The following is a 51,458-nucleotide window of genomic DNA, read 5'->3' as shown; positions in this document are numbered from 1 at the left end:
TTGAGTTCTCAAGGAACGGTCGCTTCCTTTGTACTCACCCTCTCGGGCTTTCCTCCGGGCGCTTCCCTTCGGTGTTTCCGACTCTATCAGATCTTTTCTCGATCCGATTTCCTCGGTGCTTTCCAGGTTTCCGCGTTTTCTCGCGGTTTCCTTTCCGGCGGTTCCGACTTTATCAGAAGTTCTTGGCCGGTCTGACCGGCCGCTCATTTCTGAGTAATCGGGAGACGCTTCTTCGAGATGTCATTCACGACTTCTCTTGAAGCTCATAGAGTCTAACCTTCGCCGGTGAACTTGTCCAGTTCCAGGCAACTGTTTGAATCTACCTCCCCGCGCCACCCGTGTCAACGGGTCTTGCGGAGCGAAGAGGAGACTAGCAGCTCACAGGGGTGGAACGCACATCACGCCGCGGTGGGCAGCGAGGCGCTGCGGTCCGCCGCTTCTAGATCGCCGGTCTCACCTGCGCGTACCGCTCGGCCGCCCAGGACGTAGACGTACGCCAGGAAGGCCAGCTCAGCCAGGACACCGATTCCGATGCGGGCCCAGGTGGGCAGGCCGGACGGCGTGACGAAGCCTTCGATGGCGCCGGAGACGAAAAGGACCAGGGCGAGTCCGATCGCCATGCCTACGGCCGCGCGTCCTTCTTCGGCGAGAGCGGTGCGCCGGCTGCGGGGGCCGGGGTCTATGAGTGTCCAGCCCAGGCGCAGTCCCGTACCCGCGGCGACAAAGACTGCCGTCAGTTCGAGCAGGCCGTGCGGAAGTACCAGTCCCAGGAATGTGTCGAGTCGGCCGGCGGAGGACATCAGGCCGAAGCCGACGCCCAGGTTGAGCATGTTCTCGAAGAGGATCCAGAGGACAGGCAGGCCCAGGAAGACGCCCAGGACCAGGCACATCGCGGCTGCCTGCGCGTTGTTCGTCCACACCTGGGCGGCGAAGGCCGCCGCGGGATGGCTGGAGTAGTACGTCTCGTACTCGCCGCCGGGGCGGGTCAGGTCACGCAGTCGGCCGGGCGCCGCGATCGACGACTGGACGTCCGGGTGAGTGCCGATCCACCAGCCCAGGAGAATCGCGATGGCAGTGGAGACCAGTGCCGTGGGAACCCACCAGTGGCGGGCGCGGTAGACCGCGGCCGGGAAGTCCTGGCCCAGGAAGCGGGTGACGTCACGCCATGAGGCGTGGCGGGTGCCGGTGACGGCGCTACGCGCGCGTGCCACCAGTTGGCTGAGCCGTCCTGTCAGCTGCGGGTCCGGGGCGCTGGACTGGATGAGGGACAGATGGGTGGCGGTGCGCTGGTAGAGGGCGACGAGTTCGTCGGCCTCGGCGCCGGTGAGGCGGCGTCGGCGGCGGAGCAGGGTGTCGAGGCGGTCCCATTCGGCTCGGTGTACGGAGACGAAGACGTCCAGGTCCATCGGGTCTGCCTGCTCCTCGGCTGGTCGTCGACTGCTCGTCGGGGATGCTCTCGATCGCGGTCAGATAGTCGCACTGGGGCGCGATGTGCCCACAGCTTGGCAGACTTGCGCTTCCGGGGGCAGATCAGGGAAGGACGGCGGGCGTGAGTGAGCTGGTGACGGGCGAGGCGGTGGCGCTCGAACTGCGGCCGGCAAAGCTGCCGAGCAGGGCGCTGGCCGTGTTGCTCGATCTCGTGGTGGCCGTGGTCGCCTACGTCGTCGTCACCATCGTGGTGGTGATGTCGACCGCGTCGCTGGACGAGGCCGCGCAGGTGGCCCTGTCGATCGCGACGTTTCTGCTGGTGCTGGTCGGCGGGCCGATCGCGGTGGAGACCCTCAGCCATGGGCGTTCGCTGGGGAAGCTGGCGTTCGGGCTCCGCGTGGTGCGGGACGACGGCGGGCCGATCCGGTTCCGGCACGCGCTCGTGCGGGGCGCGATCGGTGTGGTCGAGATCCTGCTGACGTTCGGTGTGATCGCCTGCATCGCCTCACTGGTGTCGGCACGCGGCCGAAGGCTCGGTGACGTGTTCGCGGGCACGCTGGTCGTGCGTGAGCGGATACCGGCCGGTCGGGCCGGCTTTGTTCCACCGCCGCCTCCGTGGCTGGCCGGGCGGTTCGCCGAGCTGGATCTGTCGGCGGTGCCGGACGGGCTGTGGCTGGCGGTTCGGCAGTACCTGACCCGGCTCGGGCAGCTCGATCCGCAGGTCTCGGCAGCGATGGCCCAGCGGCTCGCCGCCGACCTCGCGGCGCGGACGGGGGCCGCTGTGCCGCGGGATCTTCCGGCGGCCGCCTTCCTGGCCGCCGTGGTGCACGAGCGGCAGTCGCGTGAGGCCCGGCAGGCTTTCGGCGCGATGGGATTCGCCCCACAGGCAGCCGCGCCCGGCGCACCGGCCGCTTTTCAGCCCCCGGTTTCCGCCCAGCCGCCATTCGCTGCTAAGCCGCCGGTTGCAACTCAGGCGCCCGCTGTGGCGGCCGGGTCGCAGAATCCCTCTCAGCCGGACCGGCCGCAGGGATGGGCTCAGCCGCCGCAGGCGCCGCTTCCGCCGTCGGCCGTACCTCCGCGGGACGAGCCGTCTGCGGACCGCCCGGCCACCGGTTTCGCACCACCGGCGTAGGAGGCGTCGAAGCGGCGGGCCCGCTCCTCTCCCTCCAGTCGTCTGTTCGGGCGGGAACTGGCCCGGCGGTCTCTCGGTCCCGGCGTTCAGTCGAACCTCGACGGCGGTGACTGGAGGTCCTCCAGCTCGATCCCGGGTGCGGCCAGGACGACGTCCCCGGCGATGTGAACGGTGTGCCGCTCACCCGTGTCCAGGGCTGTGACCTGGTATTCGTCCACGGCCAGAGGGCCGTTGTCAGTGGCGTGTGCTTCGCTGTTCACCAGGGCCCAGGACTGGTCCACGGTGCGGGGGGCGAGGACCGGGTCAGTGAAGGCGACCAGGCGTACACGGGTCGCGGCGGACGAGGGGGTGAGGCGCAGGAGACGGGCGGTGGCGACGAGGAACGCGGGGGACGTGCCGGTGAAGGCGTGGGCGCGCACATTGCCTTCGGTGGCATGGGTTCCGGTGGGATCGGTGCGGACCCAGGTGACGCCGTCGAGGGCGGCTCCGCGCACCTGCCACTCCCCGGCGTGGAGTTCGAGACGGATGGGGCGGCCGAGATCGTCCAGGGCGAGGTCGACCGAGCCGCGGTGATCGCCGGCGGGGCTGGTCAGCCGGGAGACATAGCGCCAGCCGGAGGGACCGGGGGCGCACTGGAAGTGTTCTTCGCCGAGGGGGGTGTGATCGTGCGGATCGTAGAGCGAATAACGGCCGCGGGGCATGGGGGTCCTGGGTCTTCGACGGGCTGACGGGTCCGGCCGGAGCGCCGGTTCCTCCGGTGCTGTCCGGACGGGACCGGCCAAAGGGGCAGGCCCCCGGCACGGGGGTGCGGGGGCCTGCCTCGGGGGCCTGCTGCCGGGGAGCACGTGGTGCACCGGTGTGCTCCCCGGCGGGCGGGACTACGGAGTCGCCGGCTCAGTAGCGGTAGTGGTCCGACTTGAACGGGCCGTCGACCTCCACGCCGATGTACGCGGCCTGCTCCGGGCGCAGCTTGGTGAGCTTGACGCCGAGCGCGTCCAGGTGGAGGCGGGCGACCTTCTCGTCGAGGTGCTTGGGCAGCACGTAGACGCCGGTCGGGTACTCGTCGGGCTTGGTGAACAGCTCGATCTGGGCCAGGGTCTGGTCCGCGAAGGAGTTGGACATCACGAACGACGGGTGACCGGTGGCGTTGCCCAGGTTCAGCAGGCGGCCCTCGGACAGCACGATGATGACCTTGCCGTCCGGGAACTTCCAGGTGTGGACCTGCGGCTTGACCTCGTCCTTGACGATGCCGGGGATCTTGGCGAGGCCGGCCATGTCGATCTCGTTGTCGAAGTGACCGATGTTGCCGACGATCGCCTGGTGCTTCATCTTCGCCATGTCCGACGCAAGGATGATGTCCTTGTTGCCGGTGGTGGTGATGAAGATGTCGGCGGTCTCCACGACCTCGTCCAGGGTGGTGACCTGGTATCCGTCCATCGCCGCCTGCAGGGCGCAGATCGGGTCGATCTCGGTGATGATCACACGGGCGCCCTGGCCGCGCAGCGACTCGGCGCAGCCCTTGCCCACGTCGCCGTAGCCGCAGACGACGGCGGTCTTGCCGCCGATCAGGACGTCGGTGGCGCGGTTGATGCCGTCGACCAGGGAGTGGCGGCAGCCGTACTTGTTGTCGAACTTCGACTTGGTGACGGAGTCGTTGACGTTGATCGCCGGGAAGAGGAGGGAGCCCTCGCGCTGCATCTCGTACAGGCGGTGGACACCGGTGGTGGTCTCCTCGGTGACACCGCGGATCTCCGAGGCCAGCTGGGTCCACTTCTGGGGGTTCTCGCCCAGGGTGCGGTGCAGCAGCTGGAGGACGACGAGGTGCTCGTCGGACTCTGCGGTGTCCAGGGCCGGGACCTCGCCGGCCTTCTCGTACTCGACGCCCTTGTGGACGAGGAGGGTGGCGTCGCCGCCGTCGTCCAGGATCATGTTCGGGCCGCCGGTGACGGTGTCCGGCCAGGTCAGCGCCTGCTCCGTGCACCACCAGTACTCCTCCAGGGTCTCGCCCTTCCAGGCGAAGACCGGGACGCCCTGCGGGTTGTCGGGCGTGCCGTTCGGGCCGACGGCGATGGCGGCGGCCGCGTGGTCCTGGGTGGAGAAGATGTTGCAGGAGGCCCAGCGGACGCGGGCGCCGAGGGCGACCAGGGTCTCGATGAGCACGGCGGTCTGCACGGTCATGTGCAGGGAGCCGGTGATGCGGGCGCCGGCGAGGGGCTGGGCCTCGGCGTACTCCTTGCGGATCGCCATCAGGCCGGGCATCTCGTGCTCGGCGAGGGTGATCTCCTTGCGGCCGAACTCGGCCAGCGAGAGGTCGGCGACCTTGAAGTCCTGTCGGTTGTCGACAGTCGTCATTGCGAGCTGCTCCTCGGTGTCGGATCGAGGTGGGGGTACGGCTGGTCTGCGCGGCGGCGGACACACGGGTGCCCGAGATGAGGACACTGGCATGCCCACGTGCGCGCAGCGCAGTCCGTCGGAGGCCCTCTCTCCCTCGGTCGGTCCGCGAGGGACCGCCCGACCGCCATCAGCAGCGACGTCTGGCTCCGTCCCAAGCTACACCGGACGGCCCGTTCGGCCCCAGTCCGCCTCCGTGCGGTTCGAGCCGTCCGGAAGGCGGTTTCGGCGGGTGGGGAGAGGGCAGGAGCGGGCCGGCGGAGGTGCGAATGACCGCGGGGCGGGAGTCCAAGGACCGTGACAAAAGGGGACTTTCACGCCCTTGGGTCTGGGGCGGGGTGGTGCAGGATGCAGGGGACCGGGGCCGTCCGGTCCGCTCGCGGGGGTGTCCGGGACGGTGCCTCGTAGCGACGAAGGTGTGAGGAGACAGACGTGACGAGTCCGGCCGGCCCTCCCTCCACGGGTGGCCGCGATGACGAGCGGCGGCAGGTGAAGCTGCTGGCGGTGACGGCGTGCCCGACCGGCATCGCGCACACGTACATGGCGGCGGAGAAGCTCGCACAGGCCGCTGCGAGCCGTGGCATCGAGATGAAGGTGGAGACCCAGGGATCCATCGGGGCCGAGAACGTCCTCGACGACAACGATGTCAGAAGCGCGGACGGGATCATCGTCGCCGCCGACAAGGACGTCGACCTGAGCCGTTTCGCCGGCAAGCGGGTGCTGACGGTCGGGGTCGCCGAGGGCATCCACCATCCCGAGCAGCTGATCGAGCGGGTGCGGTCGGCGCCCGTGCACGCGCCGGACGGGACCGTGAGCGGTTCGGCGGCGGTGACCTCCGGTGGTGGCCGGGAGCGGGGGCCGGTGTACAAGGCGCTGATGAACGGCGTGTCGTACATGATCCCGTTCGTGGTCGTGGGCGGTCTGCTGATCGCGGTGTCGCTCGCGCTCGGCGGCCATGCCACGTCGAGGGGCTATGTGATCCCGGACGGCACCTTCTGGGCGCATGTCAACGCGATCGGCGGGATCGGCTTCCAGCTGATGATCCCGGTCCTGTCCGGCTACATCGCCTATGCGATCGCCGACCGGCCCGCGCTGGTGCCGGGCATGATCGGCGGCTGGATCGCGAACACGGGCGCGCTGTACGACTCCAAGGCGGGCGCGGGCTTCATCGGGGCGATCGTGACCGGGTTCCTCGCCGGGTATCTGGTGCTGTGGATCAAGAAGGTGCGGGTGCCGAAGTTCGTGCAGCCGATCATGCCGATCATCGTGATCCCGATCGTCGCCACGACGGTGCTCGGGCTGTTCTTCGTCTACGTCATCGGCAAGCCGATCTCCTGGGTGTTCGAGCATCTGACGAGTTGGCTCGGCGGGATGACGGGGACGAGCGCGATCCTGCTCGGCGCGATTCTCGGGCTGATGATCGCGTTCGACATGGGCGGGCCGGTGAACAAGACGGCGTTCCTGTTCGGGGCCGGGTTCATCGCGAGCGGCAACCAGACGGTGATGGGTATGTGCGCCGCCGCGATCCCGGTGATGCCGCTCGGGCAGGGACTGGCCACGCTGATCCGTCGGCGACTGTACAGCGAGCAGGAGCGGGAGACGGGGCTCGCGGCGCTGTTCATGGGGTGCTTCGGTATCTCGGAGGGCGCGATTCCGTTCGCGGCGGCGCGGCCGGCGCAGGTGATTCCGGCGAACATGCTGGGCGGGGCGGTGGCCGGTGCGGTTGCGGGGCTGGCCGGGGTGAAAGACGCGGTGCCGCACGGGGGACCGATCGTGGCGGTGCTGGGTGCGGTGAGTGGGGTGCCGATGTTCTTCGTCGCCGTGGTGATCGGTTCTGTGGTGACCGCGCTCGTGACCGCGGGTCTGGTTGGGGTGAGTGGGCGCCGGGGGCGGGCTGTTCCTGTCGGTGCGGGTTCAGGAGTGGTGGGGATCGGGTTCCCGCCTGCACCACTCGTGCGGCAATCGTCGTCGGGTACGGGTGGCGCCGGTGGGGGGTTCTCGCCGTCGCCGGGTGCCGAAGGCGTCGGTGAGGGGCCTCCCGGGTCGGGGCAGGTGCCTGCGGGGGTGGTCGTGGCTGGGCGGGCCGGGGCGGGGGCCTCGGGGGGCGGTGCTGGTGCCGTGGTCTCCGGGGGCTCGGTCCGGGTGGGCGCCGTTGACGACTCCGAGGAAGCGGAGCAGCCGGAGGGAGCCCAGGGCGCCGGCCAGGCTGGAGCCGCTGCGGCTGAGGGGGATGGGTCCGTGGTGCTGTCCGGCTACCTCGGTGAGCGGACCGTGAAGGGCGCGCTCCGGGCGGTGGAGAAGGAGGCCGCTGTCCGGGAGATGGCGGAGTTGCTCGCGCGGAGCGGGCGGGTCTCCGATGTGGACGAGTTGGTGGCGACCGCACTGCGGCGGGAGGAGCAGGGGACGACCGGGCTCGGTGAGGAGATCGCGATCCCGCACGCCAAGACGGACGCGGTGACCGCCCCGGTCGTCGGCTTCGCGCGCTCCGCCGAGGGGGTCGAGTGGGGCTCGCCGGACGGTACGAAGGCCCGGCTGGTCTTCATGATCGCCGTACCGGAGGCGGCCGCGGGCGACGAGCATCTGCGGATCCTCGCGCTGCTCTCCCGCAAGCTGATGGATCCCGGCTTCCGGGAGCGGCTGCTGGCGGCGCCGGACGGGCGCGGGGTGCTCGACGTGCTCGGTGAGGTCGGGTGAGCCGACGCGGCTGAAGGGAGCGGTGGGGCGGGAAAGGGTGCGAGTATCCCCCCGCCGCACAGCCCGTTCACAAAGTGGCGCTATTCTCCGCGGCCTTGGATGGGTCGCTCGGGGAGGAAGAGGCATGGCGGGCGGAAGACGGGGGCGGGGGCTGGGGATGGCGGCGGTTGTGGTGGGGGTGTTGGGGCTGGTGCTGGCCGTCGGGGGCTTTGGGTGGCTGCGGGAGGCGTACGGGGTCTCCACCGTGGGTGGCAACAGCATGAGGCCGACGTACGGACGGGGTGACCGGGTCGTCTGGGAGCGCGTCGGCGGGAGCGAGGTGCGGCGCGGTGACGTGGTGGTGTTCACGCCGCCGGAGTCCTACGGGTTCGACGGGCCCCTGATGAAGCGGGTCGTCGGCGTGGGTGGGGACCGGGTGCGGTGCTGTTCGGTCGCGGGTTCGCGGGAGCGGGTGACCGTGAACGGGAATCCGGTCGAGGAGCCGTATGTGTACGGCGGCGACGCCGACGGCGTGCACCGGCCGTATGACGTGAAGGTCCCGGAGGGGCGGCTGTTCCTCCTCGGTGACCATCGGGCGGACTCCCAGGACTCGCGTTTCCACCTGGACGAGCAGGGCGGGACGGTGTCCGCGGACGCGGTGCTGGGCCGGGTGACGGACGACCGCACGGTCCCTGCCCTGCTGGTGGCGGCCCTCTTGCTCGGCGGCGTGTTGCTGCTCACCGGCATCGGCCTGGGCATCGGCTTCCTCGCCGTACGGCGGCGGAGGGTGCCGGAGCTGCCGCAGATGCCCTGGCCTGTGTCGCCGAGCGGGAGCTGAGGTCCCGGCTCAGTGGCCGGCGGCGTGCGGGGTCGGGCCGCCCGGGGTGGCCTCCGGGTCCGGGCCCTTGGCTGCCTCGGCCTCGCTGTAGATGTCCGGTTCCAGGTAGATGACGCGGGCGATGGGGACGGCGGCGCGGATGCGGGCCTCGGCGGCGTTGATGGCGCCGGCGACCTCGGCGGCCGTGTCGTCGTGCTGCACGGCGATCTTGGCTGCGATCAGCAGCTCCTCGGGGCCGAGGTGGAGCGTGCGCATGTGGATGACGCCGGTGACCGTTTCGCCGTCGACGGTCGCCTCCTCGATCTTCTTGATCACGTCCAGGCCCGCCGCCTCCCCGAGCAGCAGAGACTTGGTCTCGGCGGCCAGGACCAGGGCGATGCAGACGAGCAGGACACCGATGCAGACCGTGCCGATGCCGTCCCAGACGCCGTCGCCGGTGAGGACGGCGAGACCGACGCCGAGCAGGGCGAGGACCAGACCGATGAGCGCGCCGAAGTCCTCCAGCAGGACGACGGGCAGCTCGGGGGCCTTGGCGCGGCGGATGAACTGCGCCCAGCTCAGTCTGCCGCGCAGTTCGTTGGACTCCTTGATGGCCGTGCGGAAGGAGAAGCCCTCGGCGATGACCGCGAAGATCAGGACGCCCACCGGCCAGTACCAGTGCTCCAGTTCGTGCGGGTGGCTGATCTTCTCGTAGCCCTCGTAGATGGCGAACATGCCGCCGATGGAGAACAGGACGATCGAGACGAGGAAGGCGTAGATGAAGCGCTCGCGACCGTAGCCGAAGGGGTGCTGCGGGGTCGCCTCGCGCTGGGCCTTCTTGCCGCCGATGAGCAGCAGGAACTGGTTTCCGGAGTCGGCGAGCGAGTGGACGCCCTCGGCGAGCATCGAGGAGGAGCCGCTGAACGCGAACGCCACGAACTTGGATGCCGCGATCGCGAGGTTGGCGCCGAGTGCCGCCACGATCGCCTTCGTACCGCCTGACGCGCTCATGAGTCCGCGTTGTCCCTTCGCCTCTGAGGCCCTCGGAGCCCCCGTACGTCCACGCCGCCGGGCGCGCCCCGGCTTTGCCCGGCCTTTGCCGTGGGCCATTCTTGCAGCCCGACCGGGCTCCGCCGCGTCAGGTACCCACAACCCCGGTCATACGATCACAGTGGCCCGGAAGAGCGTGCCCGTGCCCGAGATCTCCGCCGTCTCGCCGGCCGGGACGAAGACCGACTGACCCGGGCTCAGCTCGTGTTCGCCGGCGCGGACCGAGCCGGCCGTGCAGAGCAGGATCTGCGGGGTGTCGAGGGTGAGGTCGTGGGCGGCGCCGCCCTCGGCGAGGACGTACCGGGAGAGGCGGAACTCGTCGATCGGTGTGTCGTAGACCTCCTCGCCGGCCGGGGAGGCCTCGGGGCGCAGTACGCCCGGGTCGCCGGCCTCGAAGCGGACGACGCGCAGGAGTTCGGGGACGTCGACGTGCTTGGGGGTCAGGCCGCAGCGCAGGACGTTGTCGGAGTTGGCCATGATCTCGACGCCGAGGCCGCTGATGTAGGCGTGCGGGATGCCGGCGCCGAGGAACAGGGCCTCGCCGGGCTGCAGGCGGACGTGGTTCAGCAGCATGGCCGCGATGACGCCGGGGTCGCCCGGATAGTGCTGGGCGAGCTCGGCGTAGGAGGTGTAGTCACCGCCGAGGCGGGCGCAGGCGGCGCTCGCCTCGGCGACCGTCTGCGCCATCTCCTCCGGGTCGGCGGTGAGGATCGCGGTGAGCACCTCACGCAGGGCCGCGTCCTCGGGGCGTGCGTGCAGCAGGTCGACGTACGGCTTGAGGGAGGCGACGCCGAGCCCGTCGAGCAGGTCGGCGGACCGGACCGGGTCGCGGAAGCCGCACAGGCCGTCGAACTCGGTGAGCGCGCAGATCAGTTCCGGCTTGTGGTTGGCGTCCTTGTAGTTGCGGTGCGGGGCGTCGACCGGGATGCCGCGGCGCTCCTCGTCGGCGTAACCCTCCCCGGCCTGTTCCAGGTTGGGGTGCACCTGGAGGGAGAGGGGCGCGCCGGCGGCGAGGATCTTGAGGAGGAAGGGCAGGCGCGGACCGAACTTCGCCACGGCGGCCTTGCCCAGCTCTGCCTCCGGGTCCGCGTCGATGACCTCGACCAGCGTCCCGCGAGCGGTGCGCGAGGGGGCTCCGGGGTGTGCGCCCATCCACATCTCCGCCTGCGGTTCACCGGTCGGCTCGACGCCGAGGAGGTGCGGGATGGCGGTGGTGGAACCCCAGGCGTAGGGCCGGATGGTGTTGTCGAGGCGGTCCATGTGTCTTCTCTGTCTCCGTACGTACGGCTGCCCGGCCGGCGTCGGTGACGGCGCCGGTTGCCGTGCTGATGGTGGGCGCGGGTCTTCCGGCCCGTAGCCAGATCAGGCCCTCGAAGCGAGCGCCAGGTAAACGGCGGCGAAATCCGTGACGGCGATCAGTTCAGCGAGGGACTCCAGTTCGCCGCCCTCCTCAGGTTCGAGTTCGCTGATCGGCGTGTCATGGCTGAGGGCCACGTCACGGGCGGCGGAGGCGGCCGTGAGGCCGCTGATCGGGCGGTCGCGGAGCAGCACCACGCGCGCGTGCAGCGCGGGCGGCTCCTCGACGCGGTCGCGGAAGAAGTCGTCGGGGTCGGCGCTGGCGGCCAGCGGGCCGGCCAGCAGGGCGCTGTGCGCGGAGAGCGCCTCGGGGAGTTCGGCGACGAGCGCGGGGCGGCCGGCGAGTTCGGCGAGGGCGGCGGCGAAACGGTGGCCCGCGGGGCCCGCCGAGGGCCCTTCCGTCCACACCACGGGAAGCGCGTCGGCTAGTTCGGCGGCGAGGGTCTTGGCCGGGTTGCTGTAGGTCGCGATGGCGGGGCCGCAGCGTTCGGCGATGTGGTCCAGGCGGTCGGCGACCTTCTCCAGGGCGTCCGGCGGGGCGCTGATCAGCCCGACCCGGTCCAGCAGCGCCAGCAGCGGGGTGAGCAGCGCCCAGAAGACGCCCGGGGAGGACGCGGCGAGCGGTTCCTCCTGGTCGTACGGCGCCGTCGCCATCGGTACGAACAACCCGTGGGCGCCGGTGACCGCCTCCGCGAGCGGGGTGCCGGCCGGGGCCACGGCGACGACCGAGCAGCCGCGGCGGTAGGCCTGGTCGGTGAGGAGGGACAGACTCGGTTCGGTGCCGTCCGGGGTGGCGATCAGCAGGAGGTCCACGGAGCCGGCCCAGCCCGGGAGCTCCCAGCGCAGGGCTCCCGCGGCGGGGGCGACGCCCGTTGGGGCCAGGCGGACCACGGGGCTGCCGACGCCGGCCAGGGTGCCGAGCAGGTCGGCGGTGTGGGTGGCGGCGGCGCCGGGGCCGGCGATGAGGACGGCGCGGGGGCGGCCGTCGGGCTTGAGGTCGCCGACGCCGGCCTCGATGGCGTGCCGGGCGGCGGTGCGGACGCGGGCGCCGGCCTCGGCGGCGCCGCGCAGCAGGCCTCGGCGGTCGGCCTCGGCGAGGCCCTCCGGGGTGTCGAGCAGCGATTCGTCCAGCATGGGCGGTTGCCTCCGAGCGCCGGGGTCCTGTGTGGGTTGTCTACGCCGTGAGAGGCGTCGTCACTGGGGGCGGCGGGCCTCGTCCACGAGGAGGACCGGGATGTCGTCGCGGACGGGGTAGGCGAGGCCGCAGTCCTGGCCCGTGCAGATCAGCTCGGTGTCCTGCTCCTTGAGGGGGGCGTGGCAGGCCGGGCAGGCGAGGATCTCCAGGAGGCCGGCTTCGAGCGGCATGGGCTGTCCCTTCGAGGGCGGGTGTCTGTCTGTGGATGTGCCTGGTCAGCGTACCGCTGGTGGACGGGCTGAGCCGGGCTGCCAGTACCGTCCAGGGGGCACCGCCCCCTGGACGCCGTTTGCCCTGCGGCTCAGCCCCTGATGATCGACAGGGCCTCGTCCCTGATCCTGGTCATCGTGGCCTCGTCCTTCGCCTCGGCGTTCAGGCGGAGGAGGGGCTCGGTGTTGGAGGGGCGGACGTTGAACCACCAGTCGGCGGCGGCGACGGTGAGGCCGTCGAGGTCGTCCAGGGTGACGTCGGCGCGGTTCTCGTACGCGGAGCGGATCGCGGCGAGGCGGTCGGCCTGGTCGGCGACGGTGGAGTTGATCTCGCCGGAGCCGACGTAGCGGTCGTACTGCGCGGTGAGGGCGGACAGCGGGCCCTCCTGGCCGCCGAGGGCGGCCAGGACGTGCAGGGCGGCCAGCATGCCCGTGTCGGCGTTCCAGAAGTCCTTGAAGTAGTAGTGCGCGGAGTGCTCGCCGCCGAAGATCGCACCGCTGCGCGCCATCTCGGCCTTGATGAAGGAGTGGCCGACGCGGGTGCGGACCGGGGTGCCGCCGTTCTCCTTCACGACCTCGGGGACCGTACGGGAGGTGATCAGGTTGTGGATGATCGTGCCCTTGCCGCCGTTGCGGGCGAGTTCGCGGGCGGCGACCAGCGCGGTGATCGCGGACGGGGAGACCGGGTCGCCGTGCTCGTCCACGACGAAGCAGCGGTCGGCGTCGCCGTCGAAGGCGATGCCGAGGTCGGCGCCCTCCACCGGGACGCGCTTCTGCAGGTCCACCAGGTTGGCCGGGTCGAGCGGGTTGGCCTCGTGGTTGGGGAAGGTGCCGTCCAGTTCGAAATACATCGGGACGAGGGTCAGGGGCAGGCCGGCGAAGACCGAGGGGACCGTGTGGCCGCCCATGCCGTTGCCGGCGTCGACCACGACCTTCAGCGGGCGGATGGAGGTCAGGTCGACGAGCGAGCGGAGGTGCGCCGCGTAGTCGTCCAACGTCTCACGGGTGGTCAGGGTTCCCGGCTGGGCGACCGGCTCGGGTGCGCCCGACTCCAGCCACCCCTCGACCAGTTCGCGGATCTGCGTGAGGCCGGTGTCCTGGCCGACCGGGGCGGCGCCCGCGCGGCACATCTTGATGCCGTTGTACTGGGCCGGGTTGTGGGAGGCCGTGAACATCGCGCCGGGCAGGTTCAGGGCGCCGGAAGCGTAGTAGAGCTGGTCGGTGGAGCACAGCCCGATCTCGGTGACGTCCACGCCGCGGTCCGCCGCGCCGCGCGCGAAGGCGCGGGTCAGGCCGGGGGACGAGGGCCGCATGTCGTGGCCGACGACGATGGCCGCCGCACCCGTCACCTCCGCGAAGGCGGCGCCGAAGAGCCCGGCCAGTGACTCGTCCCACTGATCCGGAACCACTCCACGTACGTCGTACGCCTTCACGATCTGCGACAGATCAGCAGCCACGGCCAACCCTCCTGAAAGTCCTATGGGTGCCCACAAACTACCCGTCCGGGGTAAGGGCCAGGTGTGCGGACACCAGGTGGAGGCCCAGTCGTAACCAGGGGCGGGTGCCGTGCGCCGGCTTGACGGGCGGAGCGGTGGGCTCAGTTGTCAGGGGAGCGCAGGACCCGCAGGTGGCCGCGGCGGGCGACCTCCATGGGGTCCGCCGTACGGCCTCCGCCGCCCGCCCCGGCCGCGCGCTCCTGGGGACGGGCCGCCTCGCGCACGGCGTTCGCGAGCGCTTCCAGGTCGTCTCCGCTGGGCCGCGCGGGGGCGGAGCCGTCGAGGAGGCGGACGACCTCCCAGCCGCGGGGGGCGGTGAGGCGTTCGGAGTGCTCGGCACACAGGTCGTAGCAGTGCGGCTCGGCGTAGGTGGCGAGCGGGCCGAGGACCGCGGTCGAGTCGGCGTAGACGTACGTCAGCGTCGCGACGGCGGGTCGGCCGCAGGCGGTGCGCGAACAGCGACGTACAGGGCTCACGACGTTGGACGGTACCGCACTCTTGAGCGGGCCGCGACGACTCTCCACCAGGTCACTCCACCGTGTCGGGCTGTGAAACACCCCACACACTCCTTCGAGGAGGCCATGTTGACCTGCAGGGACGGATTCTCGGCGGGTTTTGGGCGCGACTCGATACGGTCATGACTCGGCACAAACACCGTCAATTGCCTTGAGTTCGGCGGTCTTGGAGGGTTACGGAAACGAGCCAGACGTTGGCTGGAACGGTCAACCTGCGACACGGGGTGGAGAGGGCCGGTCGGAGCCGAACGGGGCCGATCGGGGGCGGGCTGATCGGCGGGGCCGTGATCGGCTGCGGAGGGGCCTTGATCGGCCGGGGATGCGCTCGCCCGCATGGCCGATCGGGTGTGGCGGGTCGGACGTGCCTGGGCGGGGTGGGGTGAGGGGTGGGTTGCCGTGTGGGGTCGGGCGGGGGGAGCGTGCGGGGACTACGCTTCCCCAGTGATGGACAACCGTGTATCGCCCCGTGCCGCCGGCCCCGGGCCCCGTCGCCGTGATCGTCACGGAAGGGGCATGCGAGGGCCGATCGCGCCGCCGCAGGTGCCGCTGGCGGCCAGTCGTGCCGATGCGTTCGCGGACCTGGTGCAGGACTCCGTGGAGCGTCTCGAGCGGCGGTGGCCCCAGCTTGCCGACATCGACTTCCTGGTGCTGGAGGTGCCCCGGCTGGAGGGGCGGGGTGAGCAGGTGTGGAGTGACGAGGCCGTCCCGTTGGGCGGGGTCGTCGCCGCGCGGGACGGGCGGCGGGCGCGGGTGGTCGTGTACCGGCGGCCGGTGGAGATCCGGACCAAGGGGCGGGACGAGCGGGCCGCACTGGTGCACGAGGTGGTCGTGGAGCAGGTCGCCGAGCTGCTCGGGCTGACGCCGGAGACTGTGGATCCGCGGTACGGGGAGGACTAGTCCCCGGGGGGCCCTGCGGGGCTACGGCGCCGGCAAGGTGGGCGCCGCCCCAGCCGGCACGACTGCCCGCAGCTGCGGCGGTACTGCGCAGCCGACGACGCCACGAAACGTCACCCCTCACTTCTGCAGGACCGACAGGTCCTGCGTCGTCCTCGGTACCGCCACCATGCCCCGGTCGTTCGGGAGGGTCTGGATGGTGAAACCGGGGATTCCGGATTCCGTGGCGGAGAGGGTGCGGGAGGCGTAGACCGGGCCGCCGGAGACGGTTTCGACGGTGAGGGCGTAGGTGCCCTGCAGGCCGGAGGGGACGGGGACGGGGACGTCCTCCGTGGTGCCGGACTTGATCGTGAACGTCTTCGTCGTCGCCGTGCCGCCCTCGCTGCCCGCCGACGCGGTGACCTTGACCGTGGCGGTGGCGGTGGGCGCGGACAGCGCGAGAGTCGTGCCCTTGGCGCTGTTGTCGGCCGAGGTCGCGCGGGTGCCGACGGGGGCCGTGGCCGGGATGTAGGCCGTTTCCTGTTTGTCGCCCTTGCCGCGGACCACCCGGAGGGCCGCCACCACCGGGACCGACTGGTCCGTGGGGGTCAGTACCAGGGAGCCCGCCTCGCCCCGGGTCACCGCGCCGAGGTCCGCCGTGGTGGTCATGCCCGACTTCACGTGCAGGGTCTCGTTGCCCGCCGGGGTGATCAGGCCGCCCGGTGAGGCCAGGCGGATCTTCAGGTCGGCGTCGTCGCCGCCGGGCGTGAAGGCGATCAGCCGGACGTCGGTGGCGTCCTTCGGGATGCCGGGCAGGACCAGGCTGCCGGCGGGGTCGGCGGCCGCGGCGAGCCAGTCGCCGCCCGTCTGGTCGTCCAGGGCCTGCACCGACGCGCCGACCCGGCCGCTGCGCACACTGACGTGCACGGTCAGGTCGGCCTGCTGTGCGTCGGTGAGGGTGGAGAGCAGGATCGGCTTGCTCGCGTGCGGCGGGATGGTCTGGTTCTCGCCGAGCGGGGACTTGATCGCGCCGTCCTTGCCGTACAGCTCGATGTCGACGACCGCGGCGGAGTCGTCGGGGTTGGTCAGGTGGACGTAGTCGGTGCGGCCGGTGGCCGTACTGGCGCCCGGGAACCAGAAGTCGGTGTCCGCGGCGGCGCAGTTGACGCCCTGCAGGCCGCGGCCGGTGCCGGCGGCGACCTGGGTGGTCTCCTGGACGGTCCAGCCGGGCGCGAACTTCCCGTCCGCGGTGCCGATGAGCGCGGGCGCGTCGGCGCCGGAGGTGTCTCCGGTGGCCGGGGTACCCGGCTCCTTCGGGGTGAGGACGGGCTGGCCCGCCGTCTTCTTCCCGCCCTTGGATCCCTTCGAGCCCTTGCCCGTCTGCGGGTTGCCCGTGCCGTCCGCCGAGTTCTCGCCGGACGCCTGGAGTTGGGCCTTTCCGCCGCTCGCCGCGCCCTGAGTGACGGGCGTGAACGATGTGTACGACGTGTCGGCGATGTCCGAGATGCTCGGCGCCGGGCACAGCAGGCTCGTGCGCTGCACGGGGAGGTTCGCGGCCGCCTCGGGGGCGGCGGCGCCGGAGGCGGACGGGCCGTCGAACGCGGCGAACGCGGTGACGGCGGCCAGCGCGCTGCCGGCGGCGATCAGGGACAGGGTGGTGCGGTTCACTGCTGGCTCCCGTCGGGGCGCTCGCTGCCGGTGCCGTGGGGGTGCTGGGCCGGGTCGTAGCCCTGCTGGGCGGGGTCGTAGACCGGGTTGTAGCCCTGCTGGTAGCTCGTCGGTTCGTACGGCATCTGGTCGGCCGTACCGCCGTAGGCGTAGGGGTCGTACTGGCCCTGGCCCTGGCCCTGGCCCTGGCCCGTCTGGTACGGGTCGGCGGCCGGGTACGCCTGCTGGTCGTAGCCGGAGGGCGGGTACTGGCCGCCGTTCTGGTACGGGTCGGTTCCGTAGCCCGGGTATCCGGCGTCCACGTACGTCCCCTGGTCCCACTGAGCGTAGGACTGCTGGTGAGGTACGGCGGCCCGGGGATCCTCCGGCAGGGGCGGTGCCGCCGGCTGGTCCTCGCCGGCCTGCTCCTCGCCGGCCTGCTCCTCGCCGGCCATTTCCTCGGCCTGGGCACGCAGGCGGCGGGCGCGGCGGCCCTCGCCGGCGGTCGCCTGTGCGGGCAGCGGTTCCTCCTCGGGCAGGTCGTCGTCGACGTCGCGGCGACGGCCCGGCAGGGCGAGGACGACCAGGACCACGGCGAGCGCGCCCTGGGCCCACAGCCAGGCGGTGTGGGTGATCGGGTCGGTGTAGGTGACGTCCAGCCTGCCGCCGTCGGCGGGCAGTTGGAAGCCCTGGGCCCAACCGTCGAGCGTGGTGCGGGTGAGCACACGGCCGTTCAGGGTGGCCGTCCAGCCGTCGGAGGCGCTGTCGGCGAGGCGCAGGACGCGGCCGGCCGGGCCGGCGGGAACGGTCGTGTGGATCTCCACCGGTCCGGCGCTGACCGGCTGGGCCGTGCCCGAGCCGCCGGCGGGGACGATGGCGGCCCGCGAGACCTCCTGGTCGACGCGGTACAGGGCGCCGCCGTTCTGCTGGCTGAGCCGGCTCAGGCCGGGGGTGGTGTCGAGGACGCGGGTGATGTCGCGGGGCGCGCCCTTGTGGACGAGGACGTACCGCACGGCGAAGCCGCCGAGTTCGTCGGCCTGGTCGGCGCCGGAGCCGGCGACGAGGTTGGCGACGACCTTGTCCAGCCGGGTGTTCTCGCCGTCGGCGGCGCTGATCTCGGCGTCGCCCATGCGGGCGCCGGAGCCGCGGACCAGGGTGTAGCGCACGCGCGCGGTGGAGTCGCTGTCCAGGATCAGGGTGCGGGCCCGGTCGCCGGTGGTGGAGTCCTCGGCGACGAACGCGGGCACCTGGGTCGGATCGCGGCGCTCCAGGGGGCCGTCGGCGCCGCGGATCATCCAGCCGGCGGCGACGAGCAGCGGGCCCGCGGCCGAGGCGAAGGCGATCAGGGCGGCGACGGGCTGGCGCCAGCCGAAGCTCTGCTCGGCCACCCGCGCGCGTGCGCCGTCGGCGCCGAGGGCGGCGGCGGCCAGCAGGGCGATGCCGTACACGAGCGTGGCCGGTCCGGCCCAGGCGGACCGGTTGGACAAGGCGGCGAGGACGAGGCCGACCAGGGCGACGGCCCACGCGGTGCGGATGCCGAGCTGCCGCTCGGAGCGCAGGAGTGCGCCGAGGGCGGCGAGCACGATGCCGATGAGCATCAGGCCGTGCACGGTGCCGGGGCCGCCCGGGCTGGCGCCGAGCAGGTCGAGCGCGGAGGCGGCCGAGGTGCCGTAGGCCAGGCCGGCTTCCTTGAAGAAGCCGGTCGGGAGCAGCGTCAGCGACCACGGGGCGAGGACCAGCAGCGGAGTGCCGAGCTGGGCGAGGAAGCGCAGGGCGTGGGCGACGAGGTCGCCGCGGCGCAGGACGAGCACGCCGATGCCGAGGAGCAGCGCGATGGGCCAGACGATCGGCGTGAAGGCGGTGGTGATGGTCAGCAGCAGCGCGTACGCCCAGGTGGCGCGCCAACTGCCGCGTGCGCCGGAGCGGTTCGCGAGGCCGCTCGCGGCGATGCCGGCGCGCGCGATGAGCGGCAGCAGCACGGCGAGCACGGCGGTGCCGATGCGGCCGCCGGCCAGGGCGCCGGTGGTGGCGGGCAGGAAGGCGTAGGCGATGGCCGCCCAGGCGCGCAGCAGCCGGGAGGTGACCAGCGGCCGGGAGGCGAAGTAGGCGGTGAATCCGGCGAGCGGTACCGAGGCGACCAGCAGGACCGTCATCGCGAGTCCGGTGGAGCCGAACAGGATCGTGGCGAGGGTCGCGATGATCGCGAGGTAGGGCGGTGCGGAGGGGGTGCCGCCCGCGCCGACCGGGTGCCAGGAGTCGGCGAAGTGCGACCACAGCTCGCCGGAGCCGGCCGGGGCGGGCAGCAGGGCGCCGCCCGCGAGCGCGCCGCCGCCGAGCAGGGCGCGGCAGGCGGCCAGGGACATCAGCAGCAGCACGAGGAAGAGCACGGGGCCGGGCCTGCGGGCGATCCGCTTGAGCCGGGCGAACTGCTCGACCTCCAGGAAGTCGGCGTCGTCGCCGCCGGGCCCGGACTCCACGGCGCCGCCGTGCCGGCCGGCCCGCAAGGTGTCGTCGGAGCCGCTGGTGAAGTTGGCGGCGAGCTGTTCCACGGTGGCCCGGACAGTGGCGCCGGGCGGCGGGAAGAGCTGACGCAGTTCGCCCTTGTCGATCTGCGAGGGTCCGCGGCGGCGCCGGGCGGCGATGATCCGCTCGGGGCGCAGCAGGACGCCCAGCAGGCCGCGGATCTCGTCCACTGCCTGGCCGGGGACCTTGCCGACGAGATAGGCGACGGTCCGCAGGACGGTGCCGAAAACGAGCCGCAGCAGCGCCCAGGGCAGCGCGGCGCCGCGGGTGTTGACGAGCAGGGTGTAGACGGCACCGGCCTTGTCGACCTTGTGCGGGGAGGCGGCGGTGCGGCCCACGCAGTCGACGGTGCGGCGCTCGCGGGAGGCGGCCTCGGCGTGCCGTACGACGGCGTCGGGGGCGATCAGGACGCGGTGGCCGGCGGTGTGGGCGCGCCAGCACAGGTCGACGTCGTCGCGCATCAGCGGCAGCCGGCGGTCGAAGCCGCCGAGCTGTTCGAAGACGTCGCGGCGGACGAGCATGCCGGCACTGGAGACGGACAGCACGGTGCGCACGTGGTCGTGCTGGCCCTGGTCCTGCTCACGGCGGTCCAGGCCGGTCCAGCGGCGGCCGGAGTTGGCGATGGAGACGCCGACCTCCAGCAGCTGCCGGCGGTCGTACCAGCCGCGGAGCTTGGGGCCGACGACCGCCACGTCGTCGCGGCCGAGTTCGAGTTCGTTGTCGACGACGCGCAGCAGCTCGGCGAGGGCGTCGGGATCGGGGGCGCAGTCGTCGTGCAGCAGCCAGAGCCACTGGATGGGTTCGCCGTACGGCAGTTCGGGCAGGTCGTAGGCGTCGTCGCGCCAGGTGCGCGTGACGGGGTCCCAGCCGCTGGGGCGCTTGAGGTACGGCAGCTCTTCCGGGGTGAGGACCGGGGCGGTGCGGATCGCCTCCTCGACGGCCTGGCCGAAGCCGGTGCGGCGGGCGAGGTGCAGCACGTTGGCGTCGCCGAGGGCGTCGGTGAGCAGCCGGGCGGAGTCGTCAGCGCTGCCGGTGTCGGCGGCCACCGCGTACTGCACGGGGCGCTCCTGGGAGAGCAGCCCGGCGAGCGCGTCGGGCAGCCAGCGGGCGCCGTCATGGGAGACGAGGACCGCGGTCACCACGTGGCGCGGGAACTCAGGTGTGGCAGCTTGCTCTTGGGCTGCCGTGTGGCTGTGCACGGACATCGAGGTACGGGCCCCGGTTCGATGGACTGCGGTGGACGCCCGCGCCCTCTCGGGGGGCCAAGGGGACAGCGTGGCGTCTCGGACGAGCGACCACACTATCGGCTGGCCATCAGGACGGCCCGCCGCCTGTGGATAACCCACCGGCGACGGGCCGTTCGTGACGTCTGGTGTGGATACGAGTGCGTGGAGTGGTCAGACGGCGGCCTTCTTGAGCCGACGGCGTTCCCGCTCGGACAGGCCGCCCCAGATGCCGAAGCGCTCGTCGTTGGCGAGGGCGTACTCGAGGCACTCGGAGCGGACCTCGCAGGCGAGGCAGACCTTCTTCGCCTCTCTGGTGGAGCCGCCCTTCTCGGGGAAGAAGGACTCGGGGTCGGTCTGGGCGCACAGCGCGCGCTCCTGCCAGCCGAGTTCCTCGTCCGCGTCGTCGACCAGCAGTTGCTGCACCAGCTCGGTCATGTGCGCCCCTCGTCTGTCTTTCGCGTCCCCGTGTGCGTTGCCGTTACCGATTTCGGCTGAACGACACGAGTGAAATTACAAGTGTGCTGCTCCGGGCGAGTCAAGCCGAGATCTGCTATTGAGCCCGTTATTCACTCTGCGGAACCAAGGCCGTGCGGAAAGTGTTCAAATCGCCATAAACCGTGGCATGCAGACGAGGCCCGGAGGGGCGTCCGGAACCCGTACGGACATCTATACGGAGAAGGACGCCCTGACGTTCGATCGCGTTCCGCGAGGCTTGAGCGCCCGGATGTGCCCCATGTGTCCCGCCATCCTGGTGAACAAACCTTTCATCTCCAAGATGCACCGGATGGGGTGAAATCCGTCCCACATACCGGGCGTCGAGTTGACACCGCGGGTGTGAACCGATGTCCTAATGGGCATGCTCGCGAACTTGGCACTCACCTCGACCCGCACCGCCGGGTCCCTCGGTGCTGCCCGGTCCCGCTGTAGCTGTTGTCGCTGTTGCAGCTGTTGAGCCACACCTTGCTCCAGTTGTAGGCCCGTGTCCCGAGCGACCGGGCTTCCGTTTCTCCGCTCTCCGTTCCTTCCGGCCTTCTCCCACCGAGGAACCACCGCACCCATGAACAGCGACAACGACCTCCAGATCGCCGGCGACATCCTCGAAGTCCCGCACCTGCTCCAGCCGCCGCGCGAGCACCCGGCCACCGTTGCCGAGTTCGTCGGCCTCGCCCGCCGGATCGCCGCCGACCGCTCCCAGTGGGCACACCTCGTGCGGTACGACGCGACGACCCGCTGGTACCACCGGCTGCGCACCGGCCCCGGCTACGAGGTGTGGCTGCTGTCCTGGGTGCCGGGTCAGGGCAGCGGGCTGCACGACCACGGCCGCTCCTCCGGTGTCCTGACCGTCCTGGAGGGCACGCTCACCGAGCGCACCGATCGCGCCACGCGCGCGTTGACGGCGGGAGCACAGCGGGTGTTCGCGCCGGGGTACGTCCACGAGGTCGTCAACGACACCCTGGAGCCGGCGGCCAGTCTGCACGTGTACCACCCCGGCCTGACCGAGATGCCGATGCACACCTCCCCGCACTGCGAGGCTCGTCCGGTGACTGCCTGACGCGTTGTCGTACCCGCCTGCAACACTTGGGCCATGCGCATTGTGGTTCTGGCAGGCGGCATCGGTGGTGCCCGGTTCCTGCGCGGTCTGAAGCGGGCCGTACCGGACGCGGACGTCACGGTCATCGGCAACACCGGCGACGACATCCACCTCTTCGGGCTGAAGGTCTGCCCGGACCTGGACACGGTGATGTACACGCTGGGCGGCGGCATCAACGAGGAGCAGGGCTGGGGGCGGTCCGACGAGACCTTCCACCTCAAGGAGGAACTGGCGGCCTACGGGGTCGGGCCGGACTGGTTCGGCCTCGGCGACCGGGACTTCGCCACGCACATCGTGCGCACGCAGATGCTCGGCGCGGGCTATCCGCTCAGCGCCGTCACCGAGGCGCTGTGCGACCGCTGGAAGCCGGGCGTGAAGCTGATCCCGATGACCGACGACCGCGTCGAGACGCACGTCGCCGTGGAGGTGGACGGCGAGCGCAAGGCGGTCCACTTCCAGGAGTACTGGGTACGGCTGCGGGCCTCCGTCCCCGCCGAGGCCGTGGTCCCGGTCGGCGCCGAGCAGTCCAAGCCGGCCCCGGGTGTGCTGGAGGCCATCGCCGAGGCGGACGTCATCCTCTTCCCGCCGTCCAACCCGGTCGTGTCGATCGGCACCATCCTCGCCGTGCCCGGCATCCGGGAGGCCATCGCGGACGCGGGCGTGCCCGTGGTCGGCCTGTCCCCCATCGTCGGGGACGCTCCGGTGCGCGGCATGGCCGACAAGGTGCTCGCCGCGGTCGGCGTGGAGTCGACGGCCGCCGCGGTCGCCGAGCACTACGGCTCCGGACTGCTGGACGGCTGGCTGGTCGACACCGTGGACGCGGCCGCGGTCGAGCGGGTCGAGGCGGACGGCATCCGCTGCCGGGCCGTACCGCTGATGATGACCGACGTCGACGCGGCCGCGCAGATGGCGCGGGAGGCGCTGGCGCTGGCCGAGGAGGTGCGGGAAGCGTGAGCGAGGAGCGCCCGGAGTACACGGTCCGGGCCCTGTCGGGCATTCCCGAGGTGCAGCCGGGCGACGACCTCGCCAAGCTGATCGCCACGGCCGAGCCGGCTCTGGCCGACGGGGATGTGCTGCTCGTCACCTCCAAGATCGTCTCCAAGGCGGAGGGCCGCGTCGTCGAGGCGGCCGACCGGGAGGCGGCCATCGACGCCGAGACGGTCCGGGTGGTGGCCCGGCGCGGCGCCCTCAGGATCGTGGAGAACCGGCAGGGCCTGGTGATGGCCGCCGCCGGGGTCGACGCCTCCAACACCCCCGCCGGCACCGTGCTGTTGCTGCCGGAGGACCCGGACGCGTCCGCGCGCGCGATCCGCGACGGCCTGCGCGCCGCCCTCGGCGTCGACGTCGGTGTGGTCGTCACCGACACCTTCGGGCGGCCCTGGCGTTCGGGGCTCACGGACGTGGCGATCGGCGCCGCCGGCGTACGCGTGCTGGACGACCTGCGTGGCGGCACGGACGCGCACGGCAATCCGCTCAGCGCCACGATCGTCGCCACGGCGGACGAACTGGCCGCCGCCGGCGACCTGGTCAAGGGCAAGGCGGCGGGCCGGCCGGTCGCGGTGGTGCGCGGCCTGCCGCATGTGCTGGCCCGCGAGGACGGCGAGGGCGCGCGGGCCCTGGTGCGGACCGCGCGGGACGACATGTTCCGGCTCGGCACGTCCGAGGCGGTCCGCGAGGCGGTGACCCAGCGGCGTACGGTCCGGGCGTTCACGGACGAGCCCGTGGACGCCGGCGCGGTACGGCGCGCGGTGGCCGCGGCGGTGACCGCGCCGGCCCCGCACCACACCACGCCCTGGCGGTTCGTGCTGCTGGAGTCGGCGGACTCGCGGGTACGGCTGCTGGACGCGATGCGGGAGGCCTGGATCGCCGACCTGCGCCGGGACGGCAAGAGCGAGGAGTCCATCGCCAAGCGGGTGCGGCGCGGGGACGTCCTGCGCAACGCGCCCTGTCTGGTGGTGCCGTGCCTCGTCATGGACGGCTCGCACCACTACGGGGATGCGCGGCGGGACGGCGCCGAGCGGGAGATGTTCGTCGTCGCGATGGGCGCGGGCGTGCAGAACCTGCTGGTCGCGCTGGCCGGGGAGCGGCTGGGCTCGGCGTGGGTGTCGTCCACGATGTTCTGCCGGGACGTGGTGCGCGAGGTGCTCGACCTGCCCGCGGACTGGGAGCCGATGGGCGCGGTGGCCGTCGGGCATCCGGCCGAGGAGCCGAGACCGCGGCCGGAGCGGGACGCGGGGGCGTTCATAGAGGTGCGGTGAGTTCCGTCGTACGCGGCCCTGGCCCGCGTACGACCGCCTAGTCTCGAAGGACGCACCGGCTCCCCCAGTACTTCACAGGACCTCATTCGTGGCAGGACGTTTCGCTCAGCGCCCCACGCGCACCACCGTGCGCGGCGGCCATGCCGGCGTGCCCGCGGGCGCCGCCGGGATACCGCGGCAGGCTGCCGCTCCGGCGCGGGTACGGCGTTGGGTGCCGGACGGGCCGCTCGACCTCGGGCTGGTGCTCGGACCGCTGCGGCGCGGGCCGGCCGACCCCACCTTCCGGGCCACCGCGGACGGATCCGTGTGGCGGGCCAGCCGTACGCCCGCCGGGCCGGGCACGCTGCGGGTGCGGGCGTACGGCGGTGAGGTGCTCGGCGAGGCCTGGGGGCCGGGTGCGGAGTGGCTGCTGGACCGGCTGCCCGAGTGGCTCGGCGCGGCAGACGAGCCGGAGGCGTTCGTGCCCCGGCACCGGGTCGTGGCCCTGGCGCGGCATCGGCGGCCGGGCTTGCGGCTGACGCGGACCGGGCTGGTGCTGGAGTCCTTGATCCCCTCGGTGCTGGAGCAGAAGGTCACGACGGATGAGGCGTACCGGGCGTGGCGGTTGCTCGTGCGGAAGTTCGGGGAGCGCGCGCCCGGGCCGGCGGGGGCCGCGGAACGGCCGATGTTCGTGATGCCGGCGCCGCGGACCTGGGCGCTGATTCCGTCCTGGGAGTGGCATCGGGCCGGGGTCGACAACAAGCGGGCGTCGACGATTCTGCGGGCCGTGCGGGTCGCTGCGCGGCTGGAGCAGGCGGTGGGGATGCCGGCGGTCGAGGCTCAGGCGCGGTTGGAGGTCGTGCCGGGGGTGGGGCCGTGGACGTCGGCGGAGGTGGTGCAGCGGAGTCACGGGGCGGCGGATGCGGTGACGGTCGGGGATCTGCATCTGCCGGGGATCGTGGGGTGGGCGTTGGCGGGGGACCGTCATGCCGACGACGCGGTGATGCTGCGCTTGCTGGAGCCGTATGCCGGGCAGCGGCATCGGGCGGTGCGGTTGATTCTGCTGAGCGGGAACGTGCCTGCGCGCAGGGCGCCGAAGATGCCTCGGGTGGACATCGGGCTGCTGTGAGCTGCGCGGTGCTGCCGCTGGACGACTCGGCGTTTGGCTTGCCCACGCTTACAGGGTGCGCGGTGCTGCCGCTGGGCGACGCGGCGTTTCGCTTGCCCACGCTTTACAGGGCGCGCTGCGCTGCCGCTGGACGACGCGGCGTTTGGCTTGCCCACGCTTTACAGGGCGCGCGGTGCTGCCGCTGGACGACGCGGCGTTTCACTTGCCCACGCTTTACAGGGCGCGCGGTGCTGCCGCTGGACGACGCGGCGTTTCACTTGCCCACGCTTACACGCTGCGCGGTGCTGCCGCTGGACGACGCGGCGTTTCACTTGCCCACGCTTACACGCTGCGCGGTGCTGCCGCTGGACGACGCGGCGTTTGGCTTGCCCACGCTTTACAGGGCGCGCTGCGCCCACCCGTGCCGCCCCAGCGGCACGACTGCCCGCAGCTAAGCGGACGGCTGCGCGACCCCCCTACCGCCCTCACCGTTCCCTCATCGGCTCGCCGCCCCCGAACCCTCATCGGGGTCCGGGGGCGCAGGTCCCGTGGAGGGTGGGCCGGGCGGCAGGCGTTACTGGTCGGAGGAGAAGCGCACCGCGCCCGCCGGGATGCGGGCGTCGCACCACACGCGTACTCCCTCGCGGAGCTCGTTGTCGGCGCCGATGATCGCGCCGTCGCCGACGACCGTGCCGGTGAGGACCGTGCGTTCGCCGACGCGGGCCCTCGTGCCGATGAGGGAGTCGGTGATGACCGCGCCGGGTTCGATGACGGCGCCCGGGAGGATGGTCGAGCCGGAGACCCGCGCCCCCTCGGCCACGAACGCGCCCTCGCCGACCACCGTGCCGCCGGTCAGCTTGGCGTCCGGCGCCACCGTCGCCGTAGGAAGGATCAGGCGGTCGCCGCAGCGGCCGGGGACCGCCGGGGACGGGGCGCGGCCCAGGACCAGGTCGGCCGAGCCGCGGACGAACGCCGCCGGGGTGCCGAGGTCCAGCCAGTACGTGGAGTCGACCATGCCCTGCAGATGGGCGCCGGCCGCGAGGAGGTCCGGGAACGTCTCGCGTTCCACCGACACCGGCCTGCCCAGCGGGATCGTGTCGATGACCGAGCGGCGGAAGACGTACGCTCCCGCGTTGATCTGGTCGGTGACGATCTCCTCCGGCGTCTGCGGCTTCTCCAGGAAGGCGCGGACGCGGCCGGTCTCGTCCGTGGGGACGAGGCCGTAGGCCCTCGGGTCCGTCACCTTCGTGAGGTGGAGGGAGACGTCCGCTCCGGTCGACCTGTGGGTGTCGACCAGGGCCTCGATGTCCAGGCCCGTCAGGATGTCGCCGTTGAAGATCAGCACGGGCTCGTCGGGGCCGGAGTGCAGGCGCGAGGCGACGTTGCGGATGGCGCCGCCCGTGCCGAGCGGCTCCTCCTCCGTCACGTACTCGATGTGCAGCCCCAGAGAGGAGCCGTCGCCGAAGTACGGCTCGAAGACCTCGGCCAGATAGCTGGTGGCGAGGACGATGTGGTCCACGCCCGCCGCTTTGGCGCGCGCCAGCTGATGCGTGAGGAACGGCACCCCGGCGGCCGGGACCATGGGCTTGGGCGTGTGCACCGTGAGGGGACGCAGCCGGGTGCCTTTGCCGCCGACCAGGAGGATCGCTTCTGTCACCTGTCGTCTCTGCTTCCTGCCGGGACCGGCCGAACTACTCGTTTCATCCGTTTCGGCCGGTCAGTGTATGCAGACCGTAGCGGCGGCGCCCTTGACAACCACGCGGTTTCCCACGAGATCGGTGAGAGAACGGTGTGAGAGCGGCGCGCCCCCGAAGACTGCGCCGAGCGCGCGCCCCGGCCGGCTCAGCGCCCCTGGTAGCGCGCCGCGCTGGAACGGACCTTACCGAGCTCGGCGTAAAGCCGTTTGCCGGGGCACTCGGTGGCGGATCCGTCCCGATGGCCGGAGATCACGTTCAGTCGTACCTTCTTACCTTTGGGGTAGAGGTTGCCACCGCCCGACGTGAGATATGTCTTGCCACGTGGATCGGCCCCGTAGAGACCGAGCTTCCACGCGGTGAGCCGGGCGACGGCCCGCACCGCGGCCCCGGACGGCTTCACCGCACCGTACGAGCCGATCACGGCGATGCCCATGCTGTCGCTGTTGAAGCCGAGGATGTGTGCGCCGCGGACCGCCTTCGCCACGCCGCCGGCCCGGCCCTCGTAGATGGTTCCGCACTTGTCGACGAGGAAGTTGTAGCCGATGTCCCGCCAGCCCATGCTCGTGACGTGGTAGCGGTAGATACCGCGGATGACGGAGGGGGCCTGGGCACACGTGTACGTGTTGCCCGAGTCCGTGTGGTGCACGAAGGCCGCCTTGACCTTCTTCGTGTAGACGAAACCGGGTTCGCGCAGTGACTCGTCCGCGCCCCAGCCGCGCCGGGTGACGATCCGCGGGCGCGGCCCGATGTACGGCTTGCCCCCCACCGGGCCTTGCAGGCGGGCGAGTTCCCGCTCGGTGGCCCGCGTGCCCAGCGCCGGGATCTCCAGGGCGCCGAAGTCGGCCAGGTCGGTGTTGACCGCCGAGGCCGCGCCTGCCGCGTCCGGGTCCAGACCGGTGGGGGACGGATCGGCCGGCGCGTCCCCGGGCGGCGCCTCCTCACCGGGGTCGACGAGTTCCAGGTGCAGACCGGAGGGCAGCGGGGGCGTCGGTTCCACCGTACGACCGCGCCGCACGCCCCCGCCGGCGGCGCGGACCCGTACGTCCACGCCGTCGGAGTCGCCCACCCACAGCGGTGCGGTCGCCCCGCGGACCCGTCGCGCGTCCCGTTCCGCCGTGCCCGGGTCGGCGCCGTGGCCGGCGTCGTGTGTCTCGACGTCCCGCCAGCCGGACCACTCCCGCGTCCGCGCCGACCGCGTCCGCACCTGGACCCGGCCGCGCAGTTCGGCGTCAGGGTCCTCCCAGACCACCCCGAGCAGCGAGAAGTGCTCGCCGTCGGGCCGGTACAGGCCCTCCTCCGGGGCGGTGCCGAGGACCCGCTCGCGGGAGAGGGGGACGAGGGGCAGCGAGCGGGTGCTGCCCGGGACCCCGGCCTCTGCCGTTCGTGCGGGTGCCGCGGATGCGGCGGCCGCGGGCGGGGACAGCAGCGGAAGCGCGAGGGCCGCGGCGCAGGCGACGCCGACCGAGGGGGCGGCGATCGACCGGGCGCCGATGGACCAAGCCAGGAATCCACGCATGGTCATGATCTTGGACATACTCATACAGATCTGTCCAACGGTGAGGCGACGGTGAACTGACGGTCCGTCGGAGACCGTTCCGCCGAACCGGTGGCCCCACCGCACGCTGCGCACGCCCGCCCACGCGTACCCTTTCCCGGGTGAACGCCACCGATCGCACCCCTGCCGACCTGCTGGCTTCCGCGCTCGCCGCGGACCCCGGCCGCCCGCTGGTGACCTTCTACGACGACGCCACGGGCGAACGCGTCGAACTGTCCGTGGCCACCTTCGCCAATTGGGTGGCCAAGACCGCGAATCTGCTTCAGGGCGACCTCGCCGCCGGGCCGGGCGACCGTGTCGCGCTGCTGTTGCCGGCGCACTGGCAGACGGCGGTGTGGCTGCTGGCGTGTTCCTCGGTGGGGGTGGTGGCGGATCTCGGCGGGGATCCGGCCGCGGCGGACGTCGCCGTCAGCGGGCCGGATGCGCTGGACGCGGCGCGGGCGTGCGGCGGGGAGCGCGTGGCTCTCGCGCTACGGCCGCTCGGCGGGCGCTTTCCCCAGACCCCGGCCGGGTTCGCCGACTACGCCGTGGAAGTGCCGGGGCAGGGGGACCGGTTCGTACCGTTCGCCCCGGTGGATGCGGAGGATCCCGCGCTGATCGTCGCGGGGGCGGAGTTCAGCGGGGCCGAGGTTGTCGAGCGGGCGCTCGCGGATGCGCGTTCCTTCGATCTGACGGGGCCAGGATCGAGGTTGCTGTCCGGGCTGTCGTACGACACCTGGGAAGGGGTCAGCGCGGGGCTGTACGCGCCGCTGGCCGCCGGAGGGTCCGTGGTGCTGTGCCGGCATCTGGACCGGCTGGACGAGGAGGCTCTCGCCAAGCGCATCGAGAGTGAGCGGGTGACGGCGGTGCGCCGCTGAAAGGCGCGGTTTGCCGCGTCCCCGGGCAGTCGCGGTTCCCCCGATCGGCCTAGTAAAGGGCGCTTCCCCCACCCTCCCCCGCCATGGTCGTAAGAGCAGGACGTGACGCTCGTACGCCGTGAAAGGGTGCCCCACCCGTGACCGACACCGTTGGCAAGCCCCTCGGTCCCGGTCTGGGGGCCTCCGCCACCGGCACGGGGCTCCTACGGCGGCATCGGCGGCGGTGGGTGAAGGCGACGGCGCTGGGTGTGGCCGCGCTCGTCGTGGCGGGCGTCGGGGCCGGCTGGGCCGTCTACGCCAAGCTCAGCAACAACATCACCGCCGACGACGCGGCCGCCCGCGAACTGGAGCGGTACGAGCGGGAGCGGCCCACGGAGCTGGTGCGGGGCGCGCAGAACATCCTGCTGATCGGGTCGGACACGCGGGCCGGGGAAGGGAACTCCGCGTACGGGCGGGATCTGGGCAGCGAGCGGTCGGACACCACGATCCTGCTGCATCTGGCCGCCAACCGGCGCAGCGCCACCGCCGTCTCCCTGCCGAGGGATCTGATGGTGGACATCCCCGGCTGCCGGCAGCAGGACGGCAGCCGCAGCGAGCCGGTGTTCGCGATGTTCAACCACGCCTTCCAGGTGGGCGGTTCGGCGTGCACGATACGGACCGTCGAGAAGCTGACGAACATACGGATCGACCATCACGTGGTCGTGGACTTCAGCGGGTTCAAGAAGATGGTGGACGCCGTCGACGGGGTGCAGGTCTGCCTGAAGGAGCCCATCGACGACAAGGCGGCCCTGTTGAAGCTGCCCGCGGGCAAGGTCAGGCTCAACGGGGAGCAGGCGCTGGGATTCGTGCGGGCCCGCAAGTCGCTGGGCGACGGAAGCGACACCGAACGGATGGAACGCCAGCAGCGGTTCCTCGGCGCGCTGGTGGACAAGGTGCAGAGCAACGACGTTCTGCTGAACCCGGTGAAGCTGTATCCGGTGCTGGACGCGGCGACCTCCGCGCTGACCACGGACCCGGAACTGGCCAGTCTGCGTGGCTTGTACCAGTTGGTACGCGGGCTGCGCGACATCCCCGCCGAACGGGTGCAGTTCCTGACCGTGCCGAGGGAGTCGTACATCTACGACAGCAATCGTGACCAACTCGTGGAGCCGGAAGCCGAGAAACTGTTCGCGCGACTGCGGGCCGATCAGCCCGTGGCGGTGGCCCGGCAGACGCCGCAGGAGGCCACAGGGACGGACGGCAGGCCCGACGGCAAGAGCGACCCCTCCCCCGCGCCGACGTTCCGCGGGAACACCGCCGCCGAACGCACCTGTGAGTAATGCGCACATCAAAACGCCGAACTTACGTCCGGGAAATGCGGCGGATTGCCCAGTTGTAGGCACGGGGAATTTGTCAGCGGCGTCGCTTGACGCTGAACTGGGCGGATAGTGTGAGCGATCCGGTGCACCTGGCCGCGAGGTCCGACCTGGGTCGTGCACTGTTTCACCGAGACCCGAGCGTCTTTGAGGGGGAAGGCGCCGCGTGGCCCCGACGGAGGATTCGGACAACCGTGGACGCGCAAGGCCGTGGGCGGGCGGACAACATCGATCCCGCCGACCAGTGGGTGCTCAATCCGAACACCGGTGAATACGAACTGCGACTGGGCACTTCCGCACCGCAGTCACCGGTTCCCGGTCCCCGTAGACCCGCCGCCCGGGACGGCGTCGGCGCGCCGCGCCGCCGTGACGAATCGGCGCCCGGCGGGACCCGCGAGCCGCGCCGGGCGCGCGGCGGTGACGTACCGCCCTCGCGGTCGGCCCGGCGCCGGGGCGGTGAGCCGGAGCCTCCGCAGGGGCGCAGGGCCGCCCGGCGTCCGGTGAAGAAGAAGTCGAGGGTGAAGAAGGTGCTGGCGTGGACCGCCGGCGGGACGGCCTTCACGCTGGTCGCCATCGGCACCGCCGGCTATCTCTACCTCAAGCACCTCGAGGGCAACGTCACCACGACGGACGTCGGCAGCGCGGGCAAGAGCGGCTTCAGCAAGGACGACGCCTTCAACATACTGATCATCGGCACCGACAAGCGGACCGGGAAGGGCAACACGGGCTACGGCGACGCCAACAGCGTCGGGCACGCGGACACCAACATCCTGCTGCACGTCTCCAAGGACCGGACGAACGCGACCGCGCTGAGCATTCCGCGCGACCTGATCGTGAACGTGCCGGACTGCCCGACCAAGCAGGCCGACGGCTCGACCAAGGTCATCCCCGGCTCCGACAACGTCCGCTTCAACACCAGCCTCGGCCAGCAGGGCCGCGACCCCGGCTGCACCATGCGCACGGTCGACCAGCTCACCGGCATCACGGTCGACCACTTCATGATGGTGGACTTCAACGCGGTGAAGACGCTGACGGCCGCGGTCGGCGGCGTGGACGTCTGCCTGGCGCACGCCGTGAACGACTCGGGCTCGCATCTGAAGCTGTCCGCGGGCAAGCACAACATCCAGGGCGAGCAGGCGCTGGCCTTCGTCCGCACCCGGCACAGCTGGGGCAACCACGGCGATCTGGACCGCATCAAGGTCCAGCAGCAGTTCATGTCCTCGCTGATGCGCAAGATGTCCTCCAGCGACACCCTCTCCAGCCCGACCAAGCTGATCAGTCTGGCGGAGGCGGCCACGAAGGCGCTGACCGTCGACAAGGGCATCGGTTCGGTGAGCACGCTCAAGGACGTGGCGCTGGAGCTGAAGAAGGTGCCGACGAAGAACATCTCCTTCGTGACCGTGCCCGTGCTCGACAACCCGGCCGACGGCGTCTACCACAAGACGGTCGTCGTCAACCCGAGTGCCGCCCCGCCGGTCTTCGACGCGATCAAGAACGACGTCTCCTTCACCGAGGTGAAGAAGAAGCAGAAGGAGGCGAAGGACGCGCAGGCCGCGCTCCTGAAGGGCAGCAGGTCCGCGCCCTCCGACGTGCGGGTGCGGGTCCTCAACGGCGGTGCGGTCGGCGGCAGCGCGCAGCAGACCCTCGACTGGTTGCAGACCAAGGAGGGCGTGCTCAAGTCCGAGAACGCGGGCAACGCACCGGCCGCACTGAGCAAGACCACGCTGGAGTACGCCCCGGACCAGGCGGCGCAGGCACGGGAGCTGGCCCACCTCATGGGCCTGCCGGGCTCCGCGCTCAAGCCCGGCAAGAGCGTGATCAACTCGCAGGGTCTGCCCGCGATGACGCTCACCCTGGGCAAGGACTTCAAGGGCGCGGGCGTGTCCCTCACCGCTCCGGTCAAGGCGCCGACGATCGACAAGTCGACGGCGAACGAGGTCAAGTGCGCCAGCTAGGCACTCGGGCACAGCTGCGGGCCGTGCGGCGGCGCGGTGCGCCGACGGCATGAAAGAGCGGCATGAAAGAGCCAGGGCCCTCCCCACGGGAAGGGCCCTGGCTCTTTCGTACGAAGGTCAGTTGGCGGCGAGAACCGCCGGCCGCCGTGACGCGATGACCTTGCGCGCCAGCGACTTCGGGCTGGTCAGAAAGCCCCAGCCCCACGACATGTGCATGGTGGCCAGGGCCACCGGGATCTGCAGCCGGGCCTTCGCGGACAGTCCCTTGCCCGCCGGGACCGAGCCCGCGACGATCGCCGCCAGATAGCCGCCGGGGACGACCAGGGCCCACGGGGTGAGCACCGCGCCGACGGCGATTCCGGCCGCGATCGCGCAGAGGGCCGTCGGCGGGGCGAGGTAGCGCAGGTTGATGGAGCCGGAGTGGTAGCGCGCCACGACGTGCCGCCAGCGGCCGTAGTCCTTGTACTGCTTGGCGAGGGCCCGGACGGAGGGGCGCGGCCGGTACGAGACCTTGAGCTCGGGCGAGAACCAGATCAGGCCGCCCGCCTCACGGATGCGGAAGTTCAGCTCCCAGTCCTGGGCGCGGATGAACTCCTCGTTGTAGCCGCCCTGCTGCTCCAGGGCCTCGCGGCGGAAGACACCGAGGTAGACGGTCTCGGCGGGCCCGGCCTCGCCGCCCGTGTGGAAGGCGGCGTTGCCGACCCCGATCCTCGAGGTCATCGCGGCGGCGACGGCGTGCTCCCAGTCGTTCTCGCCCTCGGCGTGCATGATGCCGCCGACGTTCTGCGCGCCGGTCTCCTCCAGGAGCCGGACCGCGGTGGCGATGTAGTTCGGCGAGAGCATGCCGTGGCCGTCGACGCGGACCACGATCGGGTGCCGGGAGGCCTTGATCGCAGCGTTCAGCGCCGCGGGGGTGCGGCCGGTCGGATTCGGGACGGTGTGCACACGCGCGTCCTCCGCCACGAGCTGGGCCGCGATCTCGTCCGTGCGGTCCGTGGACGGACCGAGGGCGATCACGACCTCCATCTCGCCGGCGTACTCCTGCGCGAGGATCGCTTCGACGGCCCCGCGCAGATGCCGCTCCTCGTCGAGGACCGGCATGATCACGGAAACAGCGGGGAGCCGCACGTCGGGCTTGGCGTTCATAGGGGGCTCACGTTACCGCGAACGGGGGACACCGGTGCGCGCCGCCGGGGCGTGGGACCGGGCTGGAGATCGTATCGGCCTACCGTGCTCACGGATCCCACGTACGGCGTCGTCCGGAGGTGTCCCCCTTGGCAAGCCCGCCCCGGTCCCCCGCGCGTCCGCAGCGCCGACCGCAGCCGCCCCGCCGTGTGCCGCGCCCGCAGCAGCGGCCCGTGCGGTCGGTACGGCCGCCACGGCGGCCCCGCTGGGCCATGCGGGCGGTGAGCACGCTGTCCGTCGTCGTGCTCGCCTCCGCCGGGATCGGGCACGCGGTGATCAGCAGCCTGGACGCGGGGATCTCCCGGGTCGACGCCTTCAAGGACATGAAGAACCGGCCACTCGCGGGCCACGGCATGAACATCCTGCTGGTCGGCACCGACGGCCGCGACAAGATCACGGAGCGGGAGCGGCGGGCGTACCGGCTGGGCGGGGCGCCCTGCCACTGCACGGACACGATGATGATCGTGCACATCTCGGAGAACCGGGAGCGGGCCACCGTGGTGAGCCTGCCGCGCGACTCCTACGCCGAGGTGCCCGCGAGTGCCGACCCGGCGACCGGGAAGCAGCACCCGGCGCATCCGATCAAGCTCAACGCCGCCTACTCCGAGGGCGGCCCCCAGCTGACCGTGCGCACGGTCGAGAGCATGACCCATGTGAAGATCGACCACTATCTGGAGGTCGACTTCACCAGCTTCATGAAGACGGTGGACGTCCTCGGCGGAGTGACGGTGTGCACGCCGACCCCGCTGAAGGACGCGTACAGCGGGCTCGACCTCAGCCCCGGCACGCACACCCTGAACGGCGGGCAGGCGCTGCAGTACGTGCGGGCCCGGCACGTCGACGCGACGAGCGACCTGGGCCGGATGAAGCGGCAGCAGCGGTTCCTGGCCGCGCTGATCGAGCGGGCCACCTCCTCCGGGATGCTGCTGGACCCGATGCGGTTCCGGGACGTGTCCCGCGCGGTGCTCGGCTCGGTCCGCGCCGACGAGGGCTTCGGCACCGACGAGCTGCTCGACCTGGGCCGGGCCATGCGGAACTTCTCCCCCTCCTCCTCCGAGTTCACCACCGTGCCCATCGGGCAGGTGAACTACGGCGTCAAGGGCATCGGCTCGACCCTGAAGTGGGACCAGGCCAAGGCGGACCAGCTGTTCGCCGCCCTGCGCGACGACAAGCCGCTCACCGTGGCCCCGCCCCCGCACCCGCACCGCGCTCAGGCGCACGTGCCGCCTCCTGCCACCATCGACGTGGACCCCGGACAGGTCCGGGTGCAGGTGGCGAACGGCACGGGCACCGCCGGCCTCGGCAAACGCCTCGACGCGGCGCTCGCGGCGACCGGCTTCGCCGCGACGCACCAACCGGTGACGGCCGCCCGCGTGCCGCACACCGTCATCTCCTACGACCCCCGCTGGGACCGCTCGGCCCGCGCCCTGGCTGCCGCCCTGCCGGGGGCCGGGCTGCGCGCCGTACCGGGCCAGGGCCCGCTGCTGAAGGTGGTCGCCGGGGCGGACTTCAAGGACGTGCACCGGGTGCACTTCGAGGACCCCGCCCAGCCGCAGCAGACAACCGTGCGCGGCAGCGAGGTGGTGTGCTCGGGCGTCTAGCCCACGAGGCGCACTTGACCTGGTCGGCCGTGTGAGGGGATGCCCGCGCCCCGGAAGTCGGCGCCGAGCCGCAGCGCGATCGCCGGGAGTCCCTGGTCGTTGGTCTCGCTCCGGCCCGGTTCCAGCGCGGCGGCCGGCAGCCCCATGAGGTCGGCCACGAAGGCGAGCGTGCCACTGGTCCACAGCAGAACCCTTTTTCCGAGGGACTTCCGGCCGGCCTTCTTTCCGGTCCCGCGCCGGGCACGGCCGCCGGCACGGCTGCCGGCTCGGCCCGCCGTGCGGCGAGGGCCGGGCCCCCGGGACTCCCCCGCCCCATCCGGTGCCGACCGGGGCCCCGGCACCTCCGGCCGGCCGGCGGGCGGGGTCGGCCGCAGCTCGTACTCGCCCGTGTGCGGGTTGCGCACCCACTGGTCAGCGGGGTCGAAGCCGTCGCCGCGATCCAGGCCTGACGTGTGCACGCCATCACGATATCCGCACGGATCACCGACAGCGGACGGCCGTGACCTTTCCCACTCTCCTACAACCCCCCTGAAAAAGGCGGAAGTTGCTAGTCCTCGAAGCCCTCGGCCGCACGCTTCTCGCGCAGCTCGCGAATGGCCCGGCGGCGGGCCAGGCGGTGGGTGCGGCGGATCTGCGCCTCCTGGTAGCGGCGGCGGTCCCGGTCGGTCTCCGGGATCACCGGTGGCACCCTGCGCGGCTTGCCGTCGGCGTCGACGGCCGCGAAGACCAGATAGGCGGAGCCGACCTGGGTGGGCGGGGCCGACTCGTTCCAGCGCTCGGCGAGGACCCGGACGCCGACCTCCATGGAGGTGCGGCCGGTCCAGTTCACCTGTGCCTTCACATGGACCAGATCACCGACGCGGACCGGCTCCAGGAAGGCCATCTCGTCCATGGAGGCCGTCACGGCGGGACCGCCGGAGTGCCGGCCCGCCACGGCGCCCGCCGCGTCGTCGACGAGCTTCATGATCACCCCGCCGTGCACCGTCCCCAGCAGGTTGGTGTCGTTATGGGTCATGATGTGGCTGAGGGTGGTGCGCGAGGCGGATGTCGGCTTGCCCGGGATATCCGGTTCGATGTCCGGTTCCGCGTCCGTGGCCTGGTCTGTCATGCCCTCCACCTTATGCCGAAGTGACAATCGCGGATTTTGTGTCGGCTTCGCAACAGCGGCGCTGTTATTTTCCGACAGCCCTTGTAAGCCTCACACCGAGGCCCTGCACACTGGGGCGCATGAATGACTGGCCCGAGGGATGGTCCGACGACAACCGCGGCCCGCGCTACGGACGCGGCAGTGCCGGCGCACAGCCGGAGAGCGCCCGCGTCATGCGTCAGGTGCGGCGCGGCCCGGCGGTACCGCCCGGGCAGCGCTCCTACGGCGACCCTGGCCCGGCGGCGCCGCCGTACGGGGCCGGAGTCCCGCAGCAGCCGACGTACGTCGACGGCCAGGGATACGACGACGGCGCCGGTTACGACAGCGGCTACAACACCGGGCAGGTGTACGGCGGCGGTGGGCGACCCGGCGGTTTCGTGCCCAACGACAACGACGCGGACCCGGAAATCGACCGGTACCGGCCGCGCCCGAACTGGCGGCGCCGGATCAAGTGGACCGTGATCACGCTGGCGACCGTGCTGGTCGTCACATCCGTCGCGACCTACTTCTGGGCCGACTCCAAGCTGCGCCGCGAGGTCGACCTGTCCAAGGTCATCGACCGGCCGGCGTCGGGCGCCGGCACCAACTACCTGATCGTCGGCTCGGACAGCCGTGAGGGCATGTCCAAGGCGGACGAGAAGAAGCTGCACACCGGCGCCGCCGAGGGCAAGCGCACGGACTCGATGATGATCCTGCACGTCGGCGACAACGGCGACACGCTGATCTCGCTGCCGCGCGACTCGAACGTCGCGATCCCGTCGTTCCAGGGCTCCACGTCCGGCAAGATCCGCCCCGCCATGGGCCAGAACAAGCTGAACGCGGCGTACGCGTACGACGGCCCGACGCTGCTGGTCCGCACGATCGAGTACAACACCGGTCTGCACATCGACCACTACGTCGAGATCGGCTTCCAGGGCTTCGCCAACATCGTGGACGCGGTCGGCGGTGTCGAGATCAACATCGACAAGGGCTTCAAGGACAAGTGGTCCGGCGCCGACTTCAAGGCCGGCAAGCAGACGCTGAACGGCCAGCAGGCCCTCGCCTTCGTCCGCACCCGGCACGCGTTCGCCGCCTCCGACCTGCAGCGCACCAAGAACCAGCAGAAGTTCCTGTCGGCCCTGGCCCACCAGGTGGCCACGCCGGGAACGGTCCTGAACCCCTTCAAGTTCTACCCGACCATGGGTGCGGGCCTGGACTCCCTGATCGTCGACAAGGACATGTCGCTGTGGGACCTGGGCTCGATGTTCTGGGCGATGAAGGGCGTCCAGGGCGGTGACGGCACGTCCATGAACATGCCGATCTCCGGCTCCGCCGGCGGCAACCTCGTCTGGGACAAGGCCAAGGTCAAGACGCTGGTGAACGAGCTGAACAACGACCAGAAGGTCACCGTCTCCGGCAACTAGGCACTCGTCCACGGCGGGGTAAAGCATCGATCAAGGCGCGCTGTTCATTCCGCCGATACCGGACGAATCGACCGGATGTGCGAGTCCGGGGTTTGTCAACGCCGTGTCCAGCCGCTGAACTGTGTGGACAGTGTGTGCGATCCGGCGCGGAACGACCGCGCCGTCGTACGCCGTTCGACCGACTGTAGCGAGGGGCTTGGGGGGCGACTCGTCGCGCGGCCCGGCGGAGGACGAAGCGACCGTGGACACACAAGGCCGTGGACGGGGTGACGGCAGCGCCGCGTCGGTCCGGCGGAACACCGCGGCGACCGGCACGGGCCGGGCGAAGCACCCTCCCGGCCCGATGGGGCAGGTGCGTGAACTCGCGGCGCTCCCGGGCCTTTCGGCGTCCGCCGGCGAAGACACATGCGCCTCGTGACGCAAGGGCCCGGTTCTGCGTCTAACTGAGCGCGGCGGCGCCACGGCACGGGCCGGGGCCGGCCCCGCGCTTCGGACTGTGCCCGGTCACCACGGCACACGACCGACACACAAACGACAAGGGCGCCGTACGCCTCCGCGGAGGGCGGTGGGCGCGCAACGAAGCCGCGGTGTAAGGGTGCCGAGGGCGGGAGGGCAGGAGATGACACGCAGCAGCGTGGACCAGGAGGGGGCGGTACCGCGTGCTCGGCACACCGGTGAAACCGATGCGGAGGGCGAGCCGGAGGGCGGGCGCCGTGACCGTCGGCGCAACCGTGGCCACGAAGGTCGCACGGAGCCCGGATCACCGCGCCCCAAACGCCGGATACTGCGCTGGTCGGCGTTGACCCTGGCGGTCGTCATACTCGGCACCGCCGCCGCGGGTTACCTCTACTACGAGCATCTCAACGCCAACATCCAGAAGGACAAGCTGAACCTGGGCGACTCGGACGTGCCCGAGGCGACCCCGAACGCGGCCGGCCAGACGCCGCTGAACGTCCTGCTGATCGGCTCGGACAGCCGGAACAGCGCGAAGGACCTCCAACTCGGCGGGTCCAAGGGGGATGTGGGCCGCGCGGGCCTCGCGGACGTGCAGATGCTGGTGCATGTGTCGGCCGACCGCACCAACATGTCCGTGGTCAGCCTGCCCCGCGACACGATGATCCCGATCCCCAGGTGCACCGACCCGCACGACGGCCACAAGTACCCGGCGCTCTCCCTGGCCATGTCCAACGAGTCGCTGGCCCGCGGCGGCCCCGGCTGCACAGTCGCCACCTGGCAGAGCCTCACCAACATCCACATCGACCACTTCATGATGGTCGACTTCTCCGGCGTGGTCGACATGGCGGACGCCATCGGCGGCGTCCCGGTCTGCGTCAAGCAGAACGTCTGGTCGCACACCTCCGACGGGCACGGCTCCGGCCTGAAGCTGAAGGCGGGGACGACGTACGTCAAGGGCGAGCAGGCCCTGCAGTGGCTGCGCACTCGCTACGGCTTCGAGGACGGCAGCGACCTCGGCCGTACCCACGCCCAGCACATGTACATGAGCGCGATGGTGCGCCAGCTGCGCAAGAACGCGACGCTGACCAACCCCGGCGCGATGCGCGGTCTGGCGGAGACCGCGACGAAGGCCCTCAAGGTCGACGAGGGCCTGGGGACGATCGCGAAGCTGTACGACCTGTCCGAGGAGTTCAAGAAGGTCCCCACCAAGCGCATCACGATGACGACGCTGCCGACCGTGGAGTGGTCGCAGAACCGTGCCCGGCTCGTGCCCGCGCCCGGGGACGCGGACCAGCTCATCTCCATGGTCCGCGACGACACCCCGCTGGACGGACGCGGCGTGAAGCACAAGACCGTGGAGCAGCCGAAGACCCCCACGGACCCGGACGGCAAGATCGCGGTGCAGGTCCGCAACGGCACCGGATCGAACGACGCGGCCCCCACGCCCCAGCGGGCGAGCGGGGTCGTCCAGATCCTGCAGGGCAAGGGGTTCACCCAGGCCACGGCGGACACCACGCCGGCCTCGGAGGCCAGGACCACCGTCCTGTATCCCAGCGCCGACCTCGAAGGGGACGCCGAGGCGGTGGCCAAGGCACTCGGGATCCCGCTCAAGCAGGTGCGCAAGTCGACCGACGTCTCCGGCGTCACGCTGGTCGTGGGCGCCGACTGGCGCACCGGCACCGCGTACACGGCGCCCACCAAGCCGACGAAGGCGCCGTCCACGGCGGCCGTGCTCCCCGGCGACAAAAAGGACGCGTGCATGAGCGTCCAGAAGGGCTTCACCTGGTGAGGAAGGCGCGATGACCGGGCAGCCTCGGTCACCGCACAGGCCGCGCGTACGACGACGGGGCCGCGACTCCGCGAGGAGTTGCGGCCCCGTAGGCGTGCTGCGCGGCGGTGATCAGTACGCGGCGGTGCGTATCCGCATCTCACCGCTGACGCTGTCCATGTAGCCCGTGGCGTAGGACGTCATGCCCTTGTCGTACACCTGCGGGGTGTAGCACTGGGTCTGACCCTGCGTGATGGTGCAGCTGTAGGTGCGTCCGTCGTTGTTGCGGGTGACGGTCGCGACCGAGCAGGCGTACCCGGCGGAGGCGTTTCCGCACGCACCCTGCGGGTTCTTGAGGGTGAGCCGGGCCCAGGCCGTGTGACAGGTCAGGCTGTGGCGCAGCTCGATGGTGCCGTGGGTGCCGGCGCTGTTCGTCATCGGCGCGGACTCGACCGTGGTCCCGTCGTCGGCGCAGCCGGTGGACGCCGGGCTGGTGCCGTCGTTGGTGTACGCCTGCGCGCCACCGGTGGCGGCGATGACGGACAGGGCGACGCCGCCGAACACGACGGCGGTGCGAGCGAGGGCTCGCTTCTTCAGGTTCATGACTTTCTCCTGCGCATGCCGGGAGACCGGCCGGCGCATCAAGCCGCTCGGACAGTCGTAGTCGGGAAGAGCTGTGGTGCTGAGAGCCGCGGTGGTCAGCTTCCGTGGTCGCGCAGCCTGCGCCCGGTCATCGCGTATCCCCCGTCAGTCCCCACAGGTCGATCACAGGATCGACCGGAAGATCATGACCTATGGCCATGCCCACGGCAAACGCTATAGCCGTCCACAGGACGGGCAACGGCCGTTCACGGATGTGGAGATTGACGGACATCAACAACCGTGATCAACCGCGGCGCCAACTCGGGTTGCCGCCATTTCACATGCGACAGGACCGGCTCCCAGCCGGCCGGCGACTCCGCCGACCGCGTGTCGGCCCAGGGCTCGGGCGCCACCGCCAACGGCGGCATCCCCTATCTGCTATCTGCCGGTGCAGGTGACGCGCACCGGGACCTGGGACAACCGGCTCGACGGACAGAACGTACGGATGACCATCACGTCCGCCGCCACGACCGGAGCGGTTCTCTCCGTCCCCGAAGCGGCCATCAACGCCGGTGCGGACGCCCGTACCAGCGTCACCGTGGTGCGCCCCGACGGCTCGAGCACCGGGTACGGGTCCTCGTGGGCGTGTCGGCGGACGGCAAGGTGCAGGTCACACCGGTCGGCTCGGCGCGGCTGAAGGCGGGCGACCGCGTGGTGGTCGGCCGGTGAGCGAGCCGACCGCCGCCCCGCCCGTGATCCGGTTGCGTGGGGTCGCCAAGACCTACCCGGGCGCCGTCGCCGTGCACGCCCTGCACCCCACCGACCTCGACGTCGAGCGCGGCCACTTCGTCGCCGTGATGGGCCCCTCCGGTTCGGGAAAGTCCACCCTGCTCAATCCGATCGGCAAGCTGGACCGGCCCACGGCCGGCCGCTACGAGTTCAGCGGCACCGATGTCTCCGCCCTCCGGAAGCACGAACGCACGGCGCTGCGCGGCCGCCGGGTCGGTTTCGTCTTCCAGTCCCTCCACCTGCTGGCGCACCGTACGGCCACCGAACGCGGCCCTGGCCCAGCTGTACGTCACGACCGACCGCGGCGCCCGCACCGACCGGGCCGTCGCGGCGCTGCGCACCGTGGGCCTCGGTCACCGGCTGGACGCGCTGCCGCCCACCCTGTCCGGTGGCGAACGCCAAAGCGTCGCCGTGGCGCGGGCGTTGGTCAACCGACCCGAACTGATCCTCTGTGACGAACCCACCGGCAACCTCGACTCCGCGACCTCGGCGCACGTGATGAACCTGCTCGAAGAACTCCACGCGGCGGGACTCACCGTCGTGGTCATCACCCACGACCCCGCCGTGGCCGAACGGGCCCGGCGCGTGCTGACCATCCGCGACGGCCGGATCCTCACCGACACCGACCGGCGGGCGGCCGCGTGACCGGGGGCCGGTTCACAGCGGTGGTCCGGCGGGCCGGGCGGGACCGGCGACCGTCGCCGGCGCCCCCGTCCCGGCTGCTCGTGCGCGACATGTTCGCCGAGTCCCTCGCCGGCCTGGTGCAGCGGCCCGGCCGCTCGGTGCTCACGACGCTGGGCACGGTGCTCGGCGTGGGCGCCTTCGCTCGGCACACTCGGCGGACTGATCGGCACGGCGATCGGGGTGTGCACGGTGGTCACCGTCGCCCTGGGGCAGCCCTGGACCGCCATCGTGGACCCGATGACCGTCCTGCCCGCCCCGCTCGTGGGCTCCGTCGTCGCCCTGCCGTTGGGCCTCTACCCCGCGCTGCGGGCGGCCCGCATCGAGCCGCTGGAGGCGCTGCGGCAGTGACCGTCCGAGGGCACCCTTCCGGGTGCCCTCGCCCCTTTCCGGCTCTCGGCGGCGAGGCTCACATGCCGGCGCCCGCCATCGCACGGCAGGTCTCCGAACAGCGGCGACACGCCTCCGCACAGCGCATCATCTGCTGGTCGTCGCGCATGGACATACACGCCTCGGCGCACATCTCGCACACCTTGGCGCAGAGCGTGCACATCTCGGCGGACATGGGTGAACGGCGCATCATCATGTCGGCGCACATGCGGGTCATCTCGGAGCAGTCCATCAGGGCACGCATGACCTGCATCTGCTGCTGGCCGCCCTTCTGCATGCAGGAGCTCATGGTCTCCTCGCAGACGCTGTGGCAGTTCATGCAGGCCTCGACGCACTCCTGCATCTGCTGGGTGAGCGCCGGCATCATCTGGGACTGGGTCATGGCTCCTCCTCGGAGGGCGGGGGCCCGGGGCAGACCCCGTATGCTTCCGTCCTACGTCGCCCCGGCCCCGCGCGCATGTGACCGACCGGTCGTAAGGTGCGGCGCGGCAGCAGAAAGGCGCCCCGGAGGGCGCCTTTCCGAACAGACCCGAAGATCCTTACCGCTAGGGCAGGTTGCGGGCCATGACGATCCGCTGGACCTGATTCGTGCCTTCGTATATCTGGGTGATCTTGGCATCGCGCATCATGCGCTCCACCGGGTAGTCGCGGGTGTAGCCGTAGCCGCCGAGGAGCTGGACGGCGTCGGTGGTGACCTCCATCGCGACGTCCGAGGCGAAGCACTTGGCGGCGGCGCCCAGGTAGGTGAGGTCGGCGTCGCCGCGCTCGGAGGCGGCCGCGGCCTGGTAGGTGAGGGCGCGGGCCGCCGAGATCTTCATCGACATGTCGGCGAGCATGAACTGGATGCCCTGGAAGTCGGCGATCGGCTTGCCGAACTGCTTGCGCTCCTGGACATAGCCCTTGGCGTAGTCGAAGGCGCCCTGCGCCACACCGAGCGCCTGGGCGGCGATGGTGATGCGGGTGTGGTCCAGGGTCTTCATGGCCGTCATGAAGCCGGTGCCCTCCTCGCCGATCATGCGGTCGGCGGGGATGCGGACGTTGTCGAAGTAGACCTCGCGGGTCGGGGAGCCCTTGATGCCGAGCTTCTTCTCAGGAGCACCGAAGGAGACGCCCTCGTCCGACTTCTCGACGACGAAGGCGGAGATGCCCTTGGAGCGCTTGGCCGGGTCCGTGACCGCCATCACCGTGTAGTACTCGCTCACGCCCGCGTTGGTGATCCAGCGCTTCACGCCGTTGAGGATCCAGTGGTCGCCGTCGCGGACTGCCTTGGTCTTCATGCCGGCCGCGTCCGAGCCCGCCTCCGGCTCGGAGAGGCAGTACGAGAACATCCCGTCGCCCTTGGCGAGCGGGGTCAGGTACTTCTTCTTCAGCTCCTCGCCGCCGGAGAGGATCACCGGGAGGGAGCCGAGCTTGTTCACGGCGGGGATGAGGGAGGAGGACACGCAGGCGCGAGCCACCTCCTCGATCACGATCACCGTGGCGAGCGCGTCGGCGCCGGCGCCGCCGTACTCCTCGGGGACGTGCACCGCGTGCAGGTCATTGGCGACGAGGGCGTCGAGGGCCTCCTGCGGGAAGCGGGCCTCCTCGTCCACCGCCGCGGCGTACGGCGCGATCTTCGCCTCGACCAGGGAACGGACGGCGTCGCGGAGCATGTCGTGCTCCTCCGACGGGCGGTACAGGTCGAAGTCAGCCGATCCGGCCACGGTCTCTCACGCTCCAAAGACGCAGTGATACTGACGCTAATTACCGTTAAGTAACTCAAATTTTAGAGGGCCGCCCGCGGCGCGCCTACGTGAGCTACACGACAGCGGGGAAATTGCCCTTCGAGGCGCCCGACTATGCTCAGGGGCCGCAACACCGACGTACCCGAGCTGGAGCGCATCCATGAGCCTGAAGATCACCGTGATCGGCACCGGCTACCTCGGCGCCACACACGCCGCGGCCATGGCCGAGCTCGGCTACGAGGTGCTGGGACTCGACGTCATACCCGAGAAGATCGCCATGCTGGAGCGCGGCGAGACCCCCATGTACGAGCCGGGGCTGGAGGAGCTGCTGCGCAAGCACGTGGCCGGCATCGAGGGCTCCACCGGGCGGCTCCGCTTCACCACCGACTGGGCCGAGGTCGGCGCCTTCGGTGACGTCCACTTCGTGTGCGTGAACACCCCGCAGCGGCACGGGGAGTACGCGGCCGACATGTCGTACGTCGACTCCGCCGTCTCCTCTCTCGCCCCGCATCTGCACGGCCCGGCCCTGGTCGTCGGCAAGTCGACCGTGCCGGTGGGCTCGGCCGAGCGGCTGGCCCGCTATCTCGCCGAGCACGCCCCCGCGGGCGGCGACGCCGAGCTGGCCTGGAACCCGGAGTTCCTGCGCGAGGGCTTCGCCGTGCAGGACACCCTGCACCCGGACCGGATCGTGGTGGGCGTGGGCAGCGAGCGCGCCGAGAAGCTGCTGCGGGAGGTGTACGCGACGCCGATCGGCGAGGGCACGCCGTTCGTGGTGACCGACTTCCCGACGGCCGAACTGGTGAAGACGGCCGCGAACTCCTTCCTCGCGACGAAGATCTCCTTCATCAACGCGATGGCGGAGGTGTGCGAGGCCGGGGGCGGTGACGTGGCGAAGCTGGCGGAGGCCATCGGGCACGACGACCGGATCGGGAAGAAGTTCCTGCGCGCCGGGATCGGCTTCGGCGGCGGCTGTCTACCGAAGGACATCCGGGCGTTCATGGCGCGGGCGGGCGAGCTGGGCGCGGACCAGGCACTGACCTTCCTGCGCGAGATCGACTCCATCAACATGCGCCGGCGCGGGCAGATGGTGGAGATGACCCGGGAGGCGCTCGGCGGCGGTTCCTTCCTCGGCAAGCGGGTCGCGGTGCTCGGCGCCACGTTCAAGCCCGACTCGGACGACGTGCGCGACTCGCCCGCGCTGAACGTGGCCGGCCAGATCCACCTCCAGGGCGGCCAGGTCACGGTGTACGACCCGAAGGGCATGGCCAACGCCCGGCGCGTGTTCCCGACCCTCGGGTACGCCGACTCCGCGCCGGACGCCGTACGGGGCGCCGATGTCGTCCTGCACCTCACCGAGTGGCGGGAGTTCCGCGAGCTGGACCCGGCGACGCTCGGCGAGGTCGCGGCGGCCCGGCTGATCCTGGACGGCCGCAACGCACTCGACCCGGAGCTGTGGCGCCGGGCGGGCTGGACGTACCGGGCGATGGGCCGCCCGACCGCATAACCCACCGGACAGGTGACGCCGGTTCGGCCGAGGCTCAGTCGGCCGAACCGGCGTCTTTCCGCATTCTGCACCACCGGACACATACGTGGCCGGTGAACTGTCTGTGTCTTACCCCTCCTTGGCCCGGTACCGGCGCATTTTCGCCCGCGCCCCGCACACCTGCATGGAGCACCAGCGGCCGCGTCCGGCCGGACTGCGGTCGTAGTACGCCCAGTGGCAGGTCTCGGACTCGCAGGCCTTCAGCCGCATCCAGGTGCCCTGCGTCACCCCCTCGGCGACGGAAGCGGCGACCCGGGAGAGCAGCGGGGCGTCCGGGGCGGGGGCGAGGGCCGCGGAGCCGTCGCGGTCGTCCACGGCGACGTACAGGGGGGCGCGGGACAGCAGCGCGCCCAGCGGGGTCACCCCGCGGTGCGGCGCGTGCCCGGCGTGCGCGAGCAGCGTGGCCCGCAGCGACTCCCGCAGCTCCCGCGCCTCCGCCAGCCCGTCCTCGGCGATCCCGAAGCGCGCCCGACCCTCCTCGGTGTCCAGCGTGTCGGCGCCGCTCTCGATGTCCAGCGTGTTGACCAGGGACTCGACCAGCGCCAGGGCTCCGGGGGCGGCCGATCTCTCATTCATGGTTGCGACGTTACCCCCAATGCGGGAGCATGCAGTAACCGTTACCGGTTGCCCGACTCTACGGGTAACCCTGTCCGTGACGACTTACGGAGGTAGTCATGGCTCTCGCCAAGTTCGGTGTCGTGGTACTGGACTGTCCCGACCCCCGTGCGCTGGCCGGCTTCTACGCCGAGGTGCTGGGCGGCACGGTGGAGGGGGACGGCGAGTGGGTCGACCTGAAGGTGCCCGGGGGGACGGCACTGGCCTTCCAGCAGGCGCCCGGGCACGTGCCGCCGAAGTGGCCCGCGCCGGACGACTCGCAGCAGTTCCACCTGGATCTGGTCGTGGAGGACCTGGACGCGGCGGAGAAGGGGGTGCTGGAGCTGGGCGCCAAGCCGCTGGACGCGGAGGACCGCGAGCGGACCTTCCGTGTGTACGCCGACCCGGCTGGGCACCCGTTCTGTCTGTGCGCCTGCTGAGGCGTCCGAAGGAGGACATCATGGCGTCCGTCGCCCGGTTCCGCTCCGTCGTGCTCGACTGCCCCGATCCGCATGCGCTGGCCGCCTTCTACGCGGCGGTGGCCGGGGGCACCCCGGACGCCGAGGACGACGACTGGGTCGTCCTGCGGGTGCCGGACGGGCCGCGGCTGGCCTTCCAGCGAGCCGAGGGGTACACCCCGCCGGAGTGGCCGCGCGCGGACCGCAACGGCCAGCAGTTCCACCTCGACTTCGACGCGGGCCGGACCTGGGCGGAGATCGACGTGGCGCATGAGCGGGTGCTGGCGCTGGGCGCCCGGCCGCTGGATCTGGAGGACCGGGAGAAGAAGGACTTCCAGGTGTACGCCGACCCCGCCGGGCATCCGTTCTGCCTGTGCCGGATCGACCACCCGTGACCCGGGTGAGCTAGGGGGTGTGCAGCTCGCCGATCCTCGCGTTCGACGCCTCCCGGCGGTGCTGGGCGGCGCGGGCCGTGAAGTCCGCGCTGCGCAGCACCCGTTGGACGTTGCCCCAGGTCAGCAGGGACAGCTCGGTCTCGGACCAGCCGCGCCGGAGCAGTTCGGCGATCAGGTGGGGGTAGCGGGAGGTGTCGGCGAGGTCGCGGGGGTGGGCGGCGCCGGAGTCGTAGGTGCCGGACAGGCCGACGCACTCGGCGCCGGCCACGTCGCGGACGTGGTCGAGGTGGTCGGCGACGTCCTGGACCGTCGGCCCGGTCTGCTCGGCGGTCAGCGGCACCATGCACAGGCCCTTCGCCGCGCCCAGCGCCGCGAGCAGTCCGTCGGGCAGGTTGGCCGGGTGGGGGCGCAGGGCGCCGGCGGCGGAGCGGGTGCACAGCACGGGCGTCTTGGACAGCGCGAAGGCACGTTCGGCGGTGGCCCCGGAGGCGGCGGAGACATCGGCGAGCACCCCGAGCCGGTTCATCTCGCGCACCACCTCCTCGCCGAACCGGGTCAGGCCCGTCTCCCCCGCCCAGGCGGTGCCGGCGAGCGTGAGCACGCGCAGGCCGAGGGCGTGCAGGACGCGCAGGATGCCGAGGGAGTCGTCGAGCGCGGTGGCGTGGGCGGGGCCCAGCACCACAGCGACCCGGCCGCAGTTGCGGGCGTCGATGATCTGCCCGGCATTGCCCACCAGGCGCAGTCCCTCCGGGTGGGCCTCGATCACCGCGCGCGCCTGGTCCAGCTGTTCCAGGGTCGCGGAGACCGCACGGTCGCCGCCGGGGCCCTCGGGCAGGTGCAGCGACCAGAACAGCGCGCCCACGTGCCCCTCACGCATCCGGGGTATGTCGGTGTCGACGGCCGCCTCGCCCAGCTCCAGGTCGTACCAGGACAGATGACGCAGGGCCCAGGGCAGTCCGCTGTAGCCGTCGGCGACCGGGTGGGCGGCCAGCAGGGCGTGGGCCCGCTCCAGGGACGCGGACTCCGAGGGGAAGGGGTCGTCCGGCAGGCCGTCACCCTCGTCGACCTCGGTCGGGGAGGGGATGTCGTCCTGGAGGTCGGCCATGGCGGGCTCCGTACGTCGTCGTTGCCTACGCGGTCGTGAGCTACGTCGGGCTGGGGCGTATCGCCACGGTCGCACGGAGGGGAGGATGGCTTCCTGGTGAGTGGGGCGTTCGGGGGTACGGCCGGTCAGGCGTCCCGGGGCGTGCGGATCACCCCGTCCAGGGTCTCCCGGACGGGGCGACCATGCGGTCGATCCGCGCGCGCTCGGCGGTCAGGTCCCGCACCAGGCGCGGGGTGGCGATCGCGGAGGGCCTGCCGTCCCGGTCGCGCATGCAGGGCAGCGGCTGCCGGATCTTCCCGCTGCGCAGCCCGGCCGCGTACAGCTCCTGGATCCGGATGACCCGGTCGACGGCCGTCTCCGGGCAGTCGCGGTGGCCGCCGGGGGTGCGCTCGGCGGTGAGCGGCCCTGGGTCTCCGTCCGAAGGGGCTGGACCTCGCCCATCTGCACCCGGTGCGCTCCGACCCGGCCACCGGCTGGTACCGGCGGATCCGGGCAGTCTGGCCCGGCGTCCTGATCGGCAACCCCGACCTGACCGAGCTGTCCACGCAGGCCGTCACCCGGGCCGCGCGGGAGATGCCGGCGGCCGGCGCCGATCTGGTGGCGCTCGGCCGGCCGTTCCTCGCCAACCCGGACCTGGTCACCCGGTGCGCCTCGGCGCACCGCTCGACCCGGTCCGGGACCGGTACTTCATGGGCGGGGCCGCCGGCTACAACGACTACCCCGCCCCGGCGGATCAGGCGGGAGCGCCGTCCAGCGACTCGATGGTGGCGTTGGACGGGGCGCGGGTCGCCTGCAGGTCACGCGCCACGTCCTCCGCAGCGCCCAGCACCCGTACCGCGTTCTGCCAGGTCAGCTTGGCCAGGTCGGCCTTGGACCAGCCGCGGTCCAGCAGTTCGGCGAGCAGGTTCGGGTAGCCGGAGACGTCGCCGAGGCCGTCCGGGGTGAAGGCGGTGCCGTCGTAGTCGCCGCCGATGCCCAGGTGGTCGATGCCGGCGACCTCACGCATGTGGTCCAGGTGGTCCGCGACCGTGGACACCGTGGCGACCGGGCGCGGGTTCCGCTCCTCGAAGGCCTGGTGGATCTTCATCGCCTCGGGGCCGGTGTCGAGGTGGTGCAGACCGTGGGCGCGCAGGTTGTCGTCGGCCGCGGCCGTCCAGTCGACGGCCGCCTGGAGCACGAACTTCGGCACGAAGGTCACCATCGCCACCCCGCCGTTGGCCGGCAGGCGCTCCAGCACGTCGTCGGGGATGTTGCGCGGATGGTCGCACACGGCCCGCGCGGAGGAGTGCGAGAAGACCACCGGCGCGGACGTGGTGTCCAGCGCGGCCCGCATGGTCGAGGGGGCCACGTGGGAGAGGTCGACCAGCATGCCGAGGCGGTTCATCTCGCGGACCACCTCGCGGCCGAACGCAGACAGACCGCCCACCTTCGGCTCGTCCGTGGCGGAGTCCGCCCAGTCGTTGTTGTGGTTGTGGGTGAGCGTCATGTAGCGCACACCCAGCTCGTACAGACCGCGCAGGGTGCCGAGGGAGTTGTCGATGGAGTGACCGCCCTCCGCGCCCATGAGGGAGGCGATACGGCCCTCCGCGCGCGCCGCCTCCATGTCGGCTGCGGTCTGCGCGGCCCGCAGATCGGCGGGGTGCCCGGCGATCAGCTGCCGTACGCAGTCGATCTGCTCCAGGGTCGCCGGCACCGCCCCGGGCCGGTCCGAGGGCACATACACCGACCAGTACTGCGCCCCGACCCCGCCCGCGCGCAGCCGGGGGATGTCGGTGTGCAGGTGGTCGTCCTGGCGTACGGCGATGTCGCGGGCGGCGAGGTCGTAGCGGACCTGCTGGCGCAGCGCCCACGGCAGGTCGTTGTGGCCGTCGACGACCGGGAACTCGCGCAGCAGGGACCGTGCTTCGTCCAGTGAGGTCATTGCCTGTTACTTCCCGAAGCCGAACCCGCTCGACCCCTCGACTTTCGAGCGCAGCCGCTTGCCCTTCTCGGTGGCCTGGTCGTTGAGGTCCTGCTGGAAGTCGCGCATCTTGTGCAGCAGGTCCTCGTCGTGCGCGGCGAGGATGCGGGCCGCGAGGAGACCGGCGTTGCGGGCACCGGCGACGGAGACGGTGGCGACGGGCACGCCGGCCGGCATCTGCACGATGGACAGCAGGGAGTCCATGCCGTCCAGGTACTTCAGCGGCACCGGCACACCGATGACCGGCAGCGGGGTGACGGAGGCGAGCATGCCCGGCAGATGGGCGGCACCCCCCGCCCCTGCGATGATCACCTTCAGTCCGCGGTCGGCGGCCTGCTCGCCGTAGTTGATCATCTCGCGGGGCATGCGGTGCGCGGAGACGACGTCGACCTCGTAGCCGATCTCGAACTCGTCCAGGGCCTTGGCGGCGGCCTCCATGACGGGCCAGTCGGAGTCCGACCCCATGACGATGCCAACAACGGGGCTCATTCGGTGATCGTGCCTCTCAAGTAGCCGGCAGCGTGACGGGCGCGCTCCAGCACGTCGTCCAGGTCGTCGCCGTAGGTGTTGACGTGGCCGACCTTGCGGCCGGGCTTCACGTCCTTGCCGTACATGTGGATCTTGAGCTTGGGGTCGCGGGCCATGCAGTGCAAGTAGGCGGAGTACATGTCCGGGTAGTCGCCGCCCAGGACGTTGACCATCACGGTCCACTGGGCGCGCGGGCGCGGGTCGCCGAGCGGCAGGTCGAGGACCGCGCGGACGTGGTTGGCGAACTGCGAGGTGATCGCGCC

At 71.6% G+C, this 51,458-nt stretch carries 43 protein-coding genes and 2 pseudogenes (1 of these 45 cut by a window edge); 19 read left to right on the top strand and 26 right to left on the bottom strand.

The window, feature by feature from the left end:
* Positions 1 to 398: 398 nt before the first annotated feature.
* On the bottom strand, positions 399 to 1,406 hold the full coding sequence (locus ACZ5NH_RS37110; RefSeq protein ID WP_468781656.1) for a stage II sporulation protein M: 1,008 nt from the start codon (positions 1,404 to 1,406) through the stop codon (positions 399 to 401).
* A gap of 143 nt (positions 1,407 to 1,549) precedes the next feature.
* Between ACZ5NH_RS37110 and ACZ5NH_RS37105 the strand changes: the two genes are divergently transcribed.
* Entirely contained in the window at positions 1,550 to 2,560 is a 1,011-nt protein-coding gene (locus tag ACZ5NH_RS37105; RefSeq protein ID WP_468781654.1) for an RDD family protein, read from the top strand.
* 86 nt (positions 2,561 to 2,646) lie between these two features.
* Here ACZ5NH_RS37105 and ACZ5NH_RS37100 read toward each other — a convergent pair whose 3' ends face one another.
* Positions 2,647 to 3,261, bottom strand: a complete 615-nt coding sequence (locus tag ACZ5NH_RS37100; RefSeq protein ID WP_468781652.1) for a hypothetical protein — start codon at positions 3,259 to 3,261, stop codon at positions 2,647 to 2,649.
* Positions 3,262 to 3,454: 193 nt separating this feature from the next.
* Positions 3,455 to 4,912, bottom strand: coding sequence for an adenosylhomocysteinase (gene ahcY, locus ACZ5NH_RS37095; RefSeq protein ID WP_468781650.1), 1,458 nt, complete (start codon positions 4,910 to 4,912; stop codon positions 3,455 to 3,457).
* 471 nt (positions 4,913 to 5,383) lie between these two features.
* On the opposite strand from ahcY, the gene ACZ5NH_RS37090 reads away from it, so the two are divergent.
* Both ACZ5NH_RS37090 and lepB read left to right on the top strand, forming a co-directional pair.
* Entirely contained in the window at positions 5,384 to 7,645 is a 2,262-nt protein-coding gene (locus ACZ5NH_RS37090) for a fructose-specific PTS transporter subunit EIIC (RefSeq protein ID WP_468781648.1), read from the top strand.
* A gap of 124 nt (positions 7,646 to 7,769) precedes the next feature.
* Positions 7,770 to 8,462: a signal peptidase I gene (lepB, locus tag ACZ5NH_RS37085; protein WP_468781646.1), complete on the top strand. Its 693-nt coding sequence runs from the start codon at positions 7,770 to 7,772 to the stop codon at positions 8,460 to 8,462.
* Positions 8,463 to 8,471: 9 nt separating this feature from the next.
* Here lepB and ACZ5NH_RS37080 read toward each other — a convergent pair whose 3' ends face one another.
* The 6 genes from ACZ5NH_RS37080 to ACZ5NH_RS37055 all read right to left on the bottom strand — a co-directional run bounded on the left by ACZ5NH_RS37080 (position 8,472) and on the right by ACZ5NH_RS37055 (position 14,271).
* Positions 8,472 to 9,452, bottom strand: a complete 981-nt coding sequence (locus ACZ5NH_RS37080) for a cation diffusion facilitator family transporter (protein WP_451554924.1) — start codon at positions 9,450 to 9,452, stop codon at positions 8,472 to 8,474.
* Positions 9,453 to 9,599: 147 nt separating this feature from the next.
* Entirely contained in the window at positions 9,600 to 10,751 is a 1,152-nt protein-coding gene (manA, locus tag ACZ5NH_RS37075; protein WP_468781644.1) for a mannose-6-phosphate isomerase, class I, read from the bottom strand.
* Positions 10,752 to 10,853: 102 nt separating this feature from the next.
* Positions 10,854 to 11,981 carry an SIS domain-containing protein gene (locus ACZ5NH_RS37070; protein WP_468781642.1) on the bottom strand — a complete coding sequence of 376 codons (1,128 nt, stop codon included), beginning with the start codon at positions 11,979 to 11,981 and terminating at the stop codon, positions 10,854 to 10,856.
* Positions 11,982 to 12,041: 60 nt separating this feature from the next.
* Entirely contained in the window at positions 12,042 to 12,212 is a 171-nt protein-coding gene (locus ACZ5NH_RS37065) for a Trm112 family protein (protein ID WP_351032664.1), read from the bottom strand.
* Positions 12,213 to 12,343: 131 nt separating this feature from the next.
* Positions 12,344 to 13,708, bottom strand: a complete 1,365-nt coding sequence (locus tag ACZ5NH_RS37060; protein ID WP_468781640.1) for a phosphomannomutase/phosphoglucomutase — start codon at positions 13,706 to 13,708, stop codon at positions 12,344 to 12,346.
* 140 nt (positions 13,709 to 13,848) lie between these two features.
* Positions 13,849 to 14,271 carry a DUF3499 domain-containing protein gene (locus tag ACZ5NH_RS37055; RefSeq protein WP_388631778.1) on the bottom strand — a complete coding sequence of 141 codons (423 nt, stop codon included), beginning with the start codon at positions 14,269 to 14,271 and terminating at the stop codon, positions 13,849 to 13,851.
* Between the two features lie 435 nt (positions 14,272 to 14,706).
* Here ACZ5NH_RS37055 and ACZ5NH_RS37050 point away from each other — a divergent pair, with 435 nt between their 5' ends.
* The gene (locus ACZ5NH_RS37050; RefSeq protein ID WP_468781638.1) at positions 14,707 to 15,159 is read left to right on the top strand and encodes a metallopeptidase family protein; all 453 of its coding nucleotides are present in this window, start codon (positions 14,707 to 14,709) and stop codon (positions 15,157 to 15,159) included.
* Between the two features lie 117 nt (positions 15,160 to 15,276).
* Here the strand turns inward: ACZ5NH_RS37050 and ACZ5NH_RS37045 are convergent, their stop codons facing one another.
* The 3 genes from ACZ5NH_RS37045 to ACZ5NH_RS37035 form a co-directional block, all read right to left on the bottom strand.
* The gene (locus ACZ5NH_RS37045; protein WP_468781636.1) at positions 15,277 to 16,803 is read right to left on the bottom strand and encodes a DUF5719 family protein; all 1,527 of its coding nucleotides are present in this window, start codon (positions 16,801 to 16,803) and stop codon (positions 15,277 to 15,279) included.
* On the bottom strand, positions 16,800 to 20,510 hold the full coding sequence (locus ACZ5NH_RS37040) for a glycosyltransferase family 2 protein (RefSeq protein ID WP_468781634.1): 3,711 nt from the start codon (positions 20,508 to 20,510) through the stop codon (positions 16,800 to 16,802). The genes ACZ5NH_RS37045 and ACZ5NH_RS37040 overlap by 4 nt, the downstream gene beginning before the upstream one ends.
* Positions 20,511 to 20,702: 192 nt before the next feature.
* A complete protein-coding gene (locus ACZ5NH_RS37035; protein ID WP_003975777.1) occupies positions 20,703 to 20,966 on the bottom strand; it encodes a WhiB family transcriptional regulator in 264 nt (87 codons plus the stop codon).
* Positions 20,967 to 21,588: 622 nt separating this feature from the next.
* On the opposite strand from ACZ5NH_RS37035, the gene ACZ5NH_RS37030 reads away from it, so the two are divergent.
* From ACZ5NH_RS37030 to ACZ5NH_RS37015, 4 genes are all read left to right on the top strand, one after another.
* On the top strand, positions 21,589 to 22,083 hold the full coding sequence (locus tag ACZ5NH_RS37030; RefSeq protein WP_468781632.1) for a cysteine dioxygenase: 495 nt from the start codon (positions 21,589 to 21,591) through the stop codon (positions 22,081 to 22,083).
* A gap of 33 nt (positions 22,084 to 22,116) precedes the next feature.
* Positions 22,117 to 23,076 carry a 2-phospho-L-lactate transferase gene (gene cofD, locus ACZ5NH_RS37025; RefSeq protein WP_388631789.1) on the top strand — a complete coding sequence of 320 codons (960 nt, stop codon included), beginning with the start codon at positions 22,117 to 22,119 and terminating at the stop codon, positions 23,074 to 23,076.
* On the top strand, positions 23,073 to 24,380 hold the full coding sequence (locus tag ACZ5NH_RS37020; protein ID WP_468781629.1) for a coenzyme F420-0:L-glutamate ligase: 1,308 nt from the start codon (positions 23,073 to 23,075) through the stop codon (positions 24,378 to 24,380). The genes cofD and ACZ5NH_RS37020 overlap by 4 nt, the downstream gene beginning before the upstream one ends.
* An 88-nt stretch (positions 24,381 to 24,468) precedes the next feature.
* Positions 24,469 to 25,488 (top strand): DNA-3-methyladenine glycosylase family protein, encoded by a 1,020-nt coding sequence (locus tag ACZ5NH_RS37015; RefSeq protein WP_468781627.1) that lies wholly within the window; start codon positions 24,469 to 24,471, stop codon positions 25,486 to 25,488.
* Positions 25,489 to 26,041: 553 nt separating this feature from the next.
* Here ACZ5NH_RS37015 and manB read toward each other — a convergent pair.
* Complete coding sequence (gene manB, locus ACZ5NH_RS37010; protein ID WP_468781625.1) at positions 26,042 to 27,124, bottom strand: mannose-1-phosphate guanylyltransferase; 1,083 nt, start codon at positions 27,122 to 27,124, stop codon at positions 26,042 to 26,044.
* A gap of 185 nt (positions 27,125 to 27,309) precedes the next feature.
* Positions 27,310 to 28,680, bottom strand: coding sequence for a peptidoglycan recognition protein family protein (locus ACZ5NH_RS37005; protein ID WP_468781623.1), 1,371 nt, complete (start codon positions 28,678 to 28,680; stop codon positions 27,310 to 27,312).
* A 140-nt stretch (positions 28,681 to 28,820) separates the two neighbouring features.
* Between ACZ5NH_RS37005 and ACZ5NH_RS37000 the strand changes: the two genes are divergently transcribed.
* The 3 genes from ACZ5NH_RS37000 (at position 28,821) to ACZ5NH_RS36990 (ending at position 32,886) form a co-directional block, all read left to right on the top strand.
* Positions 28,821 to 29,576 (top strand): TIGR03089 family protein, encoded by a 756-nt coding sequence (locus tag ACZ5NH_RS37000; RefSeq protein ID WP_468781621.1) that lies wholly within the window; start codon positions 28,821 to 28,823, stop codon positions 29,574 to 29,576.
* A 137-nt stretch (positions 29,577 to 29,713) separates the two neighbouring features.
* The gene (locus ACZ5NH_RS36995) at positions 29,714 to 30,895 is read left to right on the top strand and encodes an LCP family protein (protein ID WP_468781619.1); all 1,182 of its coding nucleotides are present in this window, start codon (positions 29,714 to 29,716) and stop codon (positions 30,893 to 30,895) included.
* 230 nt (positions 30,896 to 31,125) lie between these two features.
* Positions 31,126 to 32,886, top strand: coding sequence for an LCP family protein (locus tag ACZ5NH_RS36990; protein WP_468781617.1), 1,761 nt, complete (start codon positions 31,126 to 31,128; stop codon positions 32,884 to 32,886).
* 117 nt (positions 32,887 to 33,003) lie between these two features.
* Here the strand turns inward: ACZ5NH_RS36990 and ACZ5NH_RS36985 are convergent, their stop codons facing one another.
* Positions 33,004 to 34,032, bottom strand: coding sequence for a glycosyltransferase family 2 protein (locus tag ACZ5NH_RS36985; RefSeq protein ID WP_468781615.1), 1,029 nt, complete (start codon positions 34,030 to 34,032; stop codon positions 33,004 to 33,006).
* 128 nt (positions 34,033 to 34,160) lie between these two features.
* On the opposite strand from ACZ5NH_RS36985, the gene ACZ5NH_RS36980 reads away from it, so the two are divergent.
* Positions 34,161 to 35,672, top strand: coding sequence for an LCP family protein (locus tag ACZ5NH_RS36980; RefSeq protein WP_468781612.1), 1,512 nt, complete (start codon positions 34,161 to 34,163; stop codon positions 35,670 to 35,672).
* On the opposite strand, the gene ACZ5NH_RS36975 is transcribed toward ACZ5NH_RS36980, so the two are convergent.
* The gene (locus ACZ5NH_RS36975; protein WP_468781610.1) at positions 35,669 to 36,130 is read right to left on the bottom strand and encodes a hypothetical protein; all 462 of its coding nucleotides are present in this window, start codon (positions 36,128 to 36,130) and stop codon (positions 35,669 to 35,671) included. The genes ACZ5NH_RS36980 and ACZ5NH_RS36975 overlap by 4 nt on opposite strands.
* 89 nt (positions 36,131 to 36,219) lie before the next feature.
* Positions 36,220 to 36,780, bottom strand: a complete 561-nt coding sequence (locus tag ACZ5NH_RS36970; protein WP_388631812.1) for an acyl-CoA thioesterase — start codon at positions 36,778 to 36,780, stop codon at positions 36,220 to 36,222.
* 119 nt (positions 36,781 to 36,899) lie between these two features.
* Here ACZ5NH_RS36970 and ACZ5NH_RS36965 point away from each other — a divergent pair, with 119 nt between their 5' ends.
* Both ACZ5NH_RS36965 and ACZ5NH_RS36960 read left to right on the top strand, forming a co-directional pair.
* Positions 36,900 to 38,222, top strand: a complete 1,323-nt coding sequence (locus tag ACZ5NH_RS36965) for an LCP family protein (RefSeq protein ID WP_468781608.1) — start codon at positions 36,900 to 36,902, stop codon at positions 38,220 to 38,222.
* 619 nt (positions 38,223 to 38,841) lie between these two features.
* Positions 38,842 to 40,467, top strand: a complete 1,626-nt coding sequence (locus ACZ5NH_RS36960; RefSeq protein WP_468781606.1) for an LCP family protein — start codon at positions 38,842 to 38,844, stop codon at positions 40,465 to 40,467.
* 111 nt (positions 40,468 to 40,578) lie between these two features.
* Here the strand turns inward: ACZ5NH_RS36960 and ACZ5NH_RS36955 are convergent, their stop codons facing one another.
* A complete protein-coding gene (locus ACZ5NH_RS36955) occupies positions 40,579 to 41,049 on the bottom strand; it encodes a DUF2690 domain-containing protein (RefSeq protein WP_468781604.1) in 471 nt (156 codons plus the stop codon).
* Between the two features lie 836 nt (positions 41,050 to 41,885).
* Here ACZ5NH_RS36955 and ACZ5NH_RS36950 point away from each other — a divergent pair.
* Together ACZ5NH_RS36950 and ACZ5NH_RS36945 are read left to right on the top strand one after the other, a co-directional pair.
* Positions 41,886 to 42,462: pseudogene (locus ACZ5NH_RS36950) on the top strand (ABC transporter ATP-binding protein).
* A 228-nt stretch (positions 42,463 to 42,690) separates the two neighbouring features.
* Positions 42,691 to 42,849, top strand: coding sequence for a hypothetical protein (locus ACZ5NH_RS36945; RefSeq protein ID WP_468781602.1), 159 nt, complete (start codon positions 42,691 to 42,693; stop codon positions 42,847 to 42,849).
* Positions 42,850 to 42,907: 58 nt separating this feature from the next.
* Here the strand turns inward: ACZ5NH_RS36945 and ACZ5NH_RS36940 are convergent, their stop codons facing one another.
* Together ACZ5NH_RS36940 and ACZ5NH_RS36935 are read right to left on the bottom strand one after the other, a co-directional pair.
* On the bottom strand, positions 42,908 to 43,270 hold the full coding sequence (locus ACZ5NH_RS36940; protein WP_388631828.1) for a four-helix bundle copper-binding protein: 363 nt from the start codon (positions 43,268 to 43,270) through the stop codon (positions 42,908 to 42,910).
* A 163-nt stretch (positions 43,271 to 43,433) separates the two neighbouring features.
* Positions 43,434 to 44,591, bottom strand: a complete 1,158-nt coding sequence (locus ACZ5NH_RS36935; RefSeq protein WP_388631830.1) for an acyl-CoA dehydrogenase family protein — start codon at positions 44,589 to 44,591, stop codon at positions 43,434 to 43,436.
* Between the two features lie 181 nt (positions 44,592 to 44,772).
* On the opposite strand from ACZ5NH_RS36935, the gene ACZ5NH_RS36930 reads away from it, so the two are divergent.
* Entirely contained in the window at positions 44,773 to 46,116 is a 1,344-nt protein-coding gene (locus tag ACZ5NH_RS36930) for a UDP-glucose dehydrogenase family protein (RefSeq protein ID WP_468781600.1), read from the top strand.
* Between the two features lie 108 nt (positions 46,117 to 46,224).
* Here the strand turns inward: ACZ5NH_RS36930 and ACZ5NH_RS36925 are convergent, their stop codons facing one another.
* Positions 46,225 to 46,731, bottom strand: a complete 507-nt coding sequence (locus tag ACZ5NH_RS36925; RefSeq protein WP_468781598.1) for a CGNR zinc finger domain-containing protein — start codon at positions 46,729 to 46,731, stop codon at positions 46,225 to 46,227.
* 98 nt (positions 46,732 to 46,829) lie between these two features.
* Between ACZ5NH_RS36925 and ACZ5NH_RS36920 the strand changes: the two genes are divergently transcribed.
* On the top strand, positions 46,830 to 47,189 hold the full coding sequence (locus ACZ5NH_RS36920) for a VOC family protein (RefSeq protein WP_388631837.1): 360 nt from the start codon (positions 46,830 to 46,832) through the stop codon (positions 47,187 to 47,189).
* A 20-nt stretch (positions 47,190 to 47,209) separates the two neighbouring features.
* Positions 47,210 to 47,602, top strand: coding sequence for a VOC family protein (locus ACZ5NH_RS36915; protein WP_388631839.1), 393 nt, complete (start codon positions 47,210 to 47,212; stop codon positions 47,600 to 47,602).
* A 10-nt stretch (positions 47,603 to 47,612) separates the two neighbouring features.
* Here ACZ5NH_RS36915 and ACZ5NH_RS36910 read toward each other — a convergent pair whose 3' ends face one another.
* From ACZ5NH_RS36910 to ACZ5NH_RS36890, 5 genes and pseudogenes are all read right to left on the bottom strand, one after another.
* Complete coding sequence (locus ACZ5NH_RS36910) at positions 47,613 to 48,707, bottom strand: dipeptidase (protein ID WP_468781596.1); 1,095 nt, start codon at positions 48,705 to 48,707, stop codon at positions 47,613 to 47,615.
* A 125-nt stretch (positions 48,708 to 48,832) separates the two neighbouring features.
* A pseudogene (locus ACZ5NH_RS36905) lies at positions 48,833 to 49,113 on the bottom strand (MerR family transcriptional regulator); the annotation flags it as partial.
* A 327-nt stretch (positions 49,114 to 49,440) separates the two neighbouring features.
* The gene (locus ACZ5NH_RS36900; RefSeq protein WP_468781594.1) at positions 49,441 to 50,628 is read right to left on the bottom strand and encodes a dipeptidase; all 1,188 of its coding nucleotides are present in this window, start codon (positions 50,626 to 50,628) and stop codon (positions 49,441 to 49,443) included.
* A 6-nt stretch (positions 50,629 to 50,634) separates the two neighbouring features.
* Entirely contained in the window at positions 50,635 to 51,156 is a 522-nt protein-coding gene (gene purE / locus ACZ5NH_RS36895) for a 5-(carboxyamino)imidazole ribonucleotide mutase (RefSeq protein WP_388631847.1), read from the bottom strand.
* Positions 51,153 to 51,458, bottom strand: the end of a protein-coding gene (locus ACZ5NH_RS36890; RefSeq protein WP_468781592.1) for a 5-(carboxyamino)imidazole ribonucleotide synthase. Its footprint extends 834 nt past the window's final position; only the last 306 of its 1,140 coding nucleotides appear in the window; its start codon lies off the right edge, out of view; it ends in the stop codon at positions 51,153 to 51,155. Before ACZ5NH_RS36890 ends, purE begins: the two co-directional genes overlap by 4 nt.

This window comes from Streptomyces sp. NPDC031426 (assembly GCF_055581585.1).
The sequence above is the reverse complement of the archived record's forward strand: the minus strand, read 5'-3'. Positions and strand labels throughout refer to the sequence as shown.

Excerpts from the sequence above, each read along its gene's own strand:
- ACZ5NH_RS36900 (WP_468781594.1), bottom strand. The coding sequence starts at position 50,628 with ATGACCTCACTGGACGAAGCACGGTCCCTGCTGCGCGAGTTCCCGGTC.
- purE (WP_388631847.1), bottom strand. The coding sequence starts at position 51,156 with ATGAGCCCCGTTGTTGGCATCGTCATGGGGTCGGACTCCGACTGGCCC.
- ACZ5NH_RS37080 (WP_451554924.1), bottom strand. The coding sequence starts at position 9,452 with ATGAGCGCGTCAGGCGGTACGAAGGCGATCGTGGCGGCACTCGGCGCC.
- ACZ5NH_RS36920 (WP_388631837.1), top strand. The coding sequence starts at position 46,830 with ATGGCTCTCGCCAAGTTCGGTGTCGTGGTACTGGACTGTCCCGACCCC.
- ACZ5NH_RS36965 (WP_468781608.1), top strand. The coding sequence starts at position 36,900 with ATGAATGACTGGCCCGAGGGATGGTCCGACGACAACCGCGGCCCGCGC.
- ahcY (WP_468781650.1), bottom strand. The coding sequence starts at position 4,912 with ATGACGACTGTCGACAACCGACAGGACTTCAAGGTCGCCGACCTCTCG.
- ACZ5NH_RS36970 (WP_388631812.1), bottom strand. The coding sequence starts at position 36,780 with ATGACAGACCAGGCCACGGACGCGGAACCGGACATCGAACCGGATATC.
- cofD (WP_388631789.1), top strand. The coding sequence starts at position 22,117 with ATGCGCATTGTGGTTCTGGCAGGCGGCATCGGTGGTGCCCGGTTCCTG.
- ACZ5NH_RS37040 (WP_468781634.1), bottom strand. The coding sequence starts at position 20,510 with ATGTCCGTGCACAGCCACACGGCAGCCCAAGAGCAAGCTGCCACACCT.
- ACZ5NH_RS37050 (WP_468781638.1), top strand. The coding sequence starts at position 14,707 with ATGGACAACCGTGTATCGCCCCGTGCCGCCGGCCCCGGGCCCCGTCGC.
- ACZ5NH_RS36940 (WP_388631828.1), bottom strand. The coding sequence starts at position 43,270 with ATGACCCAGTCCCAGATGATGCCGGCGCTCACCCAGCAGATGCAGGAG.
- ACZ5NH_RS36930 (WP_468781600.1), top strand. The coding sequence starts at position 44,773 with ATGAGCCTGAAGATCACCGTGATCGGCACCGGCTACCTCGGCGCCACA.
- ACZ5NH_RS37035 (WP_003975777.1), bottom strand. The coding sequence starts at position 20,966 with ATGACCGAGCTGGTGCAGCAACTGCTGGTCGACGACGCGGACGAGGAA.
- ACZ5NH_RS37065 (WP_351032664.1), bottom strand. The coding sequence starts at position 12,212 with ATGCCGCTCGAAGCCGGCCTCCTGGAGATCCTCGCCTGCCCGGCCTGC.
- ACZ5NH_RS36955 (WP_468781604.1), bottom strand. The coding sequence starts at position 41,049 with ATGAACCTGAAGAAGCGAGCCCTCGCTCGCACCGCCGTCGTGTTCGGC.
- manA (WP_468781644.1), bottom strand. The coding sequence starts at position 10,751 with ATGGACCGCCTCGACAACACCATCCGGCCCTACGCCTGGGGTTCCACC.
- lepB (WP_468781646.1), top strand. The coding sequence starts at position 7,770 with ATGGCGGGCGGAAGACGGGGGCGGGGGCTGGGGATGGCGGCGGTTGTG.
- ACZ5NH_RS36925 (WP_468781598.1), bottom strand. The coding sequence starts at position 46,731 with ATGAATGAGAGATCGGCCGCCCCCGGAGCCCTGGCGCTGGTCGAGTCC.
- ACZ5NH_RS37030 (WP_468781632.1), top strand. The coding sequence starts at position 21,589 with ATGAACAGCGACAACGACCTCCAGATCGCCGGCGACATCCTCGAAGTC.
- ACZ5NH_RS36985 (WP_468781615.1), bottom strand. The coding sequence starts at position 34,032 with ATGAACGCCAAGCCCGACGTGCGGCTCCCCGCTGTTTCCGTGATCATG.
- ACZ5NH_RS37005 (WP_468781623.1), bottom strand. The coding sequence starts at position 28,680 with ATGCGTGGATTCCTGGCTTGGTCCATCGGCGCCCGGTCGATCGCCGCC.
- ACZ5NH_RS36960 (WP_468781606.1), top strand. The coding sequence starts at position 38,842 with ATGACACGCAGCAGCGTGGACCAGGAGGGGGCGGTACCGCGTGCTCGG.
- ACZ5NH_RS37110 (WP_468781656.1), bottom strand. The coding sequence starts at position 1,406 with ATGGACCTGGACGTCTTCGTCTCCGTACACCGAGCCGAATGGGACCGC.
- ACZ5NH_RS36910 (WP_468781596.1), bottom strand. The coding sequence starts at position 48,707 with ATGGCCGACCTCCAGGACGACATCCCCTCCCCGACCGAGGTCGACGAG.
- ACZ5NH_RS37070 (WP_468781642.1), bottom strand. The coding sequence starts at position 11,981 with ATGCTGGACGAATCGCTGCTCGACACCCCGGAGGGCCTCGCCGAGGCC.
- ACZ5NH_RS36915 (WP_388631839.1), top strand. The coding sequence starts at position 47,210 with ATGGCGTCCGTCGCCCGGTTCCGCTCCGTCGTGCTCGACTGCCCCGAT.
- ACZ5NH_RS37100 (WP_468781652.1), bottom strand. The coding sequence starts at position 3,261 with ATGCCCCGCGGCCGTTATTCGCTCTACGATCCGCACGATCACACCCCC.